This is a genomic window from Pelomonas sp. Root1444, assembly GCF_001426885.1.
Lineage (GTDB): Bacteria > Pseudomonadota > Gammaproteobacteria > Burkholderiales > Burkholderiaceae_C > Pelomonas.
Genome location: NZ_LMFP01000013.1, coordinates 110,574 through 164,921, shown reverse-complemented (window position 1 = coordinate 164,921; position 54,348 = coordinate 110,574). Strand labels below are relative to the sequence as shown.

55 protein-coding genes and 2 pseudogenes are annotated in these 54,348 nt (G+C 68.6%); 20 read left to right on the top strand and 37 right to left on the bottom strand.

What is annotated here, in order from left to right; genetic code table 11:
* Positions 1-19: 19 nt before the first annotated feature.
* The 5 genes and pseudogenes from ASD35_RS14285 to ASD35_RS28570 form a co-directional block, all read left to right on the top strand.
* Entirely contained in the window at positions 20-424 is a 405-nt protein-coding gene (locus ASD35_RS14285) for a hypothetical protein (RefSeq protein WP_056875614.1), read from the top strand.
* 47 nt (positions 425-471) lie between these two features.
* Positions 472-945, top strand: coding sequence for a hypothetical protein (locus ASD35_RS14280; RefSeq protein ID WP_056875613.1), 474 nt, complete (start codon positions 472-474; stop codon positions 943-945).
* A gap of 129 nt (positions 946-1,074) precedes the next feature.
* On the top strand, positions 1,075-1,233 hold the full coding sequence (locus ASD35_RS26705) for a DUF3309 family protein (protein ID WP_082580160.1): 159 nt from the start codon (positions 1,075-1,077) through the stop codon (positions 1,231-1,233).
* A gap of 172 nt (positions 1,234-1,405) precedes the next feature.
* Positions 1,406-1,882, top strand: a complete 477-nt coding sequence (locus ASD35_RS14275) for a nuclear transport factor 2 family protein (protein ID WP_082580159.1) — start codon at positions 1,406-1,408, stop codon at positions 1,880-1,882.
* Positions 1,801-1,983, top strand: a pseudogene (locus ASD35_RS28570) (hypothetical protein); the annotation flags it as partial. The gene ASD35_RS14275 and the pseudogene ASD35_RS28570, both read left to right, overlap by 82 nt.
* Positions 1,984-2,092: 109 nt before the next feature.
* On the opposite strand, the gene ASD35_RS14265 reads toward ASD35_RS28570, so the two are convergent.
* Both ASD35_RS14265 and ASD35_RS14260 read right to left on the bottom strand, forming a co-directional pair.
* Positions 2,093-3,001: a nucleotidyl transferase AbiEii/AbiGii toxin family protein gene (locus tag ASD35_RS14265; protein ID WP_056875610.1), complete on the bottom strand. Its 909-nt coding sequence runs from the start codon at positions 2,999-3,001 to the stop codon at positions 2,093-2,095.
* Entirely contained in the window at positions 2,998-3,606 is a 609-nt protein-coding gene (locus tag ASD35_RS14260; RefSeq protein ID WP_056875609.1) for a type IV toxin-antitoxin system AbiEi family antitoxin domain-containing protein, read from the bottom strand. The genes ASD35_RS14265 and ASD35_RS14260 overlap by 4 nt, the downstream gene beginning before the upstream one ends.
* 101 nt (positions 3,607-3,707) lie before the next feature.
* On the opposite strand from ASD35_RS14260, the gene ASD35_RS28305 reads away from it, so the two are divergent.
* Complete coding sequence (locus ASD35_RS28305; RefSeq protein WP_255354524.1) at positions 3,708-3,830, top strand: hypothetical protein; 123 nt, start codon at positions 3,708-3,710, stop codon at positions 3,828-3,830.
* Between the two features lie 253 nt (positions 3,831-4,083).
* Here ASD35_RS28305 and ASD35_RS27255 read toward each other — a convergent pair whose 3' ends face one another.
* Both ASD35_RS27255 and ssb read right to left on the bottom strand, forming a co-directional pair.
* Positions 4,084-4,701 (bottom strand): hypothetical protein, encoded by a 618-nt coding sequence (locus ASD35_RS27255; RefSeq protein ID WP_235538348.1) that lies wholly within the window; start codon positions 4,699-4,701, stop codon positions 4,084-4,086.
* Between the two features lie 618 nt (positions 4,702-5,319).
* Entirely contained in the window at positions 5,320-5,865 is a 546-nt protein-coding gene (ssb, locus tag ASD35_RS14255; RefSeq protein ID WP_056875608.1) for a single-stranded DNA-binding protein, read from the bottom strand.
* Positions 5,866-6,022: 157 nt separating this feature from the next.
* On the opposite strand from ssb, the gene ASD35_RS14250 reads away from it, so the two are divergent.
* Genes ASD35_RS14250 through ASD35_RS14240 form a run of 3 tightly spaced genes read left to right on the top strand, consistent with a single transcriptional unit; the run spans position 6,023 to position 8,708 of the window.
* Positions 6,023-7,126: a sensor histidine kinase gene (locus ASD35_RS14250; protein ID WP_056875607.1), complete on the top strand. Its 1,104-nt coding sequence runs from the start codon at positions 6,023-6,025 to the stop codon at positions 7,124-7,126.
* Positions 7,123-7,866, top strand: a complete 744-nt coding sequence (locus ASD35_RS14245) for a LytTR family DNA-binding domain-containing protein (protein ID WP_056875606.1) — start codon at positions 7,123-7,125, stop codon at positions 7,864-7,866. Before ASD35_RS14250 ends, ASD35_RS14245 begins: the two co-directional genes overlap by 4 nt.
* The gene (locus ASD35_RS14240) at positions 7,863-8,708 is read left to right on the top strand and encodes a head GIN domain-containing protein (protein WP_056875605.1); all 846 of its coding nucleotides are present in this window, start codon (positions 7,863-7,865) and stop codon (positions 8,706-8,708) included. The genes ASD35_RS14245 and ASD35_RS14240 overlap by 4 nt, the downstream gene beginning before the upstream one ends.
* Positions 8,709-8,733: 25 nt before the next feature.
* Here the strand turns inward: ASD35_RS14240 and ASD35_RS14235 are convergent, their stop codons facing one another.
* A complete protein-coding gene (locus tag ASD35_RS14235) occupies positions 8,734-9,132 on the bottom strand; it encodes a 4-oxalocrotonate tautomerase family protein (RefSeq protein WP_056875604.1) in 399 nt (132 codons plus the stop codon).
* 106 nt (positions 9,133-9,238) lie between these two features.
* On the opposite strand from ASD35_RS14235, the gene ASD35_RS14230 reads away from it, so the two are divergent.
* The gene (locus tag ASD35_RS14230; RefSeq protein WP_056875603.1) at positions 9,239-10,078 is read left to right on the top strand and encodes a LysR family transcriptional regulator; all 840 of its coding nucleotides are present in this window, start codon (positions 9,239-9,241) and stop codon (positions 10,076-10,078) included.
* Between the two features lie 19 nt (positions 10,079-10,097).
* Positions 10,098-10,313: a SlyX family protein gene (locus ASD35_RS14225; protein WP_056875602.1), complete on the top strand. Its 216-nt coding sequence runs from the start codon at positions 10,098-10,100 to the stop codon at positions 10,311-10,313.
* A gap of 22 nt (positions 10,314-10,335) precedes the next feature.
* Here ASD35_RS14225 and ASD35_RS14220 read toward each other — a convergent pair whose 3' ends face one another.
* Together ASD35_RS14220 and ASD35_RS14215 are read right to left on the bottom strand one after the other, a co-directional pair.
* Positions 10,336-11,082 carry a tRNA-uridine aminocarboxypropyltransferase gene (locus ASD35_RS14220; protein ID WP_056875601.1) on the bottom strand — a complete coding sequence of 249 codons (747 nt, stop codon included), beginning with the start codon at positions 11,080-11,082 and terminating at the stop codon, positions 10,336-10,338.
* Between the two features lie 59 nt (positions 11,083-11,141).
* Positions 11,142-11,636 (bottom strand): cupin domain-containing protein, encoded by a 495-nt coding sequence (locus ASD35_RS14215; protein WP_056875600.1) that lies wholly within the window; start codon positions 11,634-11,636, stop codon positions 11,142-11,144.
* 26 nt (positions 11,637-11,662) lie between these two features.
* On the opposite strand from ASD35_RS14215, the gene recQ reads away from it, so the two are divergent.
* Complete coding sequence (recQ, locus tag ASD35_RS14210; RefSeq protein WP_056875599.1) at positions 11,663-13,546, top strand: DNA helicase RecQ; 1,884 nt, start codon at positions 11,663-11,665, stop codon at positions 13,544-13,546.
* Positions 13,546-13,761 carry a DUF3565 domain-containing protein gene (locus ASD35_RS14205; protein ID WP_056875598.1) on the top strand — a complete coding sequence of 72 codons (216 nt, stop codon included), beginning with the start codon at positions 13,546-13,548 and terminating at the stop codon, positions 13,759-13,761. The genes recQ and ASD35_RS14205 overlap by 1 nt, the downstream gene beginning before the upstream one ends.
* Before the next feature lie 4 nt (positions 13,762-13,765).
* Here the strand turns inward: ASD35_RS14205 and ASD35_RS14200 are convergent, their stop codons facing one another.
* Positions 13,766-14,047, bottom strand: coding sequence for a hypothetical protein (locus ASD35_RS14200; RefSeq protein ID WP_056875597.1), 282 nt, complete (start codon positions 14,045-14,047; stop codon positions 13,766-13,768).
* Between the two features lie 246 nt (positions 14,048-14,293).
* Between ASD35_RS14200 and ASD35_RS14195 the strand changes: the two genes are divergently transcribed.
* Positions 14,294-17,797 (top strand): Dyp-type peroxidase domain-containing protein, encoded by a 3,504-nt coding sequence (locus tag ASD35_RS14195; protein ID WP_157275566.1) that lies wholly within the window; start codon positions 14,294-14,296, stop codon positions 17,795-17,797.
* Positions 17,798-17,817: 20 nt separating this feature from the next.
* On the opposite strand, the gene ASD35_RS14190 is transcribed toward ASD35_RS14195, so the two are convergent.
* From ASD35_RS14190 to ASD35_RS14175, 4 genes are all read right to left on the bottom strand, one after another.
* Positions 17,818-20,835: an adenylate/guanylate cyclase domain-containing protein gene (locus tag ASD35_RS14190; protein ID WP_162254464.1), complete on the bottom strand. Its 3,018-nt coding sequence runs from the start codon at positions 20,833-20,835 to the stop codon at positions 17,818-17,820.
* An 88-nt stretch (positions 20,836-20,923) separates the two neighbouring features.
* Complete coding sequence (locus tag ASD35_RS14185) at positions 20,924-22,129, bottom strand: hypothetical protein (RefSeq protein ID WP_157275565.1); 1,206 nt, start codon at positions 22,127-22,129, stop codon at positions 20,924-20,926.
* 200 nt (positions 22,130-22,329) lie between these two features.
* On the bottom strand, positions 22,330-22,620 hold the full coding sequence (locus ASD35_RS14180) for a hypothetical protein (protein WP_056875593.1): 291 nt from the start codon (positions 22,618-22,620) through the stop codon (positions 22,330-22,332).
* Between the two features lie 138 nt (positions 22,621-22,758).
* Positions 22,759-24,732 carry an alpha/beta fold hydrolase gene (locus tag ASD35_RS14175; protein ID WP_056875592.1) on the bottom strand — a complete coding sequence of 658 codons (1,974 nt, stop codon included), beginning with the start codon at positions 24,730-24,732 and terminating at the stop codon, positions 22,759-22,761.
* Between the two features lie 73 nt (positions 24,733-24,805).
* Here ASD35_RS14175 and uvrA point away from each other — a divergent pair, with 73 nt between their 5' ends.
* Complete coding sequence (uvrA, locus tag ASD35_RS14170) at positions 24,806-27,691, top strand: excinuclease ABC subunit UvrA (RefSeq protein WP_056875591.1); 2,886 nt, start codon at positions 24,806-24,808, stop codon at positions 27,689-27,691.
* A 14-nt stretch (positions 27,692-27,705) separates the two neighbouring features.
* Here uvrA and ASD35_RS14165 read toward each other — a convergent pair whose 3' ends face one another.
* Entirely contained in the window at positions 27,706-28,533 is an 828-nt protein-coding gene (locus tag ASD35_RS14165) for an MHFG family PEP-CTERM protein (RefSeq protein ID WP_056875590.1), read from the bottom strand.
* Positions 28,534-28,753: 220 nt separating this feature from the next.
* On the opposite strand from ASD35_RS14165, the gene ASD35_RS14160 reads away from it, so the two are divergent.
* A complete protein-coding gene (locus ASD35_RS14160) occupies positions 28,754-29,146 on the top strand; it encodes a response regulator (protein ID WP_056875589.1) in 393 nt (130 codons plus the stop codon).
* 99 nt (positions 29,147-29,245) lie between these two features.
* Here the strand turns inward: ASD35_RS14160 and ASD35_RS14155 are convergent, their stop codons facing one another.
* The 9 genes from ASD35_RS14155 to ASD35_RS28410 all read right to left on the bottom strand — a co-directional run bounded on the left by ASD35_RS14155 (position 29,246) and on the right by ASD35_RS28410 (position 37,025).
* Positions 29,246-29,671: an SWIB/MDM2 domain-containing protein gene (locus tag ASD35_RS14155; RefSeq protein ID WP_056875588.1), complete on the bottom strand. Its 426-nt coding sequence runs from the start codon at positions 29,669-29,671 to the stop codon at positions 29,246-29,248.
* 222 nt (positions 29,672-29,893) lie between these two features.
* Positions 29,894-30,451 carry a cytochrome b/b6 domain-containing protein gene (locus ASD35_RS14150; RefSeq protein ID WP_082580154.1) on the bottom strand — a complete coding sequence of 186 codons (558 nt, stop codon included), beginning with the start codon at positions 30,449-30,451 and terminating at the stop codon, positions 29,894-29,896.
* 6 nt (positions 30,452-30,457) lie between these two features.
* On the bottom strand, positions 30,458-30,745 hold the full coding sequence (locus tag ASD35_RS14145) for a PepSY domain-containing protein (protein ID WP_056875587.1): 288 nt from the start codon (positions 30,743-30,745) through the stop codon (positions 30,458-30,460).
* Between the two features lie 21 nt (positions 30,746-30,766).
* Positions 30,767-31,903 carry an alpha-hydroxy acid oxidase gene (locus tag ASD35_RS14140; protein WP_056875586.1) on the bottom strand — a complete coding sequence of 379 codons (1,137 nt, stop codon included), beginning with the start codon at positions 31,901-31,903 and terminating at the stop codon, positions 30,767-30,769.
* Positions 31,900-32,583 carry a Fe2+-dependent dioxygenase gene (locus tag ASD35_RS14135; RefSeq protein WP_056875585.1) on the bottom strand — a complete coding sequence of 228 codons (684 nt, stop codon included), beginning with the start codon at positions 32,581-32,583 and terminating at the stop codon, positions 31,900-31,902. Before ASD35_RS14135 ends, ASD35_RS14140 begins: the two co-directional genes overlap by 4 nt.
* Before the next feature lie 25 nt (positions 32,584-32,608).
* Positions 32,609-34,957: a TonB-dependent siderophore receptor gene (locus tag ASD35_RS14130; RefSeq protein ID WP_056875584.1), complete on the bottom strand. Its 2,349-nt coding sequence runs from the start codon at positions 34,955-34,957 to the stop codon at positions 32,609-32,611.
* Positions 34,958-35,073: 116 nt separating this feature from the next.
* Positions 35,074-35,493 carry a biopolymer transporter ExbD gene (locus ASD35_RS14125; RefSeq protein WP_056875583.1) on the bottom strand — a complete coding sequence of 140 codons (420 nt, stop codon included), beginning with the start codon at positions 35,491-35,493 and terminating at the stop codon, positions 35,074-35,076.
* 16 nt (positions 35,494-35,509) lie between these two features.
* Positions 35,510-36,265, bottom strand: a complete 756-nt coding sequence (locus ASD35_RS14120) for a MotA/TolQ/ExbB proton channel family protein (protein ID WP_056875582.1) — start codon at positions 36,263-36,265, stop codon at positions 35,510-35,512.
* Between the two features lie 19 nt (positions 36,266-36,284).
* Positions 36,285-37,025, bottom strand: coding sequence for an energy transducer TonB (locus ASD35_RS28410; RefSeq protein WP_304438203.1), 741 nt, complete (start codon positions 37,023-37,025; stop codon positions 36,285-36,287).
* 144 nt (positions 37,026-37,169) lie between these two features.
* On the opposite strand from ASD35_RS28410, the gene ASD35_RS14110 reads away from it, so the two are divergent.
* A complete protein-coding gene (locus tag ASD35_RS14110) occupies positions 37,170-37,523 on the top strand; it encodes a phage holin family protein (protein ID WP_056875581.1) in 354 nt (117 codons plus the stop codon).
* Here ASD35_RS14110 and ASD35_RS14105 read toward each other — a convergent pair.
* Entirely contained in the window at positions 37,520-38,146 is a 627-nt protein-coding gene (locus ASD35_RS14105) for a TetR/AcrR family transcriptional regulator (protein WP_056875580.1), read from the bottom strand. The two genes, ASD35_RS14110 and ASD35_RS14105, sit on opposite strands and share 4 nt — an antisense overlap.
* Positions 38,147-38,214: 68 nt before the next feature.
* Here ASD35_RS14105 and ASD35_RS14100 point away from each other — a divergent pair, with 68 nt between their 5' ends.
* Entirely contained in the window at positions 38,215-38,844 is a 630-nt protein-coding gene (locus ASD35_RS14100; protein WP_056875865.1) for a glutathione S-transferase family protein, read from the top strand.
* Between the two features lie 49 nt (positions 38,845-38,893).
* Here ASD35_RS14100 and ASD35_RS14095 read toward each other — a convergent pair whose 3' ends face one another.
* Positions 38,894-40,498: a M48 family metalloprotease gene (locus tag ASD35_RS14095; RefSeq protein WP_056875579.1), complete on the bottom strand. Its 1,605-nt coding sequence runs from the start codon at positions 40,496-40,498 to the stop codon at positions 38,894-38,896.
* A gap of 74 nt (positions 40,499-40,572) precedes the next feature.
* Between ASD35_RS14095 and moaC the strand changes: the two genes are divergently transcribed.
* Positions 40,573-41,073: a cyclic pyranopterin monophosphate synthase MoaC gene (gene moaC, locus ASD35_RS14090; protein WP_056875578.1), complete on the top strand. Its 501-nt coding sequence runs from the start codon at positions 40,573-40,575 to the stop codon at positions 41,071-41,073.
* Here the strand turns inward: moaC and ASD35_RS14085 are convergent.
* The 13 genes from ASD35_RS14085 to recA all read right to left on the bottom strand — a co-directional run bounded on the left by ASD35_RS14085 (position 41,065) and on the right by recA (position 54,029).
* Positions 41,065-42,762, bottom strand: a complete 1,698-nt coding sequence (locus ASD35_RS14085; protein ID WP_056875577.1) for a PglL family O-oligosaccharyltransferase — start codon at positions 42,760-42,762, stop codon at positions 41,065-41,067. The genes moaC and ASD35_RS14085 overlap by 9 nt on opposite strands.
* A gap of 127 nt (positions 42,763-42,889) precedes the next feature.
* Positions 42,890-43,345, bottom strand: coding sequence for a prepilin-type N-terminal cleavage/methylation domain-containing protein (locus ASD35_RS14080; protein WP_056875576.1), 456 nt, complete (start codon positions 43,343-43,345; stop codon positions 42,890-42,892).
* Between the two features lie 128 nt (positions 43,346-43,473).
* Positions 43,474-45,153 carry a phosphoethanolamine transferase gene (locus tag ASD35_RS14075; RefSeq protein ID WP_056875575.1) on the bottom strand — a complete coding sequence of 560 codons (1,680 nt, stop codon included), beginning with the start codon at positions 45,151-45,153 and terminating at the stop codon, positions 43,474-43,476.
* A 5-nt stretch (positions 45,154-45,158) separates the two neighbouring features.
* A complete protein-coding gene (locus ASD35_RS14070; protein WP_056875574.1) occupies positions 45,159-45,944 on the bottom strand; it encodes an MBL fold metallo-hydrolase in 786 nt (261 codons plus the stop codon).
* 203 nt (positions 45,945-46,147) lie between these two features.
* The gene (locus tag ASD35_RS14065; protein WP_056875573.1) at positions 46,148-46,801 is read right to left on the bottom strand and encodes an FHA domain-containing protein; all 654 of its coding nucleotides are present in this window, start codon (positions 46,799-46,801) and stop codon (positions 46,148-46,150) included.
* A 35-nt stretch (positions 46,802-46,836) separates the two neighbouring features.
* Entirely contained in the window at positions 46,837-47,646 is an 810-nt protein-coding gene (locus tag ASD35_RS14060) for a Stp1/IreP family PP2C-type Ser/Thr phosphatase (RefSeq protein ID WP_056875572.1), read from the bottom strand.
* Positions 47,643-48,758 carry a serine/threonine-protein kinase gene (locus ASD35_RS14055; RefSeq protein WP_056875571.1) on the bottom strand — a complete coding sequence of 372 codons (1,116 nt, stop codon included), beginning with the start codon at positions 48,756-48,758 and terminating at the stop codon, positions 47,643-47,645. Before ASD35_RS14055 ends, ASD35_RS14060 begins: the two co-directional genes overlap by 4 nt.
* Positions 48,759-48,768: 10 nt before the next feature.
* Positions 48,769-49,464, bottom strand: a complete 696-nt coding sequence (locus tag ASD35_RS14050; RefSeq protein WP_056875570.1) for a TerC family protein — start codon at positions 49,462-49,464, stop codon at positions 48,769-48,771.
* A 125-nt stretch (positions 49,465-49,589) separates the two neighbouring features.
* Entirely contained in the window at positions 49,590-50,483 is an 894-nt protein-coding gene (gene sucD, locus ASD35_RS14045) for a succinate--CoA ligase subunit alpha (RefSeq protein ID WP_056875569.1), read from the bottom strand.
* An 18-nt stretch (positions 50,484-50,501) separates the two neighbouring features.
* A complete protein-coding gene (gene sucC, locus ASD35_RS14040) occupies positions 50,502-51,662 on the bottom strand; it encodes an ADP-forming succinate--CoA ligase subunit beta (protein WP_056875568.1) in 1,161 nt (386 codons plus the stop codon).
* 25 nt (positions 51,663-51,687) lie between these two features.
* The gene (locus tag ASD35_RS14035; protein WP_056875567.1) at positions 51,688-52,263 is read right to left on the bottom strand and encodes a DUF2889 domain-containing protein; all 576 of its coding nucleotides are present in this window, start codon (positions 52,261-52,263) and stop codon (positions 51,688-51,690) included.
* Between the two features lie 176 nt (positions 52,264-52,439).
* Entirely contained in the window at positions 52,440-52,973 is a 534-nt protein-coding gene (locus ASD35_RS14030; protein ID WP_056875566.1) for a regulatory protein RecX, read from the bottom strand.
* 18 nt (positions 52,974-52,991) lie between these two features.
* Positions 52,992-54,029: a recombinase RecA gene (gene recA, locus ASD35_RS14025; RefSeq protein ID WP_056875565.1), complete on the bottom strand. Its 1,038-nt coding sequence runs from the start codon at positions 54,027-54,029 to the stop codon at positions 52,992-52,994.
* 176 nt (positions 54,030-54,205) lie between these two features.
* Here recA and ASD35_RS28075 point away from each other — a divergent pair.
* Positions 54,206-54,348 (top strand): annotated as a pseudogene (locus tag ASD35_RS28075) (DNA-binding response regulator); the annotation flags it as partial.

Sequence of the window (54,348 nt, the reverse complement as noted above, 5' to 3'; positions counted from 1 at the left end):
CTGACCTGCGCGGTGCCCCATGAGATTCGTCCACGGCTTCATCCTCGGCGGCATCGTGGCGGCGGGGGTCGCCGGCGCTGCAAGCGCCCAATCGACCGTGCCTGCCGCGTCGGCTGCTTCGGCGCCCACGCCCGCCGGCGCGGCCTCACGGGCGATGCCGGCCCGCAACCCGGCCATCACCGCGGCCGAGAACGCCAAGGAGCCCGGCGTGCAGCGGCCCGAGGAACGGGTGATCCCGCAGATCTCCGTGCCGCTCAAGTCCCGGAACAGCACCTTGCCCGCCCTCAGCGCCTCGGCGCCTGCCGGCAGCAGGCCAGGCACCGTCAACGACGACGCGGCTCGGTGCCTCGCGCGCAGCGGCGCTGAAAAGGCGGCCTGCGAGCGCGCGCTGGCGGCCTCGGCGCCCGTGAAGGCGGCGCGCTGATCGCGCCATTCGGCCCGCCCTGCACGCCCCTTGAAAGGCGACACACCATGAACCTCCGCAGCCTTCTCTCCTCCGTCCTGATCGGCGCCGTGGCGAGCTCACGCTCGATGACGCCCATGGCCTCCATCGCCGCCGCCCGCCTTGCCGGGCGCCGAACGCCGGGCCAGCTCGTCCTGCTGGACCACCCGGTGGTGAAGTACGGCGCACTGGCCATGGGGGCGGGCGAGTTGCTGGGCGACAAGATGAAATCGGCGCCCGACCGCACCGTCTTCCTGGGGCTGCTGGCGCGCGTCATGAGTGCGGGCATCGCCGGCGCGGCCCTGGCGCCGCAGGGCCGGGAGCGCGCAGGCGCTGCTGCCGCGGTGGGCACCGCCGTCCCGCTGGCCTACGCCACGCTGGCGGCCCGCAAGCAGGCCATGAGTCGCATCGGCCAGACCCGCAGCGGGCTGATCGAAGACGCGCTGGTGGTCGCGGCGGGGATCGCCGTCGTGGCGCTGTCGATGAAACCGCGGCGCAGCTGAGCGATCGGCCTGGCTGCCTACGGGTGGTTCGCGCTCCGTTCCTACACCCGCGCCTGCATGGGCAGCCGACATTCGAGCCACGGCCGGCCACCCGCTCATCAGTGGCCCATCACCACCAGGAGACACATCATGAGTGTTGGCACCATCCTTTTGATCCTTGTCGTTCTTCTGCTCATCGGCGTCATCCCGGCGTGGCCGCACAGCCGCGGCTGGGGCTACGGGCCCTCCGGCGGCCTCGGGCTGGTGCTGGTGATCCTCGTGGTGCTGCTGCTGATGGGGCGGTTGTAGGCTGGGATGCGGCTCAGGGCGACGGCCGTCCGGCTAATCTCCGGCACATCTCCGGCACATCTCCGGCACATCTCCGGCACAGCCGCCGGAACGCGCGTTTCATCGCTTGCTGCGCGCCAAGCAAGGGTGAGCTTTGCAAACTGCGCCGGTTGCAGCCCCCCAGGGAATAACCATGCGCTCCGTTTTGACAATGGCCGGCCTCTTGTCGGCGGCCCTGTCCCTGCCCTGTCTGGCGCAGGACACCGCCCATTCAGGACCGCTCTACGACGAACTCGCCGGCATGGACGCCGCGCTCTTCGAGGCGGCCTTCGTGACCTGCGACGCGGGCAGGTTCAGGGCCCTCTTCACGGAGGACGCCGAGTTCTATCACGACAAGACCGGCGCCAGTTTTGGTGAGGCGGCGAAGGTCTTGAAGTCATGCCCTCGCGACAACGGCGTCACCCGCACGCTCGTCCCGAGAAGCCTAGAGGTCTATCCGATGCAAGGCTATGGCGCCGTGCAGACGGGCCGGCACATCTTTGCCCGCAAGGGCGAACCCGGTTCGGAAGAGGCGAAGTTCGTGCACCTGTGGAAACGCGAAGCTGGGGGGTGGCGGCTGGCGCGGGTGCTGAGCTTCGACCATCGGCCCTCGGCGGCCAGGGCGCCTTAAGTCACGTGATCACGGTCGAGTTCGCTGATTTCGGCATCCCTTGCATCGGCCTGAACGGCGGCCTCGAGTTCAGGCACAGCGAGGCGTCCTCGTGCCAGATCGAGACGGAGGACCAGGCCGAGACCGACAAGCTGTGGAACGTGATCGTCGGAGAGGGTGCCGGCGGAGTGCGGGCAGCGATGGTCGGCCCGCTCGGCGAGCCAAGACCCATCAGCGCTCTGTCCACTGGCCTGAGGCTGGATTCCAGACTGCGTCGATTCGGGCACCCCTTGCTGCGGCCCGCATCGGTAGCAGCAGGAGATCGCCAATCAGTGCCGCCACGTCCGCCAGCGCTTGGTCCTTGAGCCCGGCCTTGGACAGGAAGGCCCGCCATTGCTTCATCTTCGCGGGATCGGTGGCGAAGGCTGGCGTCAACGCTACAGGGCTGGTGTCGGGCGTTGCGGTTGCCCGGCGCTCGAACGTAGCTTGCAGGGCGCTGGCCAGGGTGTCGCCATCCAGTTCAGACGTGCGTGCGATGACGGCCAGGTCGAAGAAGTCCTTCATCCGGGTGTTGTTCATGCCGAGCACAGCCATCGCATGGAACTTCTCGGCGATCACCGTGTAGATGGGATAGGTGCGCAGAGAGGGCGCGGCCAGGTCGTCGAGCAGGGTGGGGTAGTCGACCCTCTCTGGCGCGGGAGTGATGGCGTCGCCGAAGCCGATGTCCACCTGCACGGGCAGGCGGGCATTGCCGATGAACGCTGTCACGGTCAGACGCAGCCCGCCGTAGACCTTGCCTTCGCGGATCGGGGCGATGCGCATGCTTTGGGTGTCGTACCGAACACCGTCCTCGGCGGCTATGGCGCAGATGTCGGTGAAGCGGCCCCGGAGCGTCTCTTCGTCGTCGGCACCAAAGCCCAGCAGATCCGCGTCCCTTGTCGGCCGGTGCGGCGTGTCGTACCAGAGCGCAAACAGCAGTGCGCCTTTGAGCACAAAGTGGCCGGCGTGCGGCGACACCGAGAGCCGGTAGAGCAGCCGCTCGATCACGAAGCGCGAGAGCAGCAGGTTGAAGTTTTCGCCCGTGCTGCGCGACCGGTTCAGCAGCCGGGCGAGCACGGATGCAGAGCGGTCGGCACTCACGCCGCCAGCGCCTCCAGGTACGGCCGCATCACGTTGGTCATGCGGTTGATCTGGGCGAAGCTCCACAGCTCGTCCATCGTCACCTTGCGCTCCGTCCAGGCTTCGCGCAGCGCTTCGAGCGCGACGTCCAGCCCCACCTTGCCGCGCAGCTTGAAGCAGTCGGTGATGGTCTTGGCGAGGGAATAGACGCGCACCGGCGCGCCGTCGAGCACGTGGGTCTCGATGCCTTCGGTGAAGGCGGCGCCAGACAGGCGCGTGACGCGCAGGGCTGCAGTGCTGCCCTTGGGGGCATGGGTGCCGGCCGGCAGAGCGATCCAGACCTCGAACGGAGCCTGGACACCGATGCCATGGATCTCCAGCGCGGACAGCAAGCAGAGCACGGCCCTGGGCGCGAGCTTGCTCACCTCGATGGCGGACTGATGCGCGCTTGGCGGCGTGTCTGTGCCGGCGTAAAGCCCACGGCCGACCCGGCGGAGATGACCACTGGCCGTCATGCGCGAGAGCGTGCGCGCTGGGAACCCAGCCTCGTTCAGTTCCCGTGCGGACAGCGCTGGTTGCTTTGCGGCAAGGCGCAGCAGCTTGGTGGCGCGGCTTTGGGCTGGCATGTGGGGATGGTAGCAAAGTGCACTAGTTGTATAGAAGTAGTGCACGATCATGACTTCCGGACTCGCCATTCGGTTCGTGATCCCATGACGAGCTCGCCAGCATGGACGCAGCGCTCTTCGACGCGGCCTTCGTGACCTGCGACTCGGGCAGGTTCAGGGCCCTATTCACGGAGGACGCCGAGTTCAATCGCGACAAGGCGGGCGCCAGTTTTGGCGAGCCGTGAAGGTCCTGAAGTCCTGCCCGCGCGACATCGGCGTCACGCGCACGCTGGTCCCGGGGAGCCTGGAGGTCTATCCCATATAGGGCGGCGCCGTGCAGATGGTCGGCATGTCTTTGCCCGCAAGGGCGAACCCGGCTCGGAGGAGCGCGAAGTTCGTGCACCTGTGGAAGCGCGAGGCCGGCGGCTGGCTCGGGTGCTCAGCTTCGAGCATCGGCCATCGGCCGTGAAGGTGCCATAAAAAGGCGGGTCTTGACAGCTATATGCAAACGCCAGCGTTTGCTTGGAGCGCCGAATTTTTATACCCGTCAATCAACTTCTGCCGGTGTGACGGGAAATCAGCGTTTTCAAGAGATTTAATGGCGCTGTGGATACGCTTATATTGCTGGTCAAAATCTGTGGCGCCGTATCTCTGGCCGTCCACGGCTAGATTGTTAATCGCGACTGCTATGTCCTGAAGCAGCTTTGTCTTGCGCTCAATTGTTAAAAGATTCTCGCCCTTTAGGGCCGCAATTGAATTGTTTGCGATTTTAAAATCTAAGCTGCTGGACCAGCCGGCTTGATGGTTGATAAACGGCTTTGCCCATTGACCATGCGCAATTTTATTTCTGAGTTCGATGACTGATACAAAGTACTTTTCAATCCACTCCAACACCTGCTCGTAAATTTTCAATCGAGAGAAATCGACAATTTCCGAGCTGAGCGCCACCTGATGAGGAATGCCGTGGTGTTTGCGGAATGCAACGTCTAAGGCCTTCTTCCACTTTTGCTCGACACTGCTTTGAGCATATATGACCGCACGCTCAGCGTCTTCAAAAGCGCCTTGTTCATAAAGCAATTTGTGCAGACGGGCTTCGCACCACACGCCTGACAGCATGGTGTATAGGCGTGTAATAGTTCTTTCCGAGGGAGATTCGGATTGGGTGGCTCTATATAACTCACGTTGAACGTGAGTCAGCGCATCTTGCACTTCAGAGAAATTCTCCTCGTGATACCGTCGCACATTGACGATATGCGACGTCAAATCTGCTTCACTCGGTAAAGATACTGTCGTTGGCACCGAAGCCATATTGAAGTGCTAAAGCGCAGTCAAATCAGATGTCAAAGCAGTCGATTGAAAGACCGCTTTGACATCCGGGAATCGAACCCGGCCCTCCGCTCGCGCGGCGTGCGAACCAAAACACCCATGTCCAGCCTTTATGCTAGCACGTTGTCAGTGTAAGAGCGCGGTCGATCAAGTGGCCGAAAATACGAATAGCGCTGGATCAGCAAAATGTGTAGATAAAGAAAACATAACTATGAACCTGCCTCAGCAAACCATGTCGGACCGATGTCGGTCAACGCAGTATCGGCCGTTGCGCCTCTATGAATGAACCGGCGACCGCGATTGCCTCGACGGCGCTGACGGTGGGTTTGCTGAGGCGGCTTGCTAATCAGGAAAGAAAAACGGCACCGTCCGCGAGGACTGGTGCCGTTGTTCCACGGAAGCTTTCTATCAGAACGGAATATCGTCATCCATATCATCAAACCCTGTCGACGCCTTGGGCGCCGGGGCCGGTGCCCGCGGAGCCGCCGGGCGCTGGGCCGCAGCAGGACGTGCCGCTGGGCGGCCACCGCCGTACTCGTCACCACCACCGCCGCCGCCAGCACCAGCCCCACGACCGTAGCTGCCGCCACCGCCCTCATCGCCGCCACCGCCCATGCCTTCACGACCACCCAGCAGCTGCATCTCCTGGGCAATGATCTCGGTGGTGTAGGTGTCGCGGCCTTCCTTGTCCTGCCACTTGCGGGTCTTCAGGCGGCCTTCGACGTACAGCGGGCGGCCCTTCTTGACGTACTCGCCGACGATCTCGGCCAGGCGGTCGTTGAAGACGACGCGGTGCCATTCGGTCTCTTCCTGGCGTTCGCCGGTCTCGCGGTTCTTCCAGTTGCGCGTGGTGGCCAGGCTCAGCGTGCACCAGGCGCCGCCGCTGGGGTTGTAGCGAACTTCGGGGTCTTTGCCGACGTTGCCGATGATGATGACTTTGTTGACGCTGGCCATGACGCTCGTCCGAATTCGATGGGGAAGGGTGCGAATTATGCCGGCCGACCCCATCACGGGCGTCAGCAACACCCCGGAGACCGCATCCCGCACCCCGGGGCCCGCACTTCGTCTCGCCACCCAGCGGCCGCCCGCCCGGCCTCCCTAAGATGAAGCCATGAACTCGCCCAGCCCCCGCCACAGCCGCCGCCGCCCGAATGCGCGGCTGTGGCTCGCGTATGCCGGTGGCTGCGCGCTGGCCTGGTGCCTGTTCGTGCTGGCCGGCAGCGAGTTCGACCGCGGGCTGGACCCGTTCTGGCTGGCCGTCTACCAGGCCACCACCATGCTGTGGGCGCCGATGCTGCTGGGCGTCGGCGTGTGGCCGCTGGCGCGCCGCCTGCATGCCAGCGACGCCGGCTCGGCAGCGACGGCGATGGCCCATGTGCTGGCGGCATTCGTGTTCTCGGCGCTGTGGCAGGCGGGCGAGTTCGCCGTCAATGCCGCGCTGTTCGGTGCGGACCATGCCGGCGCGGTGCTGATCGCCGGGCTGTTGTGGCGTTCGGTGTGGGGGCTGGTGGTCTACGCAGCCATTGCCACGGCCTTCACGGCGGTGCTGCAGTCGCGCGCCGCGCGTTCGGCAGCGGTCGCCGCGGCACAGGCCGAGAGCGCGTTGGCCAGGGCCGAGCTGTCGGCCATCAGCGGCAAGCTGAACCCGCATTTCCTGTTCAACACGCTGAACTCGCTGATCGCGCTGACCCGCAAGGACCCGGCCGCGGCCGAGGCCGCGCTGCTGAAGTTCGCGTCCATGCTGCGCTATGTGCTGGACACCAAGCGCGGCGCCGAGGACCGCGTGATGCTGTCCGACGAGATCGATTTCCTGCGCGACTACCTGGCGCTGGAGGCGCTGCGGCTGGGGCAGCGGCTGCGCGTGGACTGGCAGCTGGAGGAGCGCGTGATGGCCGACGAGCTGCCGCCGCTGACGCTGCAGCCGCTGGTGGAGAACTCCATCCTGCACGCCGTGGCGCCGCGCAAGGGCGGCGGCTGCGTGACCATCACCGCGCGCCGCAATGCGCTCAACCACGGCCTGGACCTGGCCGTGGCCGACGACGGCCCGGGCTGCGAGCCCGCGGCGCTGGAGCCCAGGCCGGGCCAGCGCCGCGGCGTGGGCCTGGCGGCGCTGAAGAAGCGCTTCGCACTCGACTACGACGGGCAGGCCCGCCTGCGCATCCACACCGCTCCCGGCGCGGGGTTTCGCGTCGACCTCTTCATTCCTCAGGTATGACCCCCACCACCGTTCTCATCGCCGAAGACGAACACCTGGCCGCCGAGGCGCTGGCCGACTGGGTGAAGGCCACGCCGGGCCTGCAGCTGGTCGCCGTCTGCGAGGACGGCGAGGAGGCGCTCGCGCAGATCCGGGCGCTGAAGCCGGCCCTGGTGCTGACCGACATCCAGATGCCAGGGCTGACGGGCCTGCAGGTGGTGCAGGCGCTGCAAGGCGACGCTCACCAGCCGCGCATCATCTTCACGACGGCCTATGACCAGCATGCGCTGACGGCCTTCGAGCTGCATGCGGTGGACTACCTGCTCAAGCCCTTCTCGCGCGAGCGTTTCGACGAGGCCGTGGCCCATGCGCTGCGCGACGCCGCCCCCAGTGCCGCCGACGTGGCCCAGGCGCTGGGCGCGCCGGCCGATGCGCCGCTGACCCGGCTGCTCGTGCGTGACCAGGGCAAGATCTTCCCGCTGCAGGTGGGCGACATCGAGAGCCTGCGCTCCGATAACAAGTACACCGCCATCACCAGCAAGGGCCGCAGCTTCCTGGTGCGCCTGCCCATCGCCAGCTTCGAGACGCGGCTGGACCCGACCCGCTTCCTGCGCGTGCAGCGCGGCTGCATCGTCAACCTGGATTTCGTCGAGAGCATGACGCCCGACGAGAACTCGCAGCTGGTCGTGCAGCTGCGCGACGGCTCGCGCATCACGGCCAACCGCGAGGTGTCCAAGATGCTGAGGGAGCAGTCGCTGTGAAGACCTGGTGGCTCGCGTTGGTGGTCGCCACCGGTCTGGTTCAGGCGCAGACGTTCGAAAGACCGGAACGGCCGGAACAGGCGGAACGGGCCGAACGCCCCGAAAGGCCGGAGCGGGCCGAGAAGCCCGAGAGGCCCGAGAGGCCCGAGAAAGCGGAGCGGCCCGCGCCGCCCGCCCCGCCAGCGCCTCCGGCCCCGCCGGCGGGCCCGGGCAAGGTCTACGCGCCGGGCGCCTTCGATCGCGTCGAATTGGGCGGCGCGGCGCGCGTGCTCGTCGTGCAGGCCGAGCGCGACCAGGTCTTCATCGCCGGCGACGACGAGGTGCAGCGCGGCGTCAAGGTCGAGCTGGCCGGCCGCCAGCTCATCATCCACCCGGCCGGCGGCTGGAAGTTCTGGCAGAGCGACAAGCTGTTCGTGCAGGTGGAAGTCCGCCAGCTGCGCCAGCTGTCGGTCTCCGGTGCGAGCGACGTGCACGCGCCCGGCCCGCTGCGCACCGACCAGCTCAAGCTGACCATCAGCGGTGCCGGCAACGTGCGGCTGGACCATCTGCAGGCGCGCCAGCTCACGTTCGGCATCAGCGGCGCGGGCGAAGGCCAGCTCGGCGGCCGCGTGGACGACCTGGCGCTGCAGATCTCCGGCAAGGGCAAGGTCGTCGCCGACCGCCTGCAGGCCCAGCGGGCGCGGGTCAACGTGAGCGGCATCGGCAACGTGGTGCTGTGGGTGACGGACGACCTCTCCGCCCACATCTCCGGCATCGGCTCGGTCGACTACTTCGGCAACCCCAGCGTGCAGCGCTCGGTGTCGGGCATGGGGTCCATCAGCGCCAAGGGCGACCGCAAGTAGCCGCCGCCGGCCGGGGGCGCACGGCTCAGGCGCCCGGATGCTGGTAGCGATGCTCCTGCGTCTGGCCGCCGTAGCCGTAGGCGCTGGCGCGCAGGTCGGCCACGTGCACGTAGGAATGCTCGGCCACCGATCCCAGCAGCTCGCCCATGCTGGCGTGCGCGGCTTGCAGGTAGGCCGCCTTCTCCTTCTTGGTGTTGGTCTCGTCGGTGATGCTGACCATCCAGTGGTAACTGCGCTCATCGCGCCCGTCGAGGCGGTGGCCGCCGACGAACCAGCGCTTGGCGGGAATGAAGTCGATGACGACGGCGGTCAGCGACGGATCTTTGCCGAGCAGTCGCGCGGTCAGGTCCGAGGCGCTGGTGGCGACGTCGGCGGCCAGCTTGTCGTCGGCTTCGCCGGAGATCTGGATGTGGATGTAGGGCATGAGGGGCTCCTTTTCAGATGTTGACAAGGTCAGTCTAGGCACGCACGATCCATCAGTGAAGCAGGATGATTCGAGCCGATTCATCGAAAACGCGGATGAATGACCCATGACCGACATCGACCCCCTGTGGCTGCGCAGCTTCGTGGCCGTGGCCCAGTCCGGCTCCGTCACGCGCGCCGCCGAGCGCGTGCACCGCACGCAGAGCGCCGTCAGCACCCACCTGCAGCAGCTGGAGGCCAGCGTCGGCGTGCGCCTGGCCGAGCGCAGCACACGGCGCCTTGCACTGACCGAGGCGGGCGAGCGCTTCCTGCCCCACGCCATGCGGCTGCTGGCGCTGCAGGACGAAGCCCGGGCCGCCGTGCAGCCCGCGGCCGGGCCGGTGCTGCGGCGCGTCGGCCTGAGCGAGTACTTCATGCCCCACCGCCTGCCCGAGCTGCTGGCGCTGCTGCAGGCCCAGGCGCCCGACGCGCGGCTGGAGGTGCTGTGGGCCAGCTCGGCGGCGCTGCAGCAGCTGTGGGCGGCCGGCGAGATGGACCTGGCCATCGTCACCAGCGACGCGCCGCTGGCCGGCGCCCGGCTGCTGCGCCGTGAGCCGCTGTCCTGGGTGGCCGCGGCCGGCGCGGGCGCCGCGGTGGGCGATGGCCCGGTGCCGCTGGTGCTGCTGGGGCCGGACTGCCCGGTGCGGCGCATGGCGCTGGCCGCGCTGGCCCGCGCCGGCCGGCCGCATCACCTGCGGCTGAGCTGCACTGGCAGCCACGGCGCCGTGGCCGCCATCCGCGCCGGCTGGGGCGTGGGCTGCCTCAACCAGTCGGCCATTCCGGCCGACCTGGCCGCGCCGCTGCGCGGCAGCGGCCGCTGGCCCGCGCCCGGCCGACTGTCGTTCTACCTGCTGGCGCGCCAGGGTCTGCAAGACATGGAGCGGGCGCTGAAAGATTGGGCGGCCTGATTTCTGGCCCAATGCCGCAATGGACGACCCGCAAGACCTCGAACAACGCATCACCGACCTGGAAATCAAGCTCAGCTTCGCGGAGGACACCGTCGAGCAGCTCAACCAGGTCGTCACGCGCCAGCAGGCGCAGATCGACCGGCTCATCCGCGAGCTGGTGGAACTGCGCGACCGCGCCGCCGCCGAACCGGGCGTGCAGGCCAACCTGCGGGACGAGCTGCCCCCGCACTACTGACCCGAGCTCCGGCGGACCCCTCTCATGCAGCCTGCCGTGCGATCGCCTCGTCCAGGCGCTGGTGCGCCAGGCCTTCCCGGACGACGGGCAACTGATTCCTCGCCTGCAGGTAGTGATGCGTGAAGACGCCCAGGTAGGCCTCAAGCGTCTTGCCGGCGGCCTCGTCGCCCGCGAGGCTGAGGCACCGCGCGGCAACCTCGCTGGTGCAGAAATGGTCGCCGCAGCGTGAACGGCGCAGCCTGTATTGCGAAGCCTCGGCGGGCGCCAGACTGAGCACGGGCATGGGGTTCAGGTAAGGGCTTCGGCTGAACATCTTGCGCGCCTCGGACCAGGTGCCGTCCAGCAGGATGAGCAGCGGCCGCTTGAGCGCGCCATCCTCGCCCGCGGCGTGCGGCTGGACGGCATGCACCACGCGTTCCGGCGCGGCGTATTGGCCTGGGAACACGACGTAGCAGTCCCACGTCGGATCGGCGAGCAGGGCGAGTAGCGCCGGATCGGGCTGGGTACGCGACCAGCCGAAGGCGAACGTATCCGTGATCGCATCCGCGACCAACCAGCCGGTGTTGGTCGGCTTCAGCGGCTCGATATCGGCCATCAGCAGGCACACCGCGGCGCGGGTGTTGACCGACGGGCGCAAGGCGCACATGCAGTGCGTAGGGACCAATCGGCAACCCTCGCAACGCTCGCGCTTGAAGCCACCGCGCGCCAGGAACGGCTTGGTGGCGCTCGCCAGACGCGCGGCGCGGAGAAGAGACACGGCATGGGGCATGCGCCCGATTGTCCGAGCAGCTCAGAACCCGCGCGACGGGCTGCCGCCGCATTGCCGTTTCACGGCTCGCCGTCCCAGTAGTCCAGCCCGGCGTCGCGCTTCTGCAGGAAACGCAACCCCGGCGTGAAGATGCCCACCTTGCCCGAGTCCGGGTACTCGCAGACCTCCGGCCGCTCCTGCGTGCTGATGCTGAGGTAGTGCAGCGGCGCGTCCGACGTGTTGACGATGTGGTGCGGGTACTCCGGCCCGGGTGGCACGAAGATCACGTCGCCGGCTTTGATGGGCACCTCCTCGCCCGCCACCCGCAGCGTGGCCTCGCCCTGCAGGATGACGAACATCTCCTCCTGCGCGTGGTGGAAGTGGTAGGGGCAGGCGATCTGGCCCGGCGCGAGGATGTCGAAGCCGGCACCGAGCTTCTTGGCGGCGGTGCCGTCGGACAGGCTGGCCGTCTCGGTGTCGTAGCGTGGCGGGCGCAGCAGGCGTTCGCGCGGCACGTCGTTGAAATTGCGGATCAACCGCTCGCGCAGCTCGGCGGCTTTATCGGATGGGGTCACGGGTGAGCTCCTGGGACAATCGCGGCGTGAATCCGCCCCTGCATCTTCCAAGCCCCACCGACGACCTGCAATCCGCCGCGCACCAGGTCCTGTCAGCAGTTTTCGGCTACACGGCCTTCCGCGGCCAGCAGGCCGAGATCGTCCAGCAGGTGGCTGCCGGTGGCGACGCGCTGGTGCTGATGCCGACGGGCGGCGGCAAGAGCCTGTGCTACCAGGTGCCGGCCATCGTGCGGCACACGCGCGGCCAGGGCGTGGCCATCGTCGTCAGCCCGCTGATCGCGCTGATGCACGACCAGGTCGGAGCGCTGGAGGAAGCGGGCGTGCATGCGGCCTTCCTGAACTCCAGCCAGACCGGCGAGGAGGCCAGCCGCATCGAGCGCGAAATGATGAGCGGGCGCCTGACGCTGCTCTACGCCGCGCCTGAGCGGCTGACGACGCCGCGCTTCCTGGCGCAGCTGGCCAGCCTGCACGAGCGCGGCCTGCTGTCGATGTTCGCCATCGACGAGGCGCATTGCGTCAGCCAGTGGGGGCACGACTTCCGCTCGGAGTACCTGCAGCTGAGCCTGCTGCACGAGCGCTTCCCCGACGTGCCGCGCATCGCGCTGACCGCCACGGCCGACGACCTGACGCGGGCCGACATCATCGAGCGGCTGCAGTTGCAGGACGCGCGCGTCTTCATCAGCAGCTTCGACCGGCCCAACATCCGCTACCTGATCGTCGAGAAGAACGCGTCGCCGCGCGAGCAGCTGCTGCGCTTCGTGCGCGACGAGCACGAGGGCGAGGCCGGCATCGTCTACTGCCAGAGCCGCAAGAAGGTGGACGAGACGGCCGAGTGGCTGAAGTCCGAAGGCCTGAACGCGCTGCCGTACCACGCCGGGCTGGACGCCGACGTGCGCCGCCGCCACCAGGACCGCTTCCTGCGCGAGGAGGGACTGATCATGGTGGCCACCATCGCCTTCGGCATGGGCATTGACAAGCCCGACGTGCGCTTCGTCGCCCACCTGGACCTGCCCAAGAACATCGAGAGCTACTACCAGGAGACCGGCCGCGCCGGCCGCGACGGCGCGCCGGCCGAGGCCTGGATGACCTATGGCCTGGCCGACGTCGTCAACCAGCGCCGCATGATCGATGACAGCCCGGCGGACGAGGTCTTCAAGCAGGGCCAGCGCGGCAAGCTCGATGCGCTGCTGGCGCTGGCGGAGGCGACGGACTGCCGGCGCGTGCGGCTGCTGGGCTATTTCGGCGAGCAGAGCGTCCGGTGCGGGAATTGCGACAACTGCCTGAACCCGCCCACCACCTGGGACGCGACCGAGGCGGCGCGCAAGCTGCTGTCGTGCATCTACCGCTTCCACCAGCGCGGCGAGCGCTTCGGCGCCGGCCACCTCATCGACGTGCTGCGCGGCAAGGCGACCGACAAGACCCGCCAATACGCGCACGACAAGCTGTCCACCTGGGCCTGCGGCGCGGACCTGTCGGAGCAGCAGTGGCGGGCCGTGCTGCGCCAGCTGATCGCGCTGGGCCATGTGGCCGCCGAGGGCGAGTTCAACACGCTGGCGCTGCAGGACAGCGCGCGCGCGGTGCTCAAGGGCGAGGTGGAGGTGAGGCTGCGCGAGGCGGAGGAGAAGAAGCCGCGCGGCAAGGCGTCACGTGGCGGTGCCAAGCCCAAGGTCGACCCGGCGCTGGGCCTGGATGCCGAGGCGCAGGAGCGCTTCGAGGCGCTGAAGGCCTGGCGCTCGGAGGTGGCCAAGGAGCATGGCCTGCCGGCGTATGTGATCTTCCAGAACACGACGCTGGCCGAGATGGCGCGCGCGATGCCGGGCGACCTGGTGGAGCTGGGCGAGATCAGCGGCGTGGGCGCCAAGAAGCTCGAGGCCTACGGCCGCGAGATCCTGCGGGTTTTGGGACGTTGATGGACAAGCCCATCACGGGGTTCCATCTTGACGACCAGGGCCACTGGGTGGCGGAGCTGGCCTGCGGCCACAACCAGCACACGCGCCATGACCCACCGTGGCAGAACCGGCCCTGGACGCAGACTGCGCAAGGCCGGGCCGGCGTGATCGGCCGGACGCTCGACTGCCGCAAATGCGAGCAGGGCGCGCCGCCGGACCGGCCGGCACCGGTCTAGCGCGTCAGCAGACGGCCGGGGCGACGCAGGCGCTGGCGACTTGCGCGCCATCGGCGCTCGCATCGCGACGGCCCACCACCACCACGCGCGGCAGCTGCTTCACCTCGGCCGTGTGGCTGCGCGTGCCTTCGATGACCACGCGCTCCAGCTGGATCACCGCCGGGCCGTCGTCCGGCGCGCTGATCGTCATCCATGCCGCGCCGGTCAGGGCGGTCAGGGCCACGAGCGCGGCGGCGCTGGCGGCTTGCAGGCGGGTGCGGCTGGTGGTGGTGCTGATGCGGTTCATGGTGCTCTCCGGTGTCGATGGACGTGACTGTGCCGGCGCAGGCATCGCAGGTCCTAGGGTTTGCGATAGGTTGCGTGTTTTCGGGCGTGAGCTGCAGTTGTGGCGGACGAGAGCCCAGGAAGCGCTGAACGAGTCCCCGCGTGCGAGGGGCCTGTTCAGTGCTCCCTAATCAAACTTGTGGGCGACGGCGGCGCCGTGCGCCCGGACGCACTCGCATACTCGGCCCGCAATCTGGGGAGCAAGACCATGGCACGCGGCAACGACGTTCAACTCGGCGGTATCACAGACCTGAACCTGCTGGCCGACATCAAGCCAGGCTTCGTCGATGCGCTGGAAGTGGTCACCTACGTGGACCGGCTGCGCAAGGTGCTGCGCACGCTCAACGGCCTGCGGCTGGGTTCGCGCGAGTCGAGCGCGCCGGCTTCGCCCTACACCGACATCGTGGCGCGCTGGCGCATCGTGCACAGCTTCCGCTGGACGGTCATCGACGGCGTCGACGGTGCGCCCGACCGGCTGCTGCTCAGCGTCAACTTCGACGGCGGCTGGGAGCCGTACATGCGGGTCATCTGGGACCAGCTCGGCTCCACGCTGGACCTCATCCTCTGCCACACCGAGGGCTATCCGCTGTCCTGTGGGTGCAGCTTCGAGGCCTACTCGCGCTGGGTGCGTGCGCACGAGGTCTCGGCGGATTTCCTGTTCATCGAGTCCAGCCGCACCGTGGCCGACGCCGAGTACCTCGCCAGGCTGGAAGCCTGCCAGCGCGGCCACGCGGGTGAACTCAAGGCAGACCGGCTGCGCGTGCCATCGTCGGGGCAGGTGGCCGCGCTGCCCAAGGGCAAGGACGAGCGCTTCGCGATGGCCGCACGCGGGCTGGTGCCGCTGGCGGGGCTGTTCACGCTGCAGCGCTTCTTCCGCCCCGGTGCGCCGGATGGTGCCTGCCTGCTGCGCGCGACACAGGACGTGCTGTTCGAGCTGAAGGCGCTGGACACGAAGGCCCAGTTCCCGGCCGGCACCGGCGACGCGCCCGGCGAGCTGCTGCGGCGCCGCCACCACGAGATGCTGGCCTGGTTCGAGACGCCGCTGGAGACGCCCAAGCCGCAGGTGCGCCAGCTCACCTTCAAGAAGACCGACCTGCAGGCCGGCATGCTGACTAAGCTCCAGACCAACCGCGGCGCGCTGCTGCTGATGCGCATCGAGCAACCGGCCAAGGCGCTGGCCTGGCTGGCCACGGCGCCGGTGGACCACGAAGGCGGCGACTCCGGCGCCGACGGCGTCTGGCGGCAGATCGCCTTCAGCCTCGCCGGCCTGAAGGCGCTGGGCATCCCGGAGCCGCGGCTGGCGCGCTTCCCGCAGGCCTTCAGGGAAGGCATGGCCGCGCGTGCCGGCCTGCTGGGCGACGTGCGCCACAACCACCCCAGCCACTGGCCGCTGGCGCTGCATGTGAACGGCCGCGACCGCTTCGACCCCGCCAACGCGCACCTGGTGGTGCAGATCCGCTTCGACAGCACGAGCGCCGGCGAGACGCTGACCGACGACGACCAGGCGCGCATCGAGGCCGCCCGGCTGGCGCTGGTCACCGGCACGGGCCTGGCCGTGATGGCCATCGAGCCGATGCGCAGCAACGGCCTGGACAAGGAGAACTTCGGCTTCAAGGACGGCATCAGCCAGCCCAGCGTGGAGGCCGCGCCGCAGGACAAATGGCAGGACCGGGTGCCCGAGGGCGAGATCATGCTGGGCTTCCCGACGTTGCGCGACAAGGGCTATCCGGTGCCCGAGCGGGCGGACGCGCTGCTGGATGGCGGCAGCTTCCTCGCCCTGCGCAAGCTGCGCCAGTACACCGGCCGGTTCAGGCAGTGCGTGAGGACCGAGGCCGAGCGCATGAAGCTGCCGTTCGATCTGGTGATGGCCAAGTTGATGGGCCGCTGGCCCGATGGCCGGCCGCTGGCGGACGAGAAGGCCGTCAACGACTTCAACTACGAGCACGACGGCAAGGGGGCGCTGTGCCCCTTCCACGCCCACATCCGCCGCGCCAACCCGCGCGACCAGGACCCGCAGTCCTCGCTGGCCGGCCGCATGCCGCGGCTGCTGCGCCGCGGCATGAGCTACGGCGCCCCGCCCAGTGACGCGGACGCCAACGACCGGGAAGACCGCGGCCTCGTCTTCATGGCCTACAACGCCCACCTGGCCGAGCAGTTCGAGGTCGTGCAGCGCTGGATGGCCGGCGGCAACGCCAGCGGCGGCTATTCGGCGCAGAGCGACCCGCTGCTGGGCGTGGCCGACGCCAGCCTCGGGCGGCGCCTCTACCCCTTCGAGCACGACGGCAAGGCCTACGAGATCGACCTCGGCGACCAGCCCTTCGTCACGCTGCAATGGGGCGCCTACTTCTTCGTGCCGTCGCTGCCGGCGCTGCGCGCGCTGCCCAGCCTCGTGGAGTTGCCCCTGCCGCTGCCGGCGCCCGTGGCCGCGCCGCTGCGCGCGCCCGACCCGCACGACTTCACCGCCTGGCAGCGCTGGCTGGAAGACACCAACACCCGCGACGCCGCCTGGGCCTGGGTGCGCGCGCAGCCCGGCGGCGTGGCCGACACGGCCTATGGCGTGCTCGTCGGCGCCGCCGAACGCGTGCAGGACGTGCTGCGCAACCAGCCGGCGCGCTATTCCGTGCGTGGCTACGGCGAGCGCATGCGCGAGTCGCTGGGCGAGGGCTTTCTCGGCATGGACGACGACAACGGCCACCGCGAGCAGGCGCCCGCCGTCAATGCCGCGCTGGAGCGCATCGGCGAGGCCGAAGCCTTCACCGAGGCCTACGGCGCCGCCAGCGCCGGCCTGGACAAGCTGAAGGACGAGGCTCGCCGGCTGCTGGCCGCCTTCCCCGCCAGCCAGAAGGCCGTCGACGTGCCGAGCGACACGCCGCTGGATTTCGAGCGCCTCAGTGAAGGCGTCATGGCCGGGCTGTGTCGCGCGTGGTTCGGCCAGCCCGATGGCGTTGCCGTCTGGGCGTCGGAGCCGCATCTGCCGGCGCAGCCGGAAGCGCCGCGCTGCCCGCGCGAGTTCTTCCGCGTGTCGCGCTATGTGTTCGGCCCGCATCCCAGCCCCGCCGTCTGCGAAGCCGGGCGCGACGCCGGCAAGGGCCTGCTCACTGCCATCACCGGCTGGCTGGCGCACACGCCGGCCGAGCAGCTGCCGCCGCTGACGCAGCAGATCGTCGCCGCAGCCGCGGCGGTGCCGGGCGCCGCGGCCGACCTGCCGGCGCGCACGCTGGCCGGCGTGATGCTCGGCTTCCCGCCGACGACGCACGGCAACCTGCTGACCGCGCTGGCCGCCTGGGTGCAGACGCGCAAGCTGTGGGAGCTGCAGCCCGTCTGGCACGAGGTGCCGGCCGACGTGGCGCCCGAGCAGCGCTACATCGAGGCCGTCGCCCGCCTGCGCCCGGCGCTGGTCGCGACGCTGAACCAGCGCCCGACGCCCTTCCAGGTCTGGCGCCGCGCCACCGAGGCGCACCGCCTCGGCAGCGTCGACATCGCCGCCGGCCGCACGCTGGTGCTGGGCATAGGCTCGGCGACCCAGCAAGACCCGCTGCGTCACCACCTCATCTTCGGCGGCGACCGCGCCGACCCGAACGGCCCGCCGCCGCATGCCTGCCCGGGCTATGCGATGGGCATGGGCGTCATGCTGGGCGTCATCGCCGCGGTGCTGGACGCTGGCGTCATGCGCTTCACGGGGTCGCCGACGGTGGTGGCGCTGGGCCTCTGAGCCCCGGGCGGTACCTGCGGTCAGAGCCGCTGGGCGCGCTCCAGGAAGCCCGTCATGCCCATCCGCTCGAAGGCCGAGCGCGCCCGTTCCAGCGCAGCCTGCCAGCTGTCGTCCAGCTTCAGCTCGGCTTCCAGCAGCGCCGTCACCGCGGCCTCATGGTCCGAATTGCGCTGTTCGCCAGCGCCGCGCGCGAGCCCGAGATAGCGCTTGGCGCGCGGCACATCGCCCATACGCGCCGCCAGCCGGGCTGCGGCGCGGTAGGCCATCGCGCCGCCGATCCAGTCGTGCTGGCGGCCGCGCTTGAGGGCCATCGCGACATGGTGCCGCGCCGCGCCGGCGTCGCCCTGCGTGGACAGGATGTCGGCGAGCCAGCCGTGGTTGAAGCTGCTGTACAGGCCGCCGCCGCGCGGCGCCAGCCAGGCGGTGGCGTCGAGGATGCGCTGGCGCGCGGTCGCGTCGGCGTCCTGCATCCAGGCGCCATAAGCACCGGCGGCATGGCCCATCGCGCAGGTGAACATGCTGCGCACCTGCGCGCCGACGCGGTGGGCCGTGGCAGCCGAACCGCGCGCCTCGGCCCAGCGGCCCTGCCACAGGAACACCGCGGCGCGCCAGCCCTGGATGCTGGCCTCGACCGCATGGCCGCTGCCGTCGAAGGGTGCCAGCGCCTCCGCAAACACCTCGTGCGCCTGCTCGAACAGGCCCTGGTCGCCCAGCACATAGGCGCGGCAGCACAGCGAGTACGACAGGCCGATCTGGTTGGCCGGGCTCTTGCTGGCACGCTGGCGCTGGCGGGCGATGGCCAGGTCCAGCATCGGCAGCGCCTCGGCATAGTTGGCGGCGGCGGCCTGCAACTGGCCGACGGTGCCGGGCAGTTGCGCCAGCAGCGCGTCGTCGCCGCAGCGCTGGGCGACGGCGACGGCGGCGTTGGCGTGGGCCAGGCTGTCGCGCGTCTCACCCAGTGCGTAGCCGACATAGGACAGCCAGTATTCGGTGCGCGCGATGAGGCCGGGCTCGCCATCGGCCTGCGCCAGCGCGGCCGCGTGCTTGAGCACCCGCAGGTCGTCCTGCGAGGCGTCGAACACGCAGGCCATGCCCAGGCGCTGGGCGATGCCGACCCAGCGGCGGCGGCGTTCGCGCGCCTGGCCGTCGTCTTCTTCCGGGGTCTGCAGGAACTCCAGCGCGGCCAGCGCGGCGCGGAACTGCTTCTTGGCACGGTCCAGCGCCGAGGCGACCAGGGCCTGGTCGCCGGCGGCCTCGGCATGGTGGGCGGCGGCCGGCCAGTCGTTAGCGGCGGCGTCGTGATAGGCGAGCTGCTCATGCAGCTGGCCCGCGGCGCCGCCGCGCGCGCTGAGCTGGGCGCTGATGTGGCGGTGCAGGGCCTGGCGCTCGTGCAGGCCGGTGGCCTCGTAGATGACGTCGCGCGTGATGCCGTGCTTGAAGCGCAGGTGGCCGGGCGTCTGGTCCGGGAAGATGAAGTCCTGCGCAGCCAGCGCCTGCACGGCCGGGTGCTGCTCGCCGCAGCCCGTCAGGGCCTGCAGCAGCCAGACCGGGATGACATTGCCGATGACGGCGGACAGCCGCACCAGCTGCGCCTGCTCCGGCGGCAGGCGGCCGACGCGCGACTCGACCAGCGCGGCCAGCCAGGCCGAGCTGCTCTGGCCTTCCACCAGACGTTCGCCGGTGTCGGCCGCCGCGTGGCACAGCTCCTCGATGAACAGCGGGTTGCCACCGGCGTGGCGCTGCACTTCCGCGGCGATGAAAGGGTCGCTCTGCGGCAGCAGCTGCTGCACGGCGCGGGCGGCCTCCAGCTCGGTCAGCGGCGGCAGCTCGATGATCTCGGCATCACCGTCGTTGGCCCCGGGCAGCGCCGGCTGCGGCCGGCTGGCGGTCAGCAGCAGCAACGGCAGCCCCTGCGCCGCGGCGCCCGCGCGCAGCCGGTGCAGCAGGCGCAGCGAAGCGTCGTCGGCCCATTGCAGGTCGTCGATGAAGACCAGCTGGGGCGTGCGCCGTGCCAGCGCCAGCAGCAGCGCCAGCAGCGCGTCGGCGCGCTGGCCCGGCGCGCTGTGCTGGGCGGCGAACAGCTCGGGCGGCATGTCCTCGCCCGGGGCCGGGCTGTCCATGTGCCGCAGCATCTGCAGGAAGGGCTGCAGCGGCTCGGCGCTGAGATAACTCTCGCAGTAGCCGCGGTGGATGCGCAGCGCCTGGTCGGCCTGGGCATGCGCGTGGCGCAGGAACTCCTCGGTGAGCCGGGTCTTGCCCACGCCGGCGCCGGCGCGTATGCCCAGCCACAGCGTGCGGCCGGCCAGCGCGGCGGCCAGCGCGGCATCCAGCGTGGCCAGCTCGGCGTCGCGGCCGACGAAGGGCGCCAGGCCGCGGCGCACGCTGGCGTCGAAGCGCCGCCCGACCGCGGCGCGGCCCAGCACGCGGTAGGCCGCCAGCGGCGTCGCCCGGCCGCGCAGCTGCAGCAGGAAGCGCGGCCCGGTCTCGAAGAACTGGCTCTGCAGGCCCAGGCTCTCCTCGCTGGCGATGATCTCGTTGGCCTTGGCGGCTTCCGACAGCCGTGCGGCGATGTTGGGGGCGTTGCCCAGCAGCTCGAAGCGGCCGCGCATCTGGTCGCCGTCGTTGACGAGCACGATGCCGGCGTGGATGCCGCTGTGCAGCGTCAGGCCCGGGAAGCCGGCCGGCTTCGGGCCAGGCGGCACCAGGCTGCGCACGGCGGCATGCAGCTCCAGCGCGGCCTCGGTGGCGCGGCGGCCGTCGTCTTCGCGCACCTCGGGGTGGCCGAATACGGCCAGCATGCCGTCGCCCTGGATGCGCGCGATGACGCCGCCGTGGTGCGGCACGATGCGCTCGTACAGCGCCCGCAGCCCGGCCAGCATGGTGGCGTAGTGCTCGGCCTCCATCCACTCGGCCATGGACGTGGAGCCGCTCAGGTCGACGAAAAGCAGGGTCAGCAGCCGGCGCTGGCCCTGCGTGGCGGGGCTTGGGGCGGGTGCGTTGGCTGAAGGAGCAGTAAAGGGGGCGTGGGACTCGGTCACGGCGCCAGTCATCCTAGCTATTGCGCCCCCGCAAATTCGTAAGAACAAGTGGCTTTTTGGAGGCCCCGCTCTATGGGCGGAATCCTTTTCAAGCTTGCAGCGATGTGAAGTCCGTGTCGGCCACCGTGCGCGGTGCGTCGGGGGGCAGGTCTTCCTCCCGCAGGCCCAGGTAGATGGGCTCGCCGTTGCGGCGGTGGATGTTGATCTTGGCGTTGTAGACGCGGTGGATCAGGCCGTGCTTGTCGGCGATCGCGTATTCGCTGATGCCCCACAGGCCCATGTCGTCGCGGCGGCCGGTCAGGTAGCAGGCGATCTCGTCGACCTCGGAGCCGGCGAGCTTCAGGCCGTTGAGGCTGCGCAACGGCGCGCGGGTGCGTTCGACGAAGTCCAGGCTGTCGATGCGCACGTCCGCGCCGCTGGCCTCGTCGTGCATCAGAGTGTTGAACTTGCCGACCAGGATCTGGCCCGGCTGGGCGTTGTCGATCATGCGGGCCAGCTCGATCGTGACCTGGCCGACCAAATAGCTGAAGGAGGTCGGGTTCAGGCCTTCGGATTGGTAGAACTCGTAGTGCGAGCCGACATGGAAGCAGGCGCGCAGCCGAGGTACCGACTCCGGGCGCGTGGCGCGCTCGCGGGCCAGCGCGTTGTCGGCCAGGATGAACTGCATCAGCTGGTAAAGCTCCACATTGGCCTCGACGCCGCGCATGCGGTTCCAGATGTAGAAGCCGTCGCCCGTCGTCGTGCGGGCGAAGTTGATGTTGATCTCGCGGTCCAGCAGCTTGGCGTAGGCCGCGTTCACGGAGCAGGACAGGCTGTTGAGCTGCACGACCTGCTGCAGCGGCGTCAGCAGCGAGAAGCCGACGGCGTCGAACAGGATGACGGCACGGTCCTCGACCAGCCGGATGCCGTAGCGCGCCGCGATGGCCGCGATCAGCGGCAGGCCCAGGCCGCGTTCGGGTGCGAACGGCAGATCGATGAGGCGCGGCGCGATGCTCAGCGCCGCGCTGACCGCGTCGAAGGCATGGGTGTCGAGGTGGTCCTGGTTGGACAGCAGCTTGTCCAGCAGCCGCGCGCGCCGCGTCACCTCCGCGGGCGCCAGCGTGCCGTCGCCGACGGCGTACTCCGTCAGCATCTGGTGCGGCGCGACCAGCACGCGCAGGCCACGGGCCTCGGGTGTCCAAGCGTAGATGAGGTTGTCACCCAGATGCCACAGCGCGTACAGCGCCTGGTCGAGCAGGATGATGTTCTCGCGCAGCTGGGTTTCGCTCAGGCCTGCCGGGGCCGGATAAGCCATGAAGCCATCCAGCCAGGACCGGCGTTTGCGCAGCTCTTCTTTCACAAGCGGGCTCCGATGAAGAAGCCCGATTGTCTTTCACAGACGTAGGCGCTGGTGTGACCCAAAAGCCGACTCGTCGGCACAGCAACGGCCGCCGGCCTGCTGCGCCGGCGACTCGGCTCGTGGATGGGGCGTGTGGGGCATCGTCATGCGTTGGCTCAGGCGCGGCGGGCGCTGCTCTTGGCGGCGGCCAGGGTCTGCTGGCGCAGCAGCGTGGCTTCGCTGACACCGACGACGGTCACGCGCGGCAGCTGCTGGACCTGGGCGACGTCGCGGGCGGCGTAGCCGGTGACGACGACACGCGGCAGGTGAGCGACTTGCTGCGTGGCCTTGCCGGTGACGACGACCCGGGGGAGGGTCTTGACGTCCTGCGATGCCGCGCCGGCCGCGAAGGCGGTGAAGGCAAAGGCGGCGACGGCGGCGGCTTGGATGAGGACGGTGGCTTTCATGATGCTTCCTTTCGGGGTCTGCACAGCGGGATTGCTGTGTCGATGGAAGCAGTTTCGGCAACGAAGCCGCGCGCCGCCACGGCGCTGCGATGAAGCGCCGCAGCCGCGCCGCCAGCTGCAGGCGGCGCGGATGAACCGTCAGTTCGGCGCGGCCAGATGCTTGCCGAGGAAGCGCTCGACGCGGCCCCAGAAGTCCTCGTTGGTCTTGAGGTTGAACCAGCCATGGCCCTCGTCCGGGTAGACGACCCATTCGATGGGCTGGTCGGGGCGCAGGGCGGCGCGGAACTCGGTGCCGTGCTTGATGGGCACGCGGCGGTCGAGGCCGCCATAGGCCACCAGCAGCGGCATCTTGATCTCCTTGGCCCGCTGCAGCGGCGAGGTCTGGCGGATCTGCTCGGCGTCGGTGGCGACGTCGGCCACGAGGCGCTTCATGCCGTACTGCTTCCACTCTTCGGAAAAGTCGCTCCAGTGGATGCTGTCCATCAGGCCGATGTCGGTCACGCCGACCCAGCTGACGGCGCACTTGAACACGTCGCCCTGCGTGACGGCACCCATCAAAGCCGCATACCCGCCGTAGCTCGCGCCCATGACGCAAACGCGCGAGCGGTCGATCCAGCCCTGCTTGTCGGCGAACGCGACCGTGTCGGCCAGGTCCGTCTGCATGGCCAGGCCCCATTGCTTCCAGCCGGCGTGGAACAGCTCCCAGCCGTAGCCGCTGCTGCCGCGGAACTCGGGTTCCAGCACGACATAGCCGCGGCTGGCCAGGAACTGGGCATCCGGCTCCCAGGCCCAGTGCGTGCCGCGCACATAGGGCCCGCCATGCACCAGCACGACGGCGGGACGGCGGGCCGCGGGGCCGGGTGGCTGCGTGACGAGCAGCGGCAGCGTCAGGCCGTCCCGCGCCTTGAACCGCACGACGTCGCGCTCGCCCATGTCGGCGATCTTGAGGCCGGGTTGCGCACGACCCAGCGGCTGCAGGGTTTGGGTCGCGGGCTTGTAGATCCAGTAGCTCGTCGGCAGCCGGTCGGACATGGCACTGACGACGAGGAACGGTGCGTCGAGGCAGCGGTCGCAGTCGATCAGGTTGACGAAGCCGGGCAGCTTGGCGTCGATGTCGGCCTGGATGGCCTTCATGGACGCGTCCACCCAGGCGGTACCGAAGGCGTCCGTTTCATAGCGGACGCCGAGCAACTTCCTGGCGACCGGATCGAAGATCAGGCGGCCGTGGTAGTCGTAGCCGTCCAGCCGCACCAACGGTTGCGGTTCCGGCTTGTTCGTCTGCGGGTCGAGCTTGAAGAGGGCCGAGGTGCCGCCGTAGCCGGCCGTGACCAGCACGACGCCGTCGGGCCCGAACCAGTACGGCTCGAACTGCTGGCGGCGGTGCGCGTCGTCATCGATCCAGAGCTTCCATTGGCCATCGGCCTCGCGACGGTAGATCCTCGCGCGGCCCTGGACGGTCGCCTCGACGGCTCGTGGCTCGCCGCGCCAGTCGACCAGCCACTCGCCGACATGCTCGGGCGCGCCCTGGCTGAGGTTCTTGACCTGGCCGGTTTTCGTGTCCAGCCTTGAAAGTTGCAGGCCGACGCGGTCCGCTTCGTGGGACCAGGGCAGGCGCAGCACCAGCACGTCGCTGCTGCCGTCGCGCAAGGTCTTGAAAAAGCGGTAGTTGGCGTCGAGCCGGCGGTCGTTGATCAGCGTGCCCGTGGTGAAGGTGTACTGGTTCGCCTGGATGAGCTGGCGGAACTCGCTGCCATCACGGTTCACGGCCCAGAGGCCGGGGTTGTCCACGCGGCGGGACCCGTCCGGCGACTCGCTGGCCTGCAGCACCAGCCGGTCCTCGCTGACCCAGTCATGCTGGTAGACGTCGGCATCGCGAAAGGCCGCCACCACCTTGGCGGTTTCCATCGTCTGCAGGTCGATGACCGCCAGGAACATGCGGTCCTCCTTGCCGGAGGACTGCACGGCGAGGTAGCGGCCGCTGGGGCTCAGCTTGGGCGCGCGCAGCGCCGGGCGGCTGAAGAAGGCCTTGGCAGGCGGCGGCTCGGCCAGGACGGGCGCGGCCCAGCCCAGGACGGACAGCGCCAGCACCGCGGCACGCAGGATCACAGACATCCGACACTCACGGGTAGTTTTGTGGGTCGCATTCTGGCCACCTATCATGGCCGGTTCGATTGTGAAAACTGCCATGTCGCCCCCTGAGTCGAAATTCATCCGCGTGCGCGGCGCGCGCACGCACAACCTGAAGAACATCGACGTCGACCTGCCGCGGCATGCGCTGGTGGTCATCACGGGCCTGTCCGGGTCCGGCAAGTCGTCGCTGGCGTTCGACACGCTGTATGCCGAGGGCCAGCGGCGTTATGTCGAGAGCCTGTCCAGCTACGCGCGCCAGTTCCTGCAGCTGATGGACAAGCCCGATGTCGACGTCATCGAGGGCTTGTCGCCCGCCATCTCCATCGAGCAGAAGGCCACCAGCCACAACCCGCGCTCCACGGTGGGCACGGTCACCGAGATCCACGACTACCTGCGCCTGCTCTACGCGCGCGCCGGCACGCCCTTCTGCCCCAACCACGACCTGCCGCTGGAGGCGCAGTCGGTCAGCCAGATGGTGGACGCCCTGCTGGCCATGCCGGACGAGTCCAAGCTGATGCTGCTGGCGCCCGTCGTGCGTGACCGCAAGGGCGAGTTCGTCGAGCTGTTCCAGGAGCTGCAGGCCCAGGGCTATGTGCGCTTTCGCGTCGACGGCGCGACGGTCGAGGCGCCGGACATCCCGGCGCTGAAGAAGGCCGAAAAGCATGACATCGACGTCGTCATCGACCGCATCAAGCTGCGCGCGGACGCGGCGGACCAATTGCGCCAGCGCCTGGCCGAGAGCTTCGAGGCGGCGCTGCGGCTGGCCGACGGCCGCGCGCTGGCGCTGGACATGGATTCGAACGAGACGACGCTGTTCTCCAGCAAGTTCGCCTGCCCGATCTGCTCCTACTCGCTGCCCGAGCTGGAGCCGAGGCTGTTCTCATTCAACTCACCGGTCGGCGCCTGCCCCAGCTGCGAGGGCCTGGGCCAGGTGACCGTGTTCGACGCGGACCGCGTGGTCGCCTTCCCGACGCTGTCGCTGGCCAGCGGCGCGGTCAAGGGCTGGGACCGCCGCAACCCCTACACCTTCTCGCTGCTGGAGTCGGTCGCGGCGCACTATGGCTTCGACGTCGAGGCGCCGTGGGAGCAACTGCCGCCCACCGCGCAGCAGGTGCTGCTGAACGGCTCGGGCACCGACGAGATCACGTTCGTCTACCAGGCCGAGACGGCCAGCGGCAAGAAGCGCTCGGTCAAGCGCCAGCATCCGTTCGAGGGCATCCTGCCCAACCTGCAGCGGCGTTTCAAGGAGACCGACTCCGCCGCCGTGCGCGAGGACCTGGCGCGCTACATGGCCGCGAAGCCCTGCCCGGCCTGCGAGGGTTCGCGCCTGCGCCGCGAAGCCAGGCACGTGGTGCTGCAGCCGGCCGACGCGCCGCCCGGCGTGAAGGGCCGGCCGATCTACGAGGTCGAGCATTCGACGTTGCGCGAATGCCTGGACTACTTCGAGGGCCTGAAGCTCAAGGGCAACAAGGCCGAGATCGGCGACAAGGTGGTGCGCGAGATTGCCTCGCGGCTGCGCTTCCTGAACGACGTGGGCCTGAACTACCTCAGCCTGGACCGCAGCGCCGACACGCTGTCCGGCGGCGAGGCGCAGCGCATCCGGCTGGCCTCGCAGATCGGCTCGGGCCTGACCGGCGTCATGTACGTACTGGACGAGCCCAGCATCGGCCTGCACCAGCGCGACAACGACCGCCTCATCGCCACGCTGCGGCGCCTGCGCGACCTCGGCAACTCCGTGCTGGTGGTAGAGCACGACGAGGACGCCATCCGCGCCGCCGACTGGGTGCTGGACCTGGGGCCCGGCGCCGGCGTGCATGGCGGGCGCATCATGTCGCAGGGCACGCCCGACCAGGTGGCGGCCGACCCCAACTCGCTGACCGGCCGCTACCTGAGCGGCGCGGCGCGCATTGAGGTGCCGGCGCAGCGCCACAAGCCGGTGCAGGACGCGAAGCTGCGCATCGTCAACGCGCGCGGCAACAACCTCAAGGGCGTGACGGTCGAGATCCCGGTGGGGCTGTTCACCTGCGTGACCGGTGTGTCCGGCTCGGGCAAGAGCACGCTGGTCAACGACACGCTGTACGCAGCCGTCGCCAAGAAGCTCTACCAGAGCCATGCCGACCCGGCCGCGCACGACGAGATCGAGGGGCTGGACGCCTTCGACAAGGTCATCAACGTCGACCAGTCGCCCATCGGCCGCACGCCGCGCTCCAACCCGGCCACCTACACGGGCCTGTTCACCCCTATCCGCGAGCTGTTCGCCGAGATGAACACCGCCCGCGAACGCGGCTACGGCCCGGGGCGCTTCAGCTTCAACGTCGCCGGCGGCCGCTGCGAGGCCTGCCAGGGCGACGGCGTGCTGAAGGTGGAGATGCATTTCCTGCCCGACGTCTACGTGCCCTGCGACGTCTGCAACGGCAAGCGCTACAACCGCGAGACGCTGGAGGTGCTCTACAAGGGCAAGAACATCACCGACGTGTTGAACATGACGGTGGAGGACGCCTTCCAGCTTTTCAATGCCGTGCCGGCACTGGCGCGCAAGCTGCAGACGCTGCTGGATGTGGGCCTGGGCTATGTGAAGCTGGGCCAGAGCGCCACCACCTTGTCCGGCGGCGAGGCGCAGCGCGTCAAGCTGGCGCTGGAGCTCAGCAAGCGCGACACCGGCCGCACGCTCTACATCCTGGACGAGCCCACCACCGGCCTGCACTTCGCCGACATCGCATTGCTGATGAAGGTGCTGCACCAGCTGCGCGACGCGGGCAACACCATCGTCGTCATCGAGCACAACCTGGACGTCATCAAGACGGCCGACTGGCTCATCGACATGGGCCCCGAAGGCGGTTCGGGCGGCGGCAGGCTGCTGGTGGCCGGCACGCCGGAGGACGTGGCGGCCTGCGAGGCCAGCCATACCGGGCGCTACCTGGCGCCCCTGCTCAAGCGTTGATCAGGAAGCGCTGATCAACGCGGGCGGCGGCGGTTGGCGCGGTAGCCGATGACCAGCAGGCCGGCGGCGATCATGGCCCAGCTGCCCGGCTCGGGCACGGCCGGCGTCACGCCCGGCAGGCCGGGGCCCTCGGCCGTGCGCACCGTGCCCGGCGGCAGCGCCGGCATGCCCAGGTTGATTGGCGACGGCCCGCCACCCCCACCGCCAGCGGCCGAGGTGCCCGGCGAGCCGCCGGCAAGGCTGCCACCGGCAGCCGGCGCGGTGCTGCCGCCCAGCGACGCCACGCCGGATTGCTGCGCAAAGCTGTCCGGCGCCGCCGCGGCCATCGGGCCGGCACCCGGCGCTTCGAATTCCAGGGGTTCCGCGGCCTCGCCCTCGCGCGCCGACGAGGCGACGTTGCTGGCCTGGCTCGGCGCCACCGCCGCGGGCTTTTCCAGGCGGCGGATGCGGCTGACGTTGCGGCAGACGGTGGGCACGAGGATGCATTGGCCGTCCTCGCAGTAGACGAGGCCACGCTCCTGCGTCTTCTGCGTCCATTTCGCGCGCGTCACCGTGCGGCAGACGGCGCCGGGGCCGAAATGCATGTCGCGGATCTCCGGCGCGTACGCCACCTGGCCCTGGCCGCGGATGGCGTCGCGCTCGATGACGGCGACGTCGTCATAGTGGCGCGCTGTCATGCGGGCCTTCAGCTTGTCACGCGTGGCCACCGGGATGTCCTGATAACGGTCGACGGCCGCGACCACGTCGCCCATGAAGGGGTTGACCCCCGGGCGGTCCCAGCTGCAATCGGGCAGCGTGGCGCCGGCGGAAACCGCAAGGGCGAGGGTGGCAATCAGTGACATCGAACGGCCTGGCAATGGGACGCGCCCGAACCAGGGCGCATGGACCTAATGTTAGGGATATGCAGGGTTTATCCGCGTTGAAGGCCCCCGAAAGCAGGGGTGCACGGCGGGTGAGATAAATCACGGAAAGAGCCCGGAACGATTGCCCGGCGGCAGGCAGCGGCGCGGTGGGCATTGCTGCTATCGTGCCGACCGCCCCCCGCAGCTGCCCCCGATCCCCATGCCCGACCGCGCCGCGCCGCTGGTGCTTTACGTCGAAGACGACCGCATCCATCTGATCCTGATGGAGGAAGTCTTCCGCATGCTGCCGGGCTGGGCACTGCGTTGCGCTGAAACCGGCCAGGAGGCGCTGGCGGCACTGGCCGAGTGCCCGCCCGACGTGGTGCTGGTGGACATGAACCTGCCCGACATGACCGGCCTGGAGTTGGTGCGGCGGGTGCGCGCCGATGCAGCGCTGAACGCCACGCTGGCCGGCACGCGCTGGGTCGCGCTGTCGGCCGACGACCCGAGCGATGTGGTGCGGGCGGCGCGCGAGGCCGGCTTTGCCGACTACTGGCTCAAGCCCATCGACATGGCCAAGCTGCAAAGCGACTTGCAGCGGCTGCTGGGATGAGCCCATGAGGTGCCCGCGCCACCGGCTGCGGCCCTGAAACGAAAAAGCCCGGCGATGCCGGGCTTGTGTGGACGAGGCCGCGGCAAGCGCGGCGCCGTATCACTTCAGGTGGCTGTTGATCAGCTTCGTCATCTCGAACATGTCGGCCTTGGCCTTGCCGAAGATTTCCTTCAGCTTGGCGTCGGCGTTGATGACGCGCTTCTGCAGCTCATCCTGCAGCTTGTTCTTCTTGATGTACTCCCAGACCTTCTTGGTCACGTCGGTGCGCGGCAGCGGGGCCGAGCCGACGATGGCCGCGAGCGCGGCGCTGGGGGTCAAGGCCTTCATGAAGGCGGCGTTGGGCGTGCGCTTCTTGGCGGGTGCCGCGGCCTTCTTGGCCGGCGCTGCCTTCTTCGCAGGTGCCGCAGCCTTCTTGGCCGGAGCCGCCGCCTTCTTCGCGGGCGCCGCCGCCTTCTTCGCCGGTGCGGCCTTCTTTGCCGGTGCTGCCGCCTTCTTCGCGGGCGCGGCCTTCTTCGCAGTTGCCATGTCGATTCACTCCATCAAAGGTTGTTGATGTGCCGGGCGTGGGTGAAGGCCGCGTAAGCCTTCAATACTCGCTAGCACCCTGCGGCGGCGATGGTACTGCGCTCCATGGAGGAATAGAAGGCTTTCATAGAGGGGATGACCCGCACAGGCCCATGAAATCGAGGCTTTGAGGCCCTGCTTGTCGCGGGGCCGCATCATTCCTGGGTTTTGCGCGGCTTGGGGTCAGTCGATGTCGTCGGCCGAAGGCGCGCGCTTGCGGCCGCTGAACATTGCGGCGACGAGGTTCTCGCGGTGCCGCCAACTGGTCACCGCGACACCGCCCAGGTGCCCGACGACAAGCGTGGCGATCAACCACGCCAAGGCGGCATGCAGGTCCGACAGCCACTCGTAGCCCCACAGCCAGTCGGTCGTGTAGAGCCAGCCGCTGAGCGTGAGCGCGGCGGCCGCGCCCCACAGCAGCAGCACCATCCAGCCGCCCAGCGGGTTGTGGCCGAGATGGCGCGGCTCGCGGCGGGCGCGCAGCGCGCGCGCGTACGCCAGCACGGCGCGCGGGCCGCGCACGAACTGCTCCAGCCGCGCATGGCGGCTACCCGCGAAACCCCAGGCCAGCCGCAGCACGACGGCCGCACCGGCCACATAGCCGGCGGTGTGGTGCACCGCATCGAAGGCGTTGGGCGGCCAGTGGCCGCTGATCCAGCAGGTGGCCACGGCGCCCGCCAGCGTCCAGTGCAGAACGCGGACGAGCGCGTCCCAGACGCGCACGCGGGCGGCCTCGGCCATGCGCGCTTACTTCTTGTCGGCGGGCTGTTCGCCTTCCGGGTAGACGCGCTCGAAGGTCTTGGGGTTGAAGAAGGCCTCGGCCTTCTTGCCGCTGCCGTCGAAGCCGTAGACCTCGTAGCAGCCGTTGTAGTTCTGGACCTTGCGGACCTTCCAGCCTTCGCCCTCGAGCTTCTTCTGCAGTTCCATCTGCGGTTTCTTCTCTTCCTTGGGCACGGCCGGGCAGGAGACGTTGCCGTGCGCGAACGCGGCGCCGGCGGTGATGGTGAGGGTCAGGGTGGCGATGAGGCGTTTCATGAGGAGTCCTTTCGCAAATGCTCAGTGGGAAGTGCCGGGCCAGATCAGCGCCGGGCCGGCGTCGGCGAGAGTCTTGCAGCCCGAGAGCGCCATCGCGATCTCGAGTTCGTCGCGCAGCAGGCGCAGCGCATGGGCCACGCCCAGCGCGCCGCTGGCCGCCAGCGCATGCACATAGGGGCGGCCGAGCAGCACCGCGTCCGCGCCCAGGGCCATGGCCTTGAGCACGTCGGTGCCGCGGCGGATGCCGCCATCGACGAGCAGCGGCACTTCCGGGCCGAGCGCGGCGCGCAGCGGCGGCAGCAGTTGGGCGGTGGGCGGCAGCGTGTCCAGCGTGCGCCCGCCGTGGTTGGAGACGATGAAGCCGCTGACGCCACGGGCCAGCGCCTCGCGGGCATCGTCGGCATGCGTGACGCCCTTGAGCAGCAGCGGCAGGCGGCTCTCGGCGCGCAGCCAGTCGATCTCGCGCCACGTTGCCGCGCGCGGCATCAGGCCGTCGAACAGCGTGCTCTGGCCGGGCTGCAGGTCCAGCGGCTTCTTGAGGCCGCCGAGGTTGACGGCGCGGATGTGCGCCGGCAGCTTGAAGCCGGTGCGGCGCTCGCGGTCGCGCGCGCCGTGCACCGGGGCGTCGACGGTCAACACCAGCGCCTGGTAGCCGGCCGCTTCGACGCGGCGCAAGAGCGCGCGCATGAAGTCGCGGTCGTCGCGCCAGTAGAGCTGGAACCACAGCGGGCCGGCGTTGCGGTCGGCCCGCATGGGCGCGGCCACGGCTTCCATGTCGACGCTGGCCTGGGCGCTGAGCACCAGGCCGGCACCCTGGGCCGCGGCGGCATGGGCGATGGCCAGTTCGCCGTCGGCATGGAACAGGCACTGGTAGGCGATGGGCGCGAGCAGCACCGGATGCTGCAGCTCGCGGCCGAGCAGCGTCACGCGCGTGTGGCCGCCTGCCAGGTCGCGCAGTACGCGCGGCTGCAGCTTGATGGCATCCCAGGCCGCGCGGTTGGCGCGCAGCGTGATCTCATCGGCCGCGCCGCCGTTCAAGTAGGCCCAGGCGCCGGCGCAGTCATTGGCTTCAAGGCGAGCCTGGGCCGGTGCCTCGAAGTCGGCCAAGTTGACGAGGCCGTCAGGCAGCGCCTCGATCTGTGGCGCCGGGCTCGTCACGTGTCTGCCCACATCCGCAGCAGGTTGTGGTACGTGCCGGTCAGCTGCACCAGCTCCGCCGTCTCGCCCAGTTCGCTGCGCAGCTTCATCAGGCTCATGTCCATCTCGTAGAGCAGGCGGCGCTGCTCGTCGGCGCGCACCATGCTCTCGATCCAGAAGAAGCTGGCCAGGCGCTCGCCGCGCGTCACCGGCTCGACGCGGTGCACGCTGGTGCCCGGGTAGACGACCAGGTCGCCCGCGGCGAGCTTGACGCGCTGTTCGCCGTAGCTGTGCTCGATGACCAGATCGCCGCCGTCGTAGTCGGCCGGGTCGCTGAAGAACAGCGTGCAGGAGATGTCGGTGCGCACGCGCTGCACGCCGCCGGGCAGGTAGCGCACGGCCTGGTCGACATGGCTGCCGTAGGCGTTGGCGCTGCCGGCATAGCGGTTGAACAGCGGTGGCAGTACGCGCTTGGGCAGCGTCGCCGAGAAGAACTGCGGGTGCTTCTCCAGCGCCTGCAGCACCAGCGCCTGCAGCTCGCGGTGCTGTTCGCTGCCGGGCTGCAGTTGTTCGTTGTTCTTGACCTGCGCGGCCTGGCGGCCGGCGGTGGTGCGGCCGTCGGCCCAGGGGGCCGCGGCCAGCAGCTGCCGCGCCCGCGCGACGCCCGCGGTGTCGAGGATCTGGGGGATCTTCAGCAGCATGGCGAGGCGCGGGTTTGGGTGGGGCTCAGAACTTGTAGGTGCCCGTCAGCGCAACGATGCGGCCGGTGCCCGGCACATAGTGGCCCGTGTACAGCGTGTCGGCGTAGAGCTTGTTGGCCACATTGTCGACGTTGAGGCGGAACAGCAGCGCGTCTTCGATGACGGTGTATTCGGCCATCAGGTTGCCGACGATGAACTTGGGCGCATAGAAGCCCGGGTTGCGGTTGGGCTGCTGGCCGCTGCGCGCGACGAAGCCGCCACCGACGCGCCATTGCGGCGTGAGCTTGTAGGTCGTCCACAGGCTGCCGGAGTAGCGCGGCGTCAGCGACGGCCGGTCGCCCTGGAGCTCGCCGCTGGTCGCCGACGAGATGTCGATGTTGGCGACCGGCATCCACGTGAAGCTGCCGAAGACCTCCCACTCGGGTGTGATACGGCCCGTGATGTCGACGTCGATGCCGGCGGCGTGGCGCTTGCCGGACAAGGTGATGACGTCGGTGTTCAGCGGGTCGGTGTTGCGCTCGTGCAGCTTGGTGGCGCGGAAGATGCCGAAGCGCGTCGTCAGCTTGCCGTCCGCCGAGTCGTACTGGCCGCCGAGTTCCAGGCTGATGGATTTCTCGGGCGGGATGCCCTGGTTCGCGGCGTTCAGCGAGTAGGTGTCGCCCGAGGTGTTGAACGACGTGGCGCCCATCAGGTGGAAGGACAGCTGCGCGCTCGGCTGGAACAGCACGGCGGCGCGCTGGCTCCACTTCGAGATCTTCATTTGGTACGAGTCGGTCGTCGTCCGGGCGAAATAGCTGTAGCCCTGGTTGGCGCCGGCGCCGCTGTAGCTGTAGTTGAACGTGTCGTAGTCGCCCTTGAGGCTGTCGTAGCGCAGTCCTGCGACGAGCTTCCAGTGCTCGGCCAGGCTGATCGTGTCCTGCACATAGGCGCCCGCGCTGCGCGAGGTGTACTCGCTAGCAGAAAGCATCTGGCGGCGCGATTCGTCGACAGTCGCGCCGTCATCCGGGGTGCCGGCCAGGGTGGTGGGCTTGGTCAGGCCCAACGCGGCGTAGAAGGCCGTGCGTTGTGTGCCCGTCAGGCCGGGGGTGTCGTTGTAGACCTGCTTTTTCTCCTGCGCGAAATCTGCGCCCGTCATCAGGTGGTGGTCCATGCCGGCGACCTTGAACTTGGCGCTGAGGTCGCTTTGCACGGTGATGGTCTGCAGGTCTTGCACCTTGAGTTGCGTGCCGCGGTTGATGACGGTGTTCGGGCCGAAAGTGGCCAGCGACGCCGCCACGCTGCCTGGCTGCAGGTTGGGCGCCGCAAAGCGCACGGTGCCGGCGCGCTGATCGCGGGTGTACGACGCATAGCGGGCCTTGGTGACCAACTCGACATTGGGGTTGAAGCGGTGCGTGTGCTGGCCCATCACGTATTGCGCCGAGCCCTTGTTGCGGTCGCTGGCCAGGCCGTAGTAGGCCGTCGGGGCCACGGGCATCAGCGTCGTCTCGCCCACGGCCGAGGTCGACGTCGGGCGTATCCACGGCATGCCGTAGTTCATGCCGTTCTCGTTCTGCAGCGCGTAGGCCGTCAGCGCGAACTCGTCGGTCTCGCCGATGCCGGTGCGCACCGAGCCCGCCAGGCCGACCTTGTTGATCATGTTGCCGGCACCGTCGTTGTCGGCGCGGTCGACCATGGTGCCGATGCGCCAGGCGGTCGTCTCGCCGGTGCGGCGGTTGAAGTCGCCCACGGCGCGCAGGCCGGCGTGGCTGGACGCGGTGATGTTGATCTCGTTCTGGTCGGCCAGCAGCGCCTGCTTGGTGACCTGGTTGACCGCGCCGCCGCTGGAGCCACGGCCGAACATCAGCGCGCCGGAGCCTCGGAGCAGCTCGACCTTGTCGAGGAAGAAGGTGTCGCGGTCGTAGAAGGCCGGGTCGCGCATGCCGTCGATGAAGATGTCGCCGGTGCTTTGTAGCGAGATGCCGTGGATGCGGATGTCTTCCTCGCCGCCCTCGGCCGCCATGAAGGTGATGCCGGCGGTGTTCTTCAGCACGTCCTTGACGTTGTCGAGGTTGCGGTCGTCGATGAGCTTCTCGGTGACGACGGTCAGCGATTGCGGGATGTCGCGGATGTCCTGCTTGCCCTTGCCGATGCGGGTCTCGGTGGCCTGGTAGGCGTCCTTGCCCTGCGGCTCGGCCGCGGCCTTGATGCGCACGGTGGGCAGCGCGGTTTCTTCAGCGGCGGGCTTGGCGGCGGCGGGCTTGGGAGCAGGCGCGACCGAGGTCTGCGCCATGGCGGCCGAGGCCAGGCCGAAGCCGGCGGCCAGGGCGCCCAGGGGCAGCAGGCTCAGGGCCGGACGGGTTGGGCGCGCGGCCCTGCGTGATTGCTTGCGGGACATTCGTGAACTCCTCTGAACGGGCGGCATGGCGCTGCCCTTGCGGCCTGGCGATGGCTTGGCCGTCTTGCTGTGAATGAAAGAAAACGGAACGGGTGCTGCGGCGGGCGCTCAGGCGCTCAGTTGCGCTCGGGCTCGCTGACGAAGCCGACCCGGGTCAGGCCGGCCTTGCTCGCGTCCGCCAGGGTCTCGGCCACGGCGCGGTAGGCGACGTTCTGGTCGGCGCGCAGGTGGATCTCGGGCTGCTGGCCTTTCAGCCCTTCGGCCTTGAAGCGCTCGACGGCCTCGGCGCGCGTCAGCGGCTCGCCGTTCCAGTAGCGCTGGCCGGCGGCGTCGATGCCGAACTCGATCTTGTCGGGCTTGAGCTCGTTGACCTGCGAGCTGACCTTGGGCAGGTCCAGCTTCACGGCATTGGTCAGCAGCGGCGCGGTGACGATGAAGATGACCAGCAGCACCAGCATCACGTCGATGAGCGGGACCATGTTGATCTCGGCCATCGGCGCGCTGGCGCGCTTGCTGTCGAAGGAGGCGAAGGCCATGGCGTCGTCTCCGGGGTCAGGCGGCGGCCGTCGACTTCAGCGGCCGCACGTTGCCGGTCGCGCCAGCACCGGGCGCTTCGCCCAGCGTCAGGAAGCTGTGCAGCTCGTAGGCGAAGGCGTCCAGGCGCGCCGACAGCACGCGGTTGCCGCGCGTGAAGGCGTTGTAGGCCATGACGGCGGGGATGGCGACGGCCAGGCCGATGCCGGTCATGATCAGCGCCTCGCCGACCGGGCCGGCGACCTTGTCCAGCGTGCCGGCGCCGCTCATGCCGATGGCCAGCAGCGCGTGGTAGACACCCCAGACCGTGCCGAACAGGCCGACGAAGGGAGCGGTCGCGCCGATGGTGGCCAGCGTCGTCAGGCCGGATTCCAGCCGCGTGGTCTCCTCGTCGAGCACCTTCTTGATGGTGCGCGTGATGAAGTCGTTCGCGGTGCCGGCCTCGGCCAGCTTGGCCGAGCCGTAGCGGGCGTGGTGCGCCTGCGCGTGCAGGGCGTGAGCGCTGAGATGCGAGAACGGGTCGTGGGCGCCGTGCGTGTTCAGCTCGGCCTGCACGGCGTCCAGCGAACGGGCGTTCCAGAAGAAATCGAGGAAGGTCGTCGCGCGCTTGTTGCGCAGGAACTGCGCCACGCCCTTGGCGACGATCAGGCCCCAGGAGGCGATGGACATGACGACCAGCACGCCGAGCAGGAACTTGCCGACGGCGTCCGACTGGGCGATGAAGTGGCCGAAGCCGGGGGCCGGCGCGGCGGCGGCGATGACGGTGGCGTCCATAGGGTGGTTCAGTTAGCGGTCAGAGGGAGTAGTCAAACGCAGCTAGCGCCTGCACGTCGATGGCCTTGCCGTTTTCCACGTAAGGGGAGAAAACCGCCTTGCGGATGCTCTGCAAGGCGGCTTGGTCCAGGCGTTCAAAGCCGGAAGACTTGTGCACCGTGGCGTCCTTCAAATGCCCGCTGGCATCGACCGTGACGCGCAAGGTGACGATGCCCTGCTCCTTGGCGCGCCGTGACAGCAGCGGATAGTCCTGCGGCGGCTCCTTGACATAGCGCAGCGCGCTGGGCGGGATCAGCTTGGGTGCCGGCGGCGCGGGCGGCTGGGCCACCGGCGCGGGCGGTGCCGGCGGCGCGGGCGCGACATTGACCGGCTGGGGTGGTGCCGGCTCAGGCGGCGGCGCGACGAAGGCGGGGGGCGCGGGGGTGGGCGTCGGGGCGGCCGCAATGAGGGGCGCGGGCGCCGGGGCGAGCTTCCTGGGCTGCGGGGCGGGCGGCGGCGGCGTGGGCTTGGGCGGCTCGGCCGGCGCGATCATGTCCACCATCAACACCGGCGCGGCGTCGATGACGGCGTTGCGCACGGCATCGATCTGCAGCAGCGCCCAGCCGCCCACCAGGTGCGCGGCGACGACACCGCCGATCAGCGCGCGGCGACCCTGCGGCCCCAACTCATCGCTGCGCCCCGGCAGCGGGGGCAAAGGCAGCGGCCGGGCCGGTGCGGCCGGCGAGGCAGGCTCGACGAAGACGGGGGAGGCAGTGGTCACGCCGGACAACAGGGCAAGAAGGGCAGGGCACAAGAGCACGCCGGCCAGCAGCCAGCGCAGGAGCCTTGCATCCTAGCATTGAATGAGAATGATTCCTATTGAGAATCGCGTTTTGCGCCACACGCGCCTGTATGCTGGGCGCCCATGAAGACACTCACCCGTTGGCTGCTGCTGGCTGGCGCGCTGCTGCTGGTCGCCCATCTCTATCCCGGCGTCGTCGTGACCAGCTTCACCTCGGCGCTGATCGCGGCGCTGGTGCTGGGCCTGCTGAACACGCTGCTGCGGCCCATCCTCGTGCTGCTGACGCTGCCGGTGACGGTGCTGACGCTGGGGCTGTTCCTCTTCATCATCAACGCGCTGATGTTCTGGGCCGCCGCCTCGCTGCTGGACGGCCTGGCGGTGACCGGCTTCTGGGCGGCGCTGGTCGGCTCGCTGATCTACAGCCTGTGCGGCATGGTCATCGACGTCGCCGTCGAGCGCCTCTTCCCGGGCGACTAGCCGCAGACCATCGCAACGCCGGCCGCCGCAAAGGCGGCCAGATCCTTGCGCGCGTCCCCGGCGCGCGCACGCAGCGCCATTGAATGCAGCACCGCTGAGGCGAGCTGGGCGCGCATCGCCACGTCGCTGCCGCGTGGCAGTTCGCCTTCGTCGAGCGCGCGGCGCAGCCTGTGCTCGAACGCTGCCGTGAAGCCGCGCAGCGCATCACCCAGCGCCTGCCGGATGGCCTCGTCCCGCGGTGCCTCGGTGGCGGCCGTGCCGATCAGCAGGCAGCCGCGCGCCGCCGCGTCGGCCGGGCAGTAGAGCTGCAGCGCCAGCTCGTAGACGAGCGCCAGACCGTCTCGCAATGAGCGCCCTTCCAGCGCCGCCGCAATGGCGGCGTTGGATTGGTCGGTGTAGAGCTGCAGTGCCTGCAGATAGAGCGCGTGCTTGTCGCCAAAGGCGCCATACAGGCTGGGCCGGTTGAGCCCGGTGGCGGCGCTGAGGTCGTCCATCGATGTGGCCGCATAGCCGCGCTGCCAGAAGGCCAGCGTCGCGTTCGCCAGCGTCGCCTCGGTGTCGAAGCTGCGCGGCCTGCCGCGCGGGCGGGGCGCGGGTGTCTTGCCTTCAGATTTTTGTACCACGATGAAAGAAATCCATTGACGCGCTGCAATTCTGTTCAATATAGTACAAAAACACTTTGGAGACCGAAATGGAGCTGTACTTTTCCCCCATGGCCTGTTCGCTGGCGAGCCGCGTCGCCCTGTACGAGGCGGGCGCCGAGGCGCGCTTCACGCCCGTTGACAAGGCCAAGCGAACCGGTGACGGTGGCGACTACTGGCAGATCAACCCGATGGGCCAGGTGCCCGCGCTGCGCACGCCCGAGGGCTGGCTGCTGACCGAGAACGCCGCGGTGTTGCAGTACCTGGCCGAGGCCCATCCGGCGGCCGGCCTGCTGCCCACCACGGCCGATGGCCGGGCGCGCGTGCGCCAATGGCTGGGCTTCATCGGCACCGAGCTGCACAAGGCCGTCTTCGTGCCGCTGCTGGACCCGAAGGCCGGCGCGGAAGTGAAGGCCTACGCGATGGACAAGGCGGCCCTGCGCCTGTCGGTGCTGGAGGCGCACCTGCGCGCCCATGAGCATCTCGAAGGGGGCTACGGCATCGCCGACATCTATCTCGCCGTCGTGCTGAACTGGGCGCCGTATGCGGGTGTCGACCTGGCGCCCTGGCCGGCCGTGAAGGCCTTCCACCGCCGCATCAACCAGCGCGAGGCCGTCGCTCGCGCCACACGCGAGGAGTTCGCGCTCTACCAGGAAGAGCAGCGCCGGCTCGCCGCCTGAGCCCAGCCACGGCGCGCGAAGCGCCGCCGCTGTCCGGGAGCGCACGGACCTAGTTCGGCAGCTCGACGTCCGGCGGGATGTAGCGGCCGCGGTACATCTCCGCCAGGATGGACTGGCGCTCGTAGACCAGTGTGCGCAGGCGCGCATCGATAACCGAGGCCTCGACCTGGTCGGCATCGGCCCCGCGCGACTGGCGCAGGCCGGAGCGCAGGCGGTCGATGGCGCCGTTCAGGTCGCCCGCGGCGGCACGGGTTTCGGCCTGGGCGCGCACGGCCCGCAGCGGTTGACCCAGCTTTTCCCAGATCAGCGCGAGCTGCGACCAGGCGTAGGCGTCGCTGGGTTCAAGGCTGACATGGGTCTGCAGCGCATCGGCCGCCTCGCGCAGCGCCGGGCCGGATGTCGCGGCCGGGCCGGAGGCGAGCGCCAGTCCCACGCGCTGCATCAGCATGGGGCGGGACTTCTCGCCCGGCAGCTGGTCCAGCGCGGCGATGCCGTCGGCGGGGCGCCCACGCGCCTGGGCCAGCTCCGCGCGCAGATAGGTCAACAGGCGCTTGGCGGCGGCGGTCTCCACGGGGCTGGGGGCAATGAGTTGCAGCGTCAGCTCCGCGCTGCGCAGCGACGCCTCGGCGCGGTCGAAATTGCGCAGCTTGATCGACGACAGCGCCGCGGCATAGCGCGCGCCGAGCTGCTCGTAGCCGCCGCTCTCCTTGATGTTGCGCACGCCGGCGTCGTAGTTCTCCAGCACCTTCCACGCTTCCACGCGCGGGTCCATCAGCGCGCGAGAACGGGCGGCCATCAGCGCATGCTCGGCGAGGCCGCGCGGCCGCATGAAGGGTTCCAGCGCCAGGCGCGTGCGCGCATCGCCGATGCGCTCGCTGGTCAGCGGGTGCGAGCGCAGGTACGGGTAGGCGCCGGAGTCCATCAGGTGGTAGGCCTGCTCCATGCGCTCGAACATGCCGACCATGCCGCTGCCTGCGAAGCCGGCCTCGACGAGCACGTTGAAACCGACGCGGTCGGCCTCGCGCTCCATGTCACGCGAGAAGTTCAGCGAAAGCTGCGTCGCCGCAGCCTGGCCGCCGACGATGCCGGCATTGGCCAGATCGATGTTGCCGCGCGATGCCGCCAGGATGCCGAGCAGCAGGCCTGCGACAGCGACCATGCTGTTGCGTGAATCGCCTGCGATGCGGCGGGCGATGTGGCGCTGCGTGATGTGCGACAGCTCGTGGGCCAGCACCGAGGCCAGCTCGTCCCGCGACGTCGTCATCGCGATCAGGCCGAGGTGGGTGCCGACGAAGCCGCCCGGCAGCGCGAACGCGTTGACGCTCTTGTCGCGCACGAGGAACGGCTCCCAGGCGAAGCGCGCCTGTGTTTCGTCGCCGATGTGGCCCAGCTTGCGGCCGGCGTTGACGAGGGGCGTCCAGATGCCTTCCAGGTACTCCTGCAGCAGCGGGTCGAGCACGTAGTCGGGGTCGACGCGGATCTGGCGCATGACCTGGTCGCCCAGGCGGCGCTCGGTGCCGATGTCGAGGTCCTGGGAGACCGAATCGCCCAGGGCCGGCAGGTTGACCTGGGCGTTCAGCGGTGCACCGGGCAGGGCCAGCGTGGCGGCCGCGAGCAGGCTGAGCAGGGGACGAGTTGCGAACGACTTCTTCATCGAACAAGGGCTCCGGCCGGCGGTGGCCGGCTGTCTATGATGCCTTCAACTCGGTTTCCCGATTGTTTCGAGGCATGACGACCCCGCTGACCCACTTCGACGCCCAGGGCCAGGCCCACATGGTGGACGTATCCGCCAAGGCCGAGACGCACCGCGTGGCGGTCGCGGCCGGCGAGATCCGCATGCAGCCCGAGACCTTCGCGCTGATCGCGAGCGGCACCGCCAAGAAGGGCGACGTGCTGGGCGTCGCGCGCATCGCGGCCATCCAGGGCGCCAAGCGCTGCAGCGACCTGGTGCCGCTGTGCCACCCGCTGCCGATCACACGGGTGAAGGTCGAGTTCGAGTTGGACGAAGCGGCCAGCCGCGTGCTGTGCCGCGCGCAGGTAGAGACGCTGGGCCGCACCGGTGTCGAGATGGAGGCGCTGTGCGCCGTGCAGGTGGGCCTGCTCACCATCTACGACATGTGCAAGGCCGCCGACCGCGGCATGGTCATCGACCGCGTGCGGGTGCTGGAAAAGCAAGGCGGCAAGAGCGGCGAGTGGCGCGCCGCCGATACGGTGCTGCCCTCAGCGTAGCGTCCGCCAGTCGATCACCCCGGACGCCGGCTGGCACTGCGGCATGGCGGGTGCGGACGCCGGTTCTACGCAGCTGGCGAACCACGTGTCGCCCGTCGGGTTGCGGAACTCGCGCAGCCGGTCGGCCAGATAGCGCGCGCCTTCGATGTCGCCGGTGGCTTCGAGAGAACGGGACCACTGCATCAGCAGGCGAGCGTCCACCAGGTTGAAGGCGGTGCGCCGTGCCGCAGCGAGGGCGATTGGACCGGTCGAGAGGCTGGTCGCGGCGGCGTAGTCGGCCTGGTGGCTGAAGAACAGCGAGCGCTGGCCGGTGGCGATGCGTGCGGTCAGCGGCACGGCGTCTTCGCTGGGCGCATAGATGGCGACGATGCGGCTGTAGTCCCACACGGCGTACAAGCTGCCGACGATCAGCAGGCCGCCGATCCAGGGCCAGGGACCGATGGAGGCCGGCTTGGCGGCGCCCTCGGCGGGCAGCGCCAGGCCAAGCGCGAAGCAGGCGGGCAGCAGGAAATAGGCGTACCAGAGCGGGTACTCCACCAGGCTGTGCAGGCCAATGGTCAACACGATCATCAGTGCCGCACGGCGCATCGGAGCGTCGTCGTCCTGGGCCAACGTTCCACGCCATGCGTTGCAGAGCGCCCAGCCCAGCAGCGCCAGCACGGCACCCGCCCAAGGCAGGCCCAATTCCACGGCCAGCTGCGAGGGCAGGTTGTGCGTGTGGTCGAAAAAGGCGATGGGGCGCTTGGGGAACGGCGTCAGGCTCCAGGCGAAGTTGAACTCGCCCCAGCCCACGCCCAGCCAGGGGTTGGCCAGCGTCAGCTGCCAGGCGTCGCGCAGGATGGCGAGCCGCGACGGCGATCCCGCCCCTTCGGCCAGGCGCGAGGCGGCGCCGAACGCATGGCCGCTGCCCGCCGACCACAGCGACATCAGCCACCAGCTGGCGCCCAGCATCAGCGGTGTCGCCAGCAAGGCCCGCCGCGCGCCACGCGACAGCCTGCGGTCCACGACCCCCCACAGCGCCAGCATCGCGATGCCGGCATAGCCGGTCCGCGAGGCGCTCAGCACGATGGTGAAAACGCAAGCGAACAGCAACGGCGCCAAGGCGGCGCGCCAACCACGCTTCTCGGTGATGAAGACGGCCGCCACCGCGGCCCACATCATCAGGCTGGCCAGATGGTTGGGCTGGCGCAGGTTGCCCGCGGCCCGGCCCGGGATGCCGTAACGGGCGATGACATTGCCGTCCGCCAATTGGGGCGCGAACACCTGCACGAGGCTGATGGCGACACTGGCCAAACCGGCGATGAGCAGGCCAGAGCACAGCGCTTCGGCGGCCCGCTGCCGCGCGCTCGCTGGAAGTCCTTGCGCCAGCAGCAGCACGGCCAGGCCGGCAGCGATGATGGCGGTGGCGCCCAGGCCGAGAGACAGCGGCAGCGCACGCCAGACGACCGCGGTCATCGGTGCGACGAGCAAGAGGGCTAGCGCGATGGCAGCGGGCGTCTTCAACCCGGCACGCCATGCGGGCGTTGCATTCGCGCAAAGCATCAGGGTCAGGCCCCAGCCAGTCAGTGCCAGCAACTGGTTATAGAGCGTGGCGGCGGGGGGTTGGTTGAAGGCCAGCAGCGGTGCGAGCGCGGCGGCGAGGACGAGGCCGAGCGCGGCGCTGGCCGGAACGGAGGTCTGGGATGACATGGGCGCGGATGATGGCATGGGCTGCATCTCTCTCTGTGCCCCGAGCCGCTCGCGCGGAGCACGACGCCGTGGATTCAGTCAACGAAACAGGGGCCCGCAGGCCCCTGAAGATCACAGAGAAGGCAGCTTACTTGCTGTTCTTGATGATGTAGTCGTACAGCGGGCCAGACGTCAGACTGGTGGTAATGGTCCAGGTGATGCCAGTTTCGCCGACATTCGGCGTCCAGGTGACCGTGGCTGCCTTCAGATCCGAGCCCACGTCGGTCGCACCTGCTAGCGTGGCCTTAATTGCGCCGTCTGTCACGTCGACCGAAGCGACTTCCTTGGTAGCCTTGAACTGAGCGTTCGTATTGATGCCGTTGCTGCCGGCATCGCAATTGGCCTTGTCGGACGTCTCGTTGATGCAAACGCCGACCTGGGTCTGCAGCGAGGCGACAGCGCCGTTGATGTTGCTCGCACGAGCCTTGTTCGTGTAGTCCTTGTACTGAGGAATGGCGACGGCGGCAAGGATGCCAATGATCGCTACGACGATCATCAGTTCGATGAGGGTAAAACCGCGCTGGGCTTGTTGCTTCAGGTTCATGGAGTGCTCCGTAAGGATGGGTGGTTGGCATCAGGAGGAACGCACGGGTCATGCCAGCAGCGGAAGGCCGAAAACTGTGCAGGACTGCACGTTTAAGGGTGCCGCATTTGGTCGGCTGACAAATCTTGTCAGTGTGAAGTGACGTTTTGGGTCAGTTTGGACCGCTTGGCGGCGAATCCGCGCAGCCGTTCCGTGCGGCGCAGTTCGTCGAAGTCGGGCCCGAGACCGTCGAAAGTTTCCAATAGACGTTCGTGCGGCAGCCATGATGAAGAGGCCAAGCCGACATGGCGCGCTGCATGCGCCCAATCGATGCCTGCGAGGTCAAGGAGAGTGGGGAACAAATCCCGATGGCCGACCGGCTCGGCAGTGCGCATCCTCAGACGTTCTATTGCGCCGGGGTTGAGGGCTTGGTATGCAGCGTTGGACCAGATGATGAGCGGGACCTGGGTGTCCCAGGAGGACGGAGTCTGTAGCGCATGCATGAAGCGGTTGCGGGAGTCGTCGAACAGGTTCTCGCCGTGGTCTGACGTGAAGACCAGCAAGGCCGGACGAGTCTCGGATTTCAATACGTGGAACAGGCTGCCGAGGAAACGGTCAAGCTCCACAAGCGTGTTGTCATAGGAATTGATCGCCTCCGTCTTGTGCTCCGGACCCGGATGGCCGGACAGTTGCCTGTCCCCCAGCGTTGGAGAAAAGCGCTTGGCGTCGGCGCCGTATCGCTCTTCGTACGGAAAGTGGCTTCCATTCATGTGCAGGACGATGAACTGCCGCGGTCCTGCCTGCCGGGTGAATGAAACAAAGGGCGTCAGCAAGGCCGAATCACGGCGAAAGTGAAAGTCGAACGGACCGTTTGCATGGGCTGTCTGGTCAGCGCCTTCGCTGAGAAAGGTGCGTTCCTGGTTGGACAGCCATGCCGTCGCGAAACCGGCCTGCGAAAACGTCTTGACCAGAGAGGCGGGGCCGTCCGGCGTCTTGATCGAAACGAGGTTTGTGACTGCCATGAAGGTGAAGTGTGCGGTCGATGCGACGTCCGAGAATTGAATCAGTGCGTCGGACATTGCGCGCAGGTTGGGTGTCGTCTCGCGGGGGTAGCCGTAAAGGCTGAGATGGTCCGGTCGGACGCTTTCTCCGATGACGAACACCACAAGCAGCGATTGATCGCGCCATTCAGGCCGCGCCTTGCCATCGACCGACGTCCAACGGGAGGGCGGTGACAGCCGTTCTCTCGCGCGCAGCGCGGATCGCGCCAGGTTGCCTGGGAAGACCCGTGCAATGTTGTCCGGTTCGAAGACGGGTGGCAGCTCTACCGCTTGGGGGGCCAGTTCGCGCAGCAGGAGCATCACGCCGACTACCCCGAGCAATACCGCGATGCCTGCCTTTCTGCCCGCCATCGGCATCCGCCAGCTGGCGTCGGTACGCCAAGCGATGAGTATGTACATCAAGACGACGGCCAACCAAGCCACGAGCGCTGTCGCTCCAAATGCGGCGACCACCTCCACAGACTGAGCGGGAGAGGTGTACATGATCGCCGCGACCATGGCGTCTCCCGGCACGCTACCGAACTTCAGGCAGAAGTACACGTAGGGCGGCACCAAGACGGCCACGGGGAGGGCGCCCAGTAGCACTCGGCGTGGCGAACCGAGAACGACCAGCAGCATGGCTAGTTGCCACATTGACAGTGCGAACACGGCAAATCGCTCATCCGCATTCACGATCTGGCCGGGGCCGAAGGCCGCGACCAGCCCTGGGCTAAGAAGATACAAGAACGGCAGCGCCGATGAAAAGAGCCGCCGGATACGCCGGAACATACGCCTCAGAGAACGAATTCGTCGCCGCCTTGCAGCGCGGCGAGGCAGTGAGCGGTCTTGATCCGGGTGGCGCCCAACATCACCGCTTCGACCTCGCCCGGCTTGATATGCGTGATGCGCACGTCGACGCTGCCAGCCAGTTGCGCGAGTTCGTGGCCAAGGTCGGCCGGGCAGAGGTGCTGACTGACGTGGGCAAGTTCGGCCTCGTCGTCGCTGAAGGCGGTCTCGATGACGAGATGCGACAGGCGCAGTTGGGCGAGGCGGCGCCAAAGGGCTGGGTTGGGGCCGGTGTCGCCGGTGAAGACCCAATGGGCGTGCCCGGACTGGGCACCGCCATCGACCGCGAAACCTACGGCAGGGACGGTGTGGGCGGCCGGCAGCACTTCGATGACGCGGCCGGCGATGTTCAGGCGGTCGCCGATCTGGAACGGGTGCAGCGACAGTGCCGGCGCCTCGCGCGTCGGCAGCTTGGTGAAGTCGGGCCAGATGACGCCGTTGAAGATGTGCCGGCGCAGGGCATCCAGCGTCTCGGGCAGGGCGTGGACCTGGATGGGGGGGCGGCCCGCGGCCACGCGCAGGCGCAGCACGGCGTCGGCCAGCAGCGGGATGCCCAGCACATGGTCCAGGTGGGAGTGGCTGAGCAGGATGTGGTCGATGGCGGCCAGGGCATCCAGCGGCAAGTCGCCCACGCCGGTGCCGGCGTCGATGAGGACATCGTCGTCCAGCAGGAAGGCGGTGGTCTTGTAGCCGGCGGCGATGGCGCCGGAGCAGCCCAGGACGCGGATGTTCATGCGGTGCGTGGCTCGGTTCGAGGGCCCCCGCGTGAAGCGGGGTGGAGCCAAGAATGTACGCACCCGCCCCGATGCCTGGACGGTCGGATTACCGAGTTGGGGGTGTCGCTATCGTGAGGAAGTCACAGCAGCCGCGCGGCCGGCAGCCCGTTGGCGGCAGCTCCCGCCGGTCCGGCTTCGCGGGGCGGTCGGGAGCGGTGTTTTCAACCCTGGATGAACTGCATCTGTGTGCCGGCCAGCTCGATGAGGTCGCCGCTGCGCAAGGCGATCGATTCGCCGGTCAGAGGGATGCCGTTGACGCTGGGACGTTGCGGGCCTTCGACGTGGGCAAAGACATAGCCGGTCGGTCGCTTGGTGATGGAGGCGACCTGCACGCCGGGCTTGCCGAGCGTCGTGACGACCTTGGTCAGCGCGACCTCGCGGCCTGCGGCGGCGCCGGTCAACACCTTGATGGAAGCCGGGCCGATGGCGGCGGCGCCGAGGCCGCCAAACGAGGAACCCGGGCCGCCGCCCAGGTTCGGCGGTGTCGCCCCGGGCTTGAGGATCATCGTCTTCTCGTAGTCCCCGCCGTCGTTGAGCAGGAACTTGATCTTGTACTTGCCGATCTCGACGGTGTCGTTGTCAGCCAGCAGTTGCTTCTTGATCGCCTTGCCGTTGATGTACGTGCCGTTGGTGGAATTGAGGTCTTCGATGAAGACGTCGTTGCCGACCATCTGCAGGACGGCGTGCTCGCCGGAGATGGCGAGGTTGTCGATGACGATGTCGTTGTACGGCCTGCGACCTAGCGTGGTCTTGTCCTTGGTGATCTGTACCTCTTTGATCACGACGCCGTCGAGCGAAACCACCAGTTTGCCCATGAATGACCTCAAGTTCTGTTGTGTGCCGCGACTCTTCAGGCAGGGGAGTCTTTGCCGCCACGCCGGCCGAAGGGCCACCAGCCTCGTCCTTCGGTACGTTGGCGGCCCTCGGCTCGGGCCAGGATGAGTGCGATGTTATCGCGACCGCCGTTGTCATTGGCTGCGTTGATCAGTGCGTGCGCAGCCTCGGGGAGAGCCGGATTGCCATTGAGCAGGTTGGCGATGCTGTCGTCGTCGAGCATGTCGGACAGGCCGTCGGAGCACAGCAGGTAGGTGTCGCCCGGCTGGACCTCGTGCAGGTGCATCTCCATCAGCACGGTGTCCTCGACGCCGACGGCGCGCGTGACGAGGTTTTTGTTGCTGGAGAAGGCGGCTTCCTCGACGGTCAGCAGGCCGGCGTCGATCTGCTCCTGCAGCAGCGAATGGTCGCGCGTGATCTGGATCAGGCGCCCGGCGCGCAGCCGGTAGCCGCGCGAGTCGCCGACATGGCCGAGCAGCAGGCCTTCGGGGCGGAACACGCCGAGCACCAGCGTCGTGCCCATGCCGGCGTACTTGGGGTTGGTGTTGGCGGCGTTGAAGATGGCGCGGTTGGCGTTGTCCACGCAGATGTCCATGGCGCGCTTGACTTCGCCGGCGCGGGCCTCGCGACCGGCGTCCTTGAGCCAGCGGCCGAGCTCGCTGTTGACGAACCCGGTCAGCATCTGGCTGGCCACTTCGCCCGCGTTGTAGCCGCCCATGCCGTCGGCCAGCACGGCCAGGCCGGCGGCCTCGTCGAGGGCGACCGAGTCTTCGTTGTTGTCGCGCGCACGTCCCACGTCAGTGGCGCTGAAGAACTCCAGGATCATGAGGCGGGTGGGGGCTCGTGCGGCTCGCGAGGCTCTGCGGGGGAGCGGCGATTCTGCCCTGCTTCCTCCGGCGTCAAGCGCAGTGTTTGTGCGAAGGCGGGATCCTGCGGCATGGTGGCATCGGGCGCCGCGGGCTCGGCCTGCAGGTCCATGACGAGCACGGCATCGAGGTCGCGCGCCATCTGCTCTCCCGACGGGTAGCGCAGCTCGGGGCGCTTCTCCAGCGCGACGGCCAGCACCAGAGCCAGCGACTCGGGCAACTCGGGGCGGTGGATGCGCACGTCCGCGGCCGGTTCGGTGGCGATCTGCTGCATCAGCCGCGCCATCGAGTCGCTCTGGTGCGGCAGGGTACCGGTCAGCAACTGGTAGAGCAGCACGGCCAGCGAGTAGAGGTCGCTGCGGCCGTCCACCGTCAGGCCGGCGAGCTGCTCGGGCGACATGAAGGACGGCGTGCCGAGAACAAGGCCGGTGCGTGTGCGGCTGCCGTCGCCCACGCGGGCGATGCCGAAATCCATCAGCTTGAGGCTGCCGTTGACGCGGTCCAGCATGACGTTGGCCGGCTTGATGTCCCGGTGAATGACCCCCTGGCTGTGCGCGTAGTGCAAGGCGCGCGCAAGGCGGGCGCCGAGCTGCACGACCTCGCGCACCGGCAGCAATTGACCCGCCCGGGTGAAAAGGCTCAGGTCGCGGCCCAGCACGTATTCCAGGGCGATCCAGGCGTCGCGGCCGTCCTGACCGGCGTCCACGACCTGCAGGATGTCGGGGTGTTCCAGCGCCCGCGCCGCGCGGGCTTCGCGCATGAAGCGCTCGCGCACGTCGGCCAAGTCTTCGGCAGAGAACTCGCGGCTCAACGCCAGCTGCTTGACGGCGACCTGGCGGCCGGTGGAGCGCTGCGTGGCCTTGTAGACGATGGCCATGGCACCGCGGCCGATCTCGGCACCGAGCTCGAAATCGTGCAGGCCGGACGGCAGCGTGCCCGTTCTCGGCTCGGGCGCATCGGCCTCGGGAGGCGGCGCCTGCATGGCGGGCAGCGTCGACGGCTCGCTGGGCGACGCATCGGCGGCGCGGCCGATGAGGCGTTGCCAGAAACCGGGTTTGCCGCCGCTTGCCATGCGGCCGATCTTAGGTCGACTCGCGTTTGCCGCGCCGTGCCAGCGTCATGCCGATGGCAACGACCAGCACCGCGCAGCTGATGCTGACGGCGTAGTCGAGGCCGTGCATGTGCGCTTCGAACCACTCGTGCACCGCCATGTCGGTCGTGGCCATCTCGCCGGCGACGAAGCCCAGCAGCGCCGCACCCAAGGTGATGATGACCGGGAAGCGCTCCATCAGTTTCAACAGCAGCGTGCTGCCGAAGATGATCAGCGGGATCGACAGGCCCAGGCCGATGACGAGCAGCGCCACGCGGGCACCTTCTGGCGCGCTGTTGGCGGCGGCGGCAACGGCGATGACGTTGTCCAGGCTCATGACGAGGTCCGCGACCAGGATGGTGCGGATGGCGACCCAGACGCTGCTGCTGGCGTGCACGTCGGCATCGTCGTCGTTGTCAGCCAGCAGCTGCACGCCGATCCACAGCAGCAGCACCGCGCCGATCAGCTTCAGCCAAGGCAGCTGCAGCAGCTGCACGGCGAACAAGGTCAGCACGACGCGCAACACGATGGCCGCACCGCTGCCGAACAGGATGGCCTTCTTCTGCTGCTCCGCGGCGAGATTGCGCGCGGCCAGCGCGATGACGACGGCGTTGTCGCCGGACAGCAGGATGTTGACCCAGATGATCTTCAGCAGCGCGATGAAGAAGGCGGCGTTGAGCAGGTCCATGGCGGGAGAGGAATTGTTTGCCGAGTGTCGATCCGGCGGGGGTGGCGCGCCTGCGTGCAACTACGTAGGCACCATGGAAAAGGGCCGTTCAGTGAACGGCCCTCGTCGGTCACTCAAGGCGGGGTTTACAGCAGCGCCTTGAGCAGCTTGCCCATTTCGGACGGATTGCGCGTGACGGTGAAGCCGCACTCTTCCATGATGGCGAGCTTGGCATCGGCCGTGTCGGCACCGCCGGAGATCAGCGCGCCGGCGTGGCCCATGCGCTTGCCGGGGGGCGCGGTGACACCGGCGATGAAGCCGACGATGGGCTTCTTCATGTTGGCCTTGCACCAGCGGGCGGCTTCCGCTTCGTCCGGGCCGCCGATCTCGCCGATCATGATGACAGCGTCGGTGTCCGGGTCGTCGTTGAAGGCCTTCATCACATCGATGTGCTTCAGGCCGTTGATCGGGTCGCCGCCGATGCCCACGGCCGATGATTGGCCCAGGCCGATTTCGGTCAGCTGCGCGACGGCTTCATACGTCAGCGTGCCGGAGCGCGACACGACGCCGATGCGGCCCTTCTTGTGGATGTGGCCCGGCATGATGCCGATCTTGATTTCTTCCGGCGTGATCAGGCCCGGGCAGTTGGGGCCCAGCAGCAGCGTGCGCTTGCCGCCGGCGGCTTCCTTGGCCTTCATCTTGTTGCGCACTTCCAGCATGTCCCGGACCGGGATGCCTTCGGTGATGCAGATCGCCAGGTCCAGGTCGGCCTCGACAGCTTCCCAGATCGCGGCGGCAGCGCCCGCGGGCGGCACGTAGATGACGGAGACGGTCGCGCCGGTCTGGCCGGCTGCTTCCTTGACGGTCGCGTAGATGGGGATCTCGGAGAACTTCTCGCCGGCCTTCTTGGGGTTCACGCCCGCGACGAAGGCGTTCTTGCCGTTGGCGTAGGCCTGGCAGCCCAGCGTGTGGAATTGGCCGGTCTTGCCCGTGATGCCCTGGGTGATGACCTTGGTGTCTTTGTTGATGTAGATGGACATGTCTGATTCCTCTGGGCGTTAGGCGACAGCGGCGACGATCTTGGTCGCGGCTTCGGCCATGGTGTCGGCGGCGATGATGGGCAGGCCGGATTCGGCCAGCATCTTCTTGCCCAGTTCTTCGTTGGTGCCCTTCATGCGCACGACCAGCGGCACTTGCAGGTTCACGGCCTTGCAGGCGGTGATGACGCCTTCGGCGATGGTGTCGCACTTCATGATGCCGCCGAAGATGTTGACCAGGATGCCCTTGACGGCCTTGTTCTTCAGCATGATCTTGAAGGCCTCGGTGACCTTCTCGGCCGTGGCGCCGCCGCCGACGTCCAGGAAGTTGGCCGGCTCGCCGCCGAACAGCTTGATGGTGTCCATCGTGGCCATGGCCAGGCCGGCGCCGTTCACCAGGCAGCCGATGTTGCCGTCCAGCGAGATGTAGGCGAGGTCGAACTTCGAGGCTTCGATCTCGGCCGGGTCTTCTTCGTCGAGGTCACGGTAGGCGACGATCTCGGGATGGCGGAACAGCGCGTTGGCGTCGAAGTTGAACTTCGCGTCCAGGGCCATCAGGTTGCCCTTGCTGTCGCGGTTCAGCGGGTTGATTTCCACCAGCGACGCGTCCGTGTCCATGTAGCACTTGTAGAGCTTGGCGAACAGGTCGACGGCCTGGTCGACCGTGTGGCCTTCCATGCCGATGGCGGCGGCGATCTTCTTCGACTGGTCGGCCGTGATGCCGGTCAGCGGGTCGATGATCTCGGTGATGATCTTCTCGGGCGTGCTGTGGGCCACCTCTTCGATGTCCATGCCGCCTTCGCTGGAGGCGATGAACGCCACCTTCTGCGTCGCGCGGTCGGTCACCAGCGAGATGTAGAACTCCTTGCCGATATCGGCGCCGTCCTCGATGTAGAGGCGGCGGACCTTCTGACCTTCCGGGCCGGTCTGGTGCGTCTTGAGCTGCATGCCCAGGATGCCTTCGGCCTTTTCCTTCAGGTCATCCATGCTCTTGGCAACCTTGACGCCACCGCCCTTGCCGCGGCCGCCAGCGTGGATCTGCGCCTTGACCACCCAGACCGGGCCACCCAGCTTTTGTGCGGCTTCGACGGCTTCCTGCACGGTGAAGGCCGGGATGCCGCGCGGCACCGGCACGCCGAACTGGCGCAGGATTTCTTTGCCTTGGTATTCGTGGATTTTCATGGCTGGGTCTTTCGGGTCGGGGAAGTCAGGAAGCGGTCGGGGCCGGCTCTGGGGTGGTCAGATGCCAGCGCGGATAGAACTTGGCAACGGTCGCACTGTCGCGCTTCAACGCGTGGCAGCGGTCGAGCTGGAAGGGCGGGTTGCCGGCGGCATCGCCTTCACGTGTGTCGACGACCGAGCCGGCCAGAGCCTGGATGACGGCGGTCGGCAGGATCTGGCAGAGCTCGGTCAGGTGGGTGCAGCCGCGCGTGCCGCCGAGGCGCTCGGCCACGGCATGGCGGAAGCCCTTCATCAGATTCAGCCCGACGAGCTGCGCATAGGCGTCGCCGTGTTCGCTGCAGGCGCCGACGTAGGGCATCCAGCGCGTATCGGACGAAGCGGCGGTCACCATCAGACTCTGGTCGACCGTCAAGCACAGGCGCATTTCGTGGATGGGGTCGCCCGCCCTGCGGGTCTGGCCGGCCAGCGGCACGTCATGCGATTTGGTATCGACGAGACTCGCTTCGACGTCGAACAGGCCGTCGTCGCGCAAAAACACCTGCACATCGAGGGCGCGGCGGTGCAGCGGGCGGCGCGTGGCGGACGGGTGGGCGGCAGGCATGGGCGGGGAATGGGCGAAACAACCCGGCCGGTGCCGGGACGGTGGTTTTGCCGACTCTTGCAGCCGCTTTGCCAAGGGGCTGCGGGCTTGTAACCGGGTGAACCGCCGTTTTCGGGGCAGCCGGCAATGTAGCACGGAGGGTTATTCCTAGCCTTGCGCGCTCGGTCAAGCGGCCCTTAGGCCCTGAGCAAGCGGCGCACCACTTCGGGGGCAAAGCCCCGCGCCAGCAGGAAGCGACTCTGGCGCGCCCGCTCGGTAGCGTCGCGGGCGGGCTCCGCGCCGAAACGCCTCAACCAGACCTCGCGGGCACGCTCCAACTCGGTGGCCCGCAGCGCCGCCTGTTGTTCCGCATCCAGCTTCAGCCCGTGCTGGGCCAGTTCCTGCTGGATGCGTTGGGCGCCGAAACGGCCGGCGCGGACATGCAGCCGGGATTCGACAAAGCGGGTTTCGTTCAGGTACCCGTCGGCCGCGAGCGCGTCGAGCAGGGCGTCGACCGCGGCCTCAGTGGTTGGCGCGTCGTATCCGGCCGCCGGCTCGCTGCCGTCGTCATCCGCACCGGAGGTAGCGGCCGACGCCTTCGCCAGCGCCGCGCGCCGCGCCTGTTGCAGCTCAATGCGCAACAGCTTGCGCCGCAACTCCGCACGGCTGTGCTCGCGCTGGGCGAGCAAGCCGATGGCGCGTGCCTTCAGCGACAGGGGCGCGCGCGCCATGGCGGCCGGTCGAGGGGCTTACTCCGGCGCCGCAGTGGTCAGCAGCGCCACGCCCAGCGATTCGCGGATCTTGTTCTCGATCTCGCGTGCCACGTCAACGTTCTCGCGCAGGAACTCGCGCGCGTTGTCCTTGCCCTGGCCGATCTTCTCGCCTTGGTAGGCGTACCAGGAGCCGGACTTCTCGACGATCTTGGCGACGACGCCCATGTCGACGATCTCGCCCTCGCGGCTGATGCCCTCGCCATAGAGGATGTCGAACTCGGCGGTCTTGAACGGCGGGCTCACCTTGTTCTTGACGACCTTGACCTTGGTCTCGGAGCCGATGACTTCCTCGCCCTTCTTGATGGAGCCGATGCGGCGGATGTCCAGCCGCACCGAGGCGTAAAACTTCAGCGCGTTGCCGCCGGTCGTGGTCTCGGGCGAGCCGAACATGACGCCGATCTTCATGCGGATCTGGTTGATGAAGATGACCATGCAGTTGGTCTTCTTGATCGTGGCGGTCAGCTTGCGCAGCGCCTGGCTCATCAGGCGGGCCTGCAGGCCGGGCAGGCTGTCGCCCATCTCGCCTTCGAGTTCGGCCTTGGGCGTCAGTGCGGCGACCGAGTCGACCACGATGAGGTCCACCGAGCCGGAACGCACCAGCGCGTCGACGATTTCAAGCGCCTGCTCGCCGGTGTCGGGCTGGCTGATCAGCAGGTCCTGCAGGTTGACGCCGAGCTTCTGGGCGTACTGGATGTCGAGCGCGTGCTCGGCGTCGATGAAGGCGCAGGTGCCTTGCAGCTTCTGCATCTCGGCGATGACCTGCAGCGTCAGCGTGGTCTTGCCGGAAGACTCGGGGCCGTAGATCTCGACGACGCGGCCGCGCGGCAGGCCGCCGACGCCCAGGGCGATGTCGAGGCCCAGGGAGCCGGTGGAGACGACCTGGATGTCTTCGATGACCTCGCCTTCGCCGAGCCGCATGATGGAGCCCTTGCCGAACTGTTTTTCGATCTGGGCGAGGGCGGCTTGCAGGGCCTTGGCTTTTTCGGTGTTCAGGGCTTTGACCGGGGCGTCCATGCGAATCTCCGTGGGAATGGCTGAATTATGGGGCAATCTGTATGTTTGTACAGTAGTTTGTCCCCCGATCCGCGGCAGTGCGCGGGCTCAGGATTGATGAGCATCGTAGGAGCGAGGTGGCTCAAGACGTGAGCCACCGGCGCAACACCTAATATCGGCGGCGGAGACAAAAGACCATGCGCATCCTGATTGCGGAAGACGACCAAGTGCTGGCTGATGGCCTGTTGCGCGCGCTGCGCGCCTCGGGCTATGCGGTCGACCGTGTCAGCAGCGGCACCGAAGCGGACTCCGCGCTCGCCACGCATGAGTTCGACCTCGT

What these genes read in the sequence shown, in the direction of transcription:
- ASD35_RS14035 (WP_056875567.1), bottom strand. Translation starts at nt 52,263, where the DNA reads ATGCCTGCCGCCCACCCGTCCGCCACGCGCCGCCCGCTGCACCGCCGC.
- ASD35_RS14095 (WP_056875579.1), bottom strand. Translation starts at nt 40,498, where the DNA reads ATGAAGAAGTCGTTCGCAACTCGTCCCCTGCTCAGCCTGCTCGCGGCC.
- ASD35_RS14175 (WP_056875592.1), bottom strand. Translation starts at nt 24,732, where the DNA reads ATGTCTGTGATCCTGCGTGCCGCGGTGCTGGCGCTGTCCGTCCTGGGC.
- ASD35_RS14135 (WP_056875585.1), bottom strand. Translation starts at nt 32,583, where the DNA reads ATGCTGCTGAAGATCCCCCAGATCCTCGACACCGCGGGCGTCGCGCGG.
- ASD35_RS14280 (WP_056875613.1), top strand. Translation starts at nt 472, where the DNA reads ATGAACCTCCGCAGCCTTCTCTCCTCCGTCCTGATCGGCGCCGTGGCG.
- ASD35_RS14080 (WP_056875576.1), bottom strand. Translation starts at nt 43,345, where the DNA reads ATGAACCTGAAGCAACAAGCCCAGCGCGGTTTTACCCTCATCGAACTG.
- ASD35_RS14250 (WP_056875607.1), top strand. Translation starts at nt 6,023, where the DNA reads ATGAACTCGCCCAGCCCCCGCCACAGCCGCCGCCGCCCGAATGCGCGG.
- ASD35_RS27255 (WP_235538348.1), bottom strand. Translation starts at nt 4,701, where the DNA reads ATGCTGTCAGGCGTGTGGTGCGAAGCCCGTCTGCACAAATTGCTTTAT.
- ASD35_RS14185 (WP_157275565.1), bottom strand. Translation starts at nt 22,129, where the DNA reads ATGGCTTATCCGGCCCCGGCAGGCCTGAGCGAAACCCAGCTGCGCGAG.
- ASD35_RS14060 (WP_056875572.1), bottom strand. Translation starts at nt 47,646, where the DNA reads ATGATCCTGGAGTTCTTCAGCGCCACTGACGTGGGACGTGCGCGCGAC.
- ASD35_RS14125 (WP_056875583.1), bottom strand. Translation starts at nt 35,493, where the DNA reads ATGGCCTTCGCCTCCTTCGACAGCAAGCGCGCCAGCGCGCCGATGGCC.
- ASD35_RS14285 (WP_056875614.1), top strand. Translation starts at nt 20, where the DNA reads ATGAGATTCGTCCACGGCTTCATCCTCGGCGGCATCGTGGCGGCGGGG.
- ASD35_RS14065 (WP_056875573.1), bottom strand. Translation starts at nt 46,801, where the DNA reads ATGGGCAAACTGGTGGTTTCGCTCGACGGCGTCGTGATCAAAGAGGTA.
- ASD35_RS14200 (WP_056875597.1), bottom strand. Translation starts at nt 14,047, where the DNA reads ATGAACCGCATCAGCACCACCACCAGCCGCACCCGCCTGCAAGCCGCC.
- ASD35_RS14195 (WP_157275566.1), top strand. Translation starts at nt 14,294, where the DNA reads ATGGCACGCGGCAACGACGTTCAACTCGGCGGTATCACAGACCTGAAC.
- recA (WP_056875565.1), bottom strand. Translation starts at nt 54,029, where the DNA reads ATGGACGCCCCGGTCAAAGCCCTGAACACCGAAAAAGCCAAGGCCCTG.
- moaC (WP_056875578.1), top strand. Translation starts at nt 40,573, where the DNA reads ATGACGACCCCGCTGACCCACTTCGACGCCCAGGGCCAGGCCCACATG.
- ASD35_RS14155 (WP_056875588.1), bottom strand. Translation starts at nt 29,671, where the DNA reads ATGGCAACTGCGAAGAAGGCCGCGCCCGCGAAGAAGGCGGCAGCACCG.
- ASD35_RS14150 (WP_082580154.1), bottom strand. Translation starts at nt 30,451, where the DNA reads ATGGCCGAGGCCGCCCGCGTGCGCGTCTGGGACGCGCTCGTCCGCGTT.
- ASD35_RS14100 (WP_056875865.1), top strand. Translation starts at nt 38,215, where the DNA reads ATGGAGCTGTACTTTTCCCCCATGGCCTGTTCGCTGGCGAGCCGCGTC.
- ASD35_RS14245 (WP_056875606.1), top strand. Translation starts at nt 7,123, where the DNA reads ATGACCCCCACCACCGTTCTCATCGCCGAAGACGAACACCTGGCCGCC.
- sucC (WP_056875568.1), bottom strand. Translation starts at nt 51,662, where the DNA reads ATGAAAATCCACGAATACCAAGGCAAAGAAATCCTGCGCCAGTTCGGC.
- ASD35_RS14050 (WP_056875570.1), bottom strand. Translation starts at nt 49,464, where the DNA reads ATGGACCTGCTCAACGCCGCCTTCTTCATCGCGCTGCTGAAGATCATC.
- ASD35_RS14145 (WP_056875587.1), bottom strand. Translation starts at nt 30,745, where the DNA reads ATGAAACGCCTCATCGCCACCCTGACCCTCACCATCACCGCCGGCGCC.
- sucD (WP_056875569.1), bottom strand. Translation starts at nt 50,483, where the DNA reads ATGTCCATCTACATCAACAAAGACACCAAGGTCATCACCCAGGGCATC.
- ASD35_RS14230 (WP_056875603.1), top strand. Translation starts at nt 9,239, where the DNA reads ATGACCGACATCGACCCCCTGTGGCTGCGCAGCTTCGTGGCCGTGGCC.
- ASD35_RS14055 (WP_056875571.1), bottom strand. Translation starts at nt 48,758, where the DNA reads ATGGCAAGCGGCGGCAAACCCGGTTTCTGGCAACGCCTCATCGGCCGC.
- uvrA (WP_056875591.1), top strand. Translation starts at nt 24,806, where the DNA reads ATGTCGCCCCCTGAGTCGAAATTCATCCGCGTGCGCGGCGCGCGCACG.
- ASD35_RS14165 (WP_056875590.1), bottom strand. Translation starts at nt 28,533, where the DNA reads ATGTCACTGATTGCCACCCTCGCCCTTGCGGTTTCCGCCGGCGCCACG.
- ASD35_RS14205 (WP_056875598.1), top strand. Translation starts at nt 13,546, where the DNA reads ATGGACAAGCCCATCACGGGGTTCCATCTTGACGACCAGGGCCACTGG.
- ASD35_RS14225 (WP_056875602.1), top strand. Translation starts at nt 10,098, where the DNA reads ATGGACGACCCGCAAGACCTCGAACAACGCATCACCGACCTGGAAATC.
- ASD35_RS14260 (WP_056875609.1), bottom strand. Translation starts at nt 3,606, where the DNA reads ATGCCAGCCCAAAGCCGCGCCACCAAGCTGCTGCGCCTTGCCGCAAAG.
- ASD35_RS14075 (WP_056875575.1), bottom strand. Translation starts at nt 45,153, where the DNA reads ATGTTCCGGCGTATCCGGCGGCTCTTTTCATCGGCGCTGCCGTTCTTG.
- ASD35_RS14160 (WP_056875589.1), top strand. Translation starts at nt 28,754, where the DNA reads ATGCCCGACCGCGCCGCGCCGCTGGTGCTTTACGTCGAAGACGACCGC.
- ASD35_RS14235 (WP_056875604.1), bottom strand. Translation starts at nt 9,132, where the DNA reads ATGCCCTACATCCACATCCAGATCTCCGGCGAAGCCGACGACAAGCTG.
- ASD35_RS28305 (WP_255354524.1), top strand. Translation starts at nt 3,708, where the DNA reads ATGGACGCAGCGCTCTTCGACGCGGCCTTCGTGACCTGCGACTCGGGC.
- ASD35_RS14070 (WP_056875574.1), bottom strand. Translation starts at nt 45,944, where the DNA reads ATGAACATCCGCGTCCTGGGCTGCTCCGGCGCCATCGCCGCCGGCTAC.
- ASD35_RS26705 (WP_082580160.1), top strand. Translation starts at nt 1,075, where the DNA reads ATGAGTGTTGGCACCATCCTTTTGATCCTTGTCGTTCTTCTGCTCATC.
- ssb (WP_056875608.1), bottom strand. Translation starts at nt 5,865, where the DNA reads ATGGCCAGCGTCAACAAAGTCATCATCATCGGCAACGTCGGCAAAGAC.
- ASD35_RS14120 (WP_056875582.1), bottom strand. Translation starts at nt 36,265, where the DNA reads ATGGACGCCACCGTCATCGCCGCCGCCGCGCCGGCCCCCGGCTTCGGC.
- ASD35_RS14180 (WP_056875593.1), bottom strand. Translation starts at nt 22,620, where the DNA reads ATGAAAGCCACCGTCCTCATCCAAGCCGCCGCCGTCGCCGCCTTTGCC.
- ASD35_RS14030 (WP_056875566.1), bottom strand. Translation starts at nt 52,973, where the DNA reads ATGGCGCGCGCGCCCCTGTCGCTGAAGGCACGCGCCATCGGCTTGCTC.
- ASD35_RS14110 (WP_056875581.1), top strand. Translation starts at nt 37,170, where the DNA reads ATGAAGACACTCACCCGTTGGCTGCTGCTGGCTGGCGCGCTGCTGCTG.
- ASD35_RS14085 (WP_056875577.1), bottom strand. Translation starts at nt 42,762, where the DNA reads ATGTCATCCCAGACCTCCGTTCCGGCCAGCGCCGCGCTCGGCCTCGTC.
- ASD35_RS14220 (WP_056875601.1), bottom strand. Translation starts at nt 11,082, where the DNA reads ATGCCCCATGCCGTGTCTCTTCTCCGCGCCGCGCGTCTGGCGAGCGCC.
- ASD35_RS14275 (WP_082580159.1), top strand. Translation starts at nt 1,406, where the DNA reads ATGCGCTCCGTTTTGACAATGGCCGGCCTCTTGTCGGCGGCCCTGTCC.
- ASD35_RS14130 (WP_056875584.1), bottom strand. Translation starts at nt 34,957, where the DNA reads ATGTCCCGCAAGCAATCACGCAGGGCCGCGCGCCCAACCCGTCCGGCC.